The sequence below is a fragment of the Nocardia cyriacigeorgica genome (genome assembly GCF_010858045.1).
Classification (GTDB): domain Bacteria; phylum Actinomycetota; class Actinomycetes; order Mycobacteriales; family Mycobacteriaceae; genus Nocardia; species Nocardia cyriacigeorgica_E.
Genome location: NZ_JAAGVC010000006.1, coordinates 140,023 through 197,693, shown reverse-complemented (window position 1 = coordinate 197,693; position 57,671 = coordinate 140,023). Strand labels below are relative to the sequence as shown.

At 68.2% G+C, this 57,671-nt stretch carries 54 protein-coding genes (2 of these 54 only partly in view); 27 read left to right on the top strand and 27 right to left on the bottom strand.

Annotated features, from left to right (window positions below; genetic code table 11):
* From GV790_RS08685 to GV790_RS08665, 5 genes are all read left to right on the top strand, one after another.
* A protein-coding gene (locus GV790_RS08685) for a type I polyketide synthase (RefSeq protein ID WP_163812350.1) crosses the window boundary here: on the top strand, positions 1-1,179 show its end. It extends 5,289 nt beyond the left edge of the window; only the last 1,179 of its 6,468 coding nucleotides appear in the window; its start codon lies beyond the left edge, outside the window; it ends in the stop codon at positions 1,177-1,179.
* A 17-nt stretch (positions 1,180-1,196) separates the two neighbouring features.
* Positions 1,197-2,600, top strand: a complete 1,404-nt coding sequence (locus tag GV790_RS08680; protein ID WP_163812348.1) for a condensation domain-containing protein — start codon at positions 1,197-1,199, stop codon at positions 2,598-2,600.
* A 13-nt stretch (positions 2,601-2,613) separates the two neighbouring features.
* A complete protein-coding gene (locus tag GV790_RS08675) occupies positions 2,614-3,312 on the top strand; it encodes a hypothetical protein (RefSeq protein ID WP_163812345.1) in 699 nt (232 codons plus the stop codon).
* A gap of 2 nt (positions 3,313-3,314) precedes the next feature.
* On the top strand, positions 3,315-4,739 hold the full coding sequence (locus GV790_RS08670; protein ID WP_175585835.1) for an MFS transporter: 1,425 nt from the start codon (positions 3,315-3,317) through the stop codon (positions 4,737-4,739).
* Positions 4,740-4,905: 166 nt separating this feature from the next.
* Complete coding sequence (locus GV790_RS08665) at positions 4,906-6,429, top strand: alpha/beta hydrolase (RefSeq protein ID WP_256673126.1); 1,524 nt, start codon at positions 4,906-4,908, stop codon at positions 6,427-6,429.
* A 91-nt stretch (positions 6,430-6,520) separates the two neighbouring features.
* Here GV790_RS08665 and GV790_RS08660 read toward each other — a convergent pair whose 3' ends face one another.
* Complete coding sequence (locus GV790_RS08660) at positions 6,521-7,087, bottom strand: hypothetical protein (RefSeq protein ID WP_163812341.1); 567 nt, start codon at positions 7,085-7,087, stop codon at positions 6,521-6,523.
* A gap of 296 nt (positions 7,088-7,383) precedes the next feature.
* Here GV790_RS08660 and msrA point away from each other — a divergent pair, with 296 nt between their 5' ends.
* The 4 genes from msrA (at position 7,384) to GV790_RS08640 (ending at position 12,991) form a co-directional block, all read left to right on the top strand.
* The gene (gene msrA, locus GV790_RS08655) at positions 7,384-7,899 is read left to right on the top strand and encodes a peptide-methionine (S)-S-oxide reductase MsrA (RefSeq protein WP_163812339.1); all 516 of its coding nucleotides are present in this window, start codon (positions 7,384-7,386) and stop codon (positions 7,897-7,899) included.
* A gap of 373 nt (positions 7,900-8,272) precedes the next feature.
* Positions 8,273-9,544 carry an ABC transporter substrate-binding protein gene (locus tag GV790_RS08650; RefSeq protein ID WP_163812337.1) on the top strand — a complete coding sequence of 424 codons (1,272 nt, stop codon included), beginning with the start codon at positions 8,273-8,275 and terminating at the stop codon, positions 9,542-9,544.
* A gap of 1 nt (position 9,545) precedes the next feature.
* Positions 9,546-11,351 (top strand): hypothetical protein, encoded by a 1,806-nt coding sequence (locus GV790_RS08645; protein WP_163812335.1) that lies wholly within the window; start codon positions 9,546-9,548, stop codon positions 11,349-11,351.
* Positions 11,348-12,991 (top strand): hypothetical protein, encoded by a 1,644-nt coding sequence (locus GV790_RS08640; RefSeq protein WP_163812333.1) that lies wholly within the window; start codon positions 11,348-11,350, stop codon positions 12,989-12,991. Before GV790_RS08645 ends, GV790_RS08640 begins: the two co-directional genes overlap by 4 nt.
* On the opposite strand, the gene GV790_RS30525 is transcribed toward GV790_RS08640, so the two are convergent.
* Positions 12,992-13,141 carry a hypothetical protein gene (locus GV790_RS30525; protein WP_175585831.1) on the bottom strand — a complete coding sequence of 50 codons (150 nt, stop codon included), beginning with the start codon at positions 13,139-13,141 and terminating at the stop codon, positions 12,992-12,994. It abuts the gene before it with no gap.
* A 117-nt stretch (positions 13,142-13,258) separates the two neighbouring features.
* Positions 13,259-14,482, bottom strand: coding sequence for an oxygenase MpaB family protein (locus GV790_RS08635; protein WP_163812331.1), 1,224 nt, complete (start codon positions 14,480-14,482; stop codon positions 13,259-13,261).
* A gap of 300 nt (positions 14,483-14,782) precedes the next feature.
* Between GV790_RS08635 and GV790_RS08630 the strand changes: the two genes are divergently transcribed.
* Both GV790_RS08630 and GV790_RS08625 read left to right on the top strand, forming a co-directional pair.
* On the top strand, positions 14,783-15,409 hold the full coding sequence (locus GV790_RS08630; protein ID WP_163812329.1) for a TMEM198/TM7SF3 family protein: 627 nt from the start codon (positions 14,783-14,785) through the stop codon (positions 15,407-15,409).
* A 122-nt stretch (positions 15,410-15,531) separates the two neighbouring features.
* On the top strand, positions 15,532-16,995 hold the full coding sequence (locus tag GV790_RS08625; protein WP_163812326.1) for a glyceraldehyde-3-phosphate dehydrogenase: 1,464 nt from the start codon (positions 15,532-15,534) through the stop codon (positions 16,993-16,995).
* A gap of 196 nt (positions 16,996-17,191) precedes the next feature.
* Here the strand turns inward: GV790_RS08625 and GV790_RS08620 are convergent, their stop codons facing one another.
* A complete protein-coding gene (locus GV790_RS08620; RefSeq protein WP_163812324.1) occupies positions 17,192-17,362 on the bottom strand; it encodes a hypothetical protein in 171 nt (56 codons plus the stop codon).
* Positions 17,363-17,396: 34 nt separating this feature from the next.
* Here GV790_RS08620 and GV790_RS08615 point away from each other — a divergent pair, with 34 nt between their 5' ends.
* Positions 17,397-17,738, top strand: coding sequence for a DUF5713 family protein (locus GV790_RS08615; RefSeq protein WP_163812322.1), 342 nt, complete (start codon positions 17,397-17,399; stop codon positions 17,736-17,738).
* Positions 17,739-17,868: 130 nt separating this feature from the next.
* Here the strand turns inward: GV790_RS08615 and GV790_RS08610 are convergent, their stop codons facing one another.
* From GV790_RS08610 to GV790_RS08580, 7 genes are all read right to left on the bottom strand, one after another.
* Complete coding sequence (locus GV790_RS08610; RefSeq protein WP_163812319.1) at positions 17,869-18,042, bottom strand: hypothetical protein; 174 nt, start codon at positions 18,040-18,042, stop codon at positions 17,869-17,871.
* 103 nt (positions 18,043-18,145) lie between these two features.
* Positions 18,146-18,874: a flavodoxin family protein gene (locus GV790_RS08605; protein WP_163812317.1), complete on the bottom strand. Its 729-nt coding sequence runs from the start codon at positions 18,872-18,874 to the stop codon at positions 18,146-18,148.
* A gap of 655 nt (positions 18,875-19,529) precedes the next feature.
* A complete protein-coding gene (locus GV790_RS08600; protein ID WP_163812315.1) occupies positions 19,530-20,093 on the bottom strand; it encodes an LGFP repeat-containing protein in 564 nt (187 codons plus the stop codon).
* A gap of 265 nt (positions 20,094-20,358) precedes the next feature.
* Positions 20,359-20,574: a dodecin gene (locus GV790_RS08595; RefSeq protein WP_163812313.1), complete on the bottom strand. Its 216-nt coding sequence runs from the start codon at positions 20,572-20,574 to the stop codon at positions 20,359-20,361.
* 48 nt (positions 20,575-20,622) lie between these two features.
* Positions 20,623-21,591: an Acg family FMN-binding oxidoreductase gene (locus GV790_RS08590; RefSeq protein ID WP_163812311.1), complete on the bottom strand. Its 969-nt coding sequence runs from the start codon at positions 21,589-21,591 to the stop codon at positions 20,623-20,625.
* Between the two features lie 296 nt (positions 21,592-21,887).
* Entirely contained in the window at positions 21,888-23,681 is a 1,794-nt protein-coding gene (locus GV790_RS08585; protein ID WP_163812309.1) for a hydroxysqualene dehydroxylase, read from the bottom strand.
* Complete coding sequence (locus tag GV790_RS08580; protein ID WP_163812307.1) at positions 23,674-25,098, bottom strand: NAD(P)/FAD-dependent oxidoreductase; 1,425 nt, start codon at positions 25,096-25,098, stop codon at positions 23,674-23,676. The genes GV790_RS08585 and GV790_RS08580 overlap by 8 nt, the downstream gene beginning before the upstream one ends.
* A gap of 153 nt (positions 25,099-25,251) precedes the next feature.
* Between GV790_RS08580 and GV790_RS08575 the strand changes: the two genes are divergently transcribed.
* The 6 genes from GV790_RS08575 to narI all read left to right on the top strand — a co-directional run bounded on the left by GV790_RS08575 (position 25,252) and on the right by narI (position 33,480).
* Positions 25,252-25,902, top strand: coding sequence for a TetR/AcrR family transcriptional regulator (locus tag GV790_RS08575; RefSeq protein ID WP_163812305.1), 651 nt, complete (start codon positions 25,252-25,254; stop codon positions 25,900-25,902).
* Positions 25,903-26,169: 267 nt separating this feature from the next.
* Positions 26,170-26,460, top strand: coding sequence for a hypothetical protein (locus tag GV790_RS08570; protein WP_171048237.1), 291 nt, complete (start codon positions 26,170-26,172; stop codon positions 26,458-26,460).
* 273 nt (positions 26,461-26,733) lie between these two features.
* Positions 26,734-30,417, top strand: a complete 3,684-nt coding sequence (locus GV790_RS08565; RefSeq protein WP_163812303.1) for a nitrate reductase subunit alpha — start codon at positions 26,734-26,736, stop codon at positions 30,415-30,417.
* Positions 30,417-32,087: a nitrate reductase subunit beta gene (gene narH, locus GV790_RS08560; RefSeq protein WP_163812301.1), complete on the top strand. Its 1,671-nt coding sequence runs from the start codon at positions 30,417-30,419 to the stop codon at positions 32,085-32,087. Before GV790_RS08565 ends, narH begins: the two co-directional genes overlap by 1 nt.
* Positions 32,084-32,746, top strand: coding sequence for a nitrate reductase molybdenum cofactor assembly chaperone (gene narJ / locus GV790_RS08555; protein WP_163812299.1), 663 nt, complete (start codon positions 32,084-32,086; stop codon positions 32,744-32,746). Before narH ends, narJ begins: the two co-directional genes overlap by 4 nt.
* 2 nt (positions 32,747-32,748) lie before the next feature.
* On the top strand, positions 32,749-33,480 hold the full coding sequence (gene narI, locus GV790_RS08550; protein ID WP_163812297.1) for a respiratory nitrate reductase subunit gamma: 732 nt from the start codon (positions 32,749-32,751) through the stop codon (positions 33,478-33,480).
* 47 nt (positions 33,481-33,527) lie between these two features.
* Here the strand turns inward: narI and GV790_RS08545 are convergent, their stop codons facing one another.
* The 12 genes from GV790_RS08545 to GV790_RS08490 all read right to left on the bottom strand — a co-directional run bounded on the left by GV790_RS08545 (position 33,528) and on the right by GV790_RS08490 (position 47,528).
* Positions 33,528-36,221, bottom strand: coding sequence for a fumarate reductase/succinate dehydrogenase flavoprotein subunit (locus tag GV790_RS08545; protein WP_163812295.1), 2,694 nt, complete (start codon positions 36,219-36,221; stop codon positions 33,528-33,530).
* Positions 36,218-36,955, bottom strand: a complete 738-nt coding sequence (locus GV790_RS08540; protein ID WP_163812293.1) for an ABC transporter ATP-binding protein — start codon at positions 36,953-36,955, stop codon at positions 36,218-36,220. Before GV790_RS08540 ends, GV790_RS08545 begins: the two co-directional genes overlap by 4 nt.
* On the bottom strand, positions 36,952-37,758 hold the full coding sequence (locus GV790_RS08535; protein ID WP_280211684.1) for an ABC transporter permease: 807 nt from the start codon (positions 37,756-37,758) through the stop codon (positions 36,952-36,954). Before GV790_RS08535 ends, GV790_RS08540 begins: the two co-directional genes overlap by 4 nt.
* Before the next feature lie 191 nt (positions 37,759-37,949).
* Positions 37,950-39,332: an ABC transporter substrate-binding protein gene (locus GV790_RS08530; protein WP_163812291.1), complete on the bottom strand. Its 1,383-nt coding sequence runs from the start codon at positions 39,330-39,332 to the stop codon at positions 37,950-37,952.
* An 8-nt stretch (positions 39,333-39,340) separates the two neighbouring features.
* Positions 39,341-39,568, bottom strand: a complete 228-nt coding sequence (locus tag GV790_RS08525) for a 4Fe-4S dicluster domain-containing protein (protein ID WP_036536327.1) — start codon at positions 39,566-39,568, stop codon at positions 39,341-39,343.
* Positions 39,569-40,342 (bottom strand): GntR family transcriptional regulator, encoded by a 774-nt coding sequence (locus GV790_RS08520; RefSeq protein ID WP_163812289.1) that lies wholly within the window; start codon positions 40,340-40,342, stop codon positions 39,569-39,571.
* 161 nt (positions 40,343-40,503) lie between these two features.
* Positions 40,504-41,148: a QsdR family transcriptional regulator gene (locus GV790_RS08515; protein ID WP_280211681.1), complete on the bottom strand. Its 645-nt coding sequence runs from the start codon at positions 41,146-41,148 to the stop codon at positions 40,504-40,506.
* Positions 41,149-41,191: 43 nt separating this feature from the next.
* A complete protein-coding gene (locus GV790_RS08510) occupies positions 41,192-42,985 on the bottom strand; it encodes an acyl-CoA dehydrogenase (protein WP_163812287.1) in 1,794 nt (597 codons plus the stop codon).
* Between the two features lie 99 nt (positions 42,986-43,084).
* On the bottom strand, positions 43,085-43,630 hold the full coding sequence (locus GV790_RS08505; RefSeq protein WP_163812285.1) for a dihydrofolate reductase family protein: 546 nt from the start codon (positions 43,628-43,630) through the stop codon (positions 43,085-43,087).
* Positions 43,631-43,854: 224 nt separating this feature from the next.
* A complete protein-coding gene (cysC, locus tag GV790_RS08500; RefSeq protein ID WP_163812283.1) occupies positions 43,855-45,687 on the bottom strand; it encodes an adenylyl-sulfate kinase in 1,833 nt (610 codons plus the stop codon).
* Positions 45,687-46,619 (bottom strand): sulfate adenylyltransferase subunit CysD, encoded by a 933-nt coding sequence (cysD, locus tag GV790_RS08495; RefSeq protein WP_163812281.1) that lies wholly within the window; start codon positions 46,617-46,619, stop codon positions 45,687-45,689. Before cysD ends, cysC begins: the two co-directional genes overlap by 1 nt.
* Positions 46,620-46,628: 9 nt before the next feature.
* Positions 46,629-47,528 carry a helix-turn-helix domain-containing protein gene (locus GV790_RS08490; protein ID WP_163812279.1) on the bottom strand — a complete coding sequence of 300 codons (900 nt, stop codon included), beginning with the start codon at positions 47,526-47,528 and terminating at the stop codon, positions 46,629-46,631.
* 82 nt (positions 47,529-47,610) lie between these two features.
* Here GV790_RS08490 and GV790_RS08485 point away from each other — a divergent pair, with 82 nt between their 5' ends.
* Genes GV790_RS08485 through GV790_RS08475 form a run of 3 tightly spaced genes read left to right on the top strand, consistent with a single transcriptional unit; the run spans position 47,611 to position 50,728 of the window.
* Entirely contained in the window at positions 47,611-48,774 is a 1,164-nt protein-coding gene (locus GV790_RS08485) for a hypothetical protein (protein ID WP_163812277.1), read from the top strand.
* Positions 48,774-49,550 carry an SDR family oxidoreductase gene (locus GV790_RS08480; protein ID WP_163812274.1) on the top strand — a complete coding sequence of 259 codons (777 nt, stop codon included), beginning with the start codon at positions 48,774-48,776 and terminating at the stop codon, positions 49,548-49,550. The genes GV790_RS08485 and GV790_RS08480 overlap by 1 nt, the downstream gene beginning before the upstream one ends.
* A 14-nt stretch (positions 49,551-49,564) precedes the next feature.
* Entirely contained in the window at positions 49,565-50,728 is a 1,164-nt protein-coding gene (locus GV790_RS08475) for a sulfotransferase family protein (protein ID WP_163812272.1), read from the top strand.
* A gap of 81 nt (positions 50,729-50,809) precedes the next feature.
* Here the strand turns inward: GV790_RS08475 and GV790_RS08470 are convergent, their stop codons facing one another.
* Complete coding sequence (locus tag GV790_RS08470) at positions 50,810-51,478, bottom strand: PaaI family thioesterase (RefSeq protein ID WP_163812270.1); 669 nt, start codon at positions 51,476-51,478, stop codon at positions 50,810-50,812.
* 52 nt (positions 51,479-51,530) lie between these two features.
* Positions 51,531-52,127, bottom strand: coding sequence for a TetR/AcrR family transcriptional regulator (locus GV790_RS08465; RefSeq protein ID WP_163812268.1), 597 nt, complete (start codon positions 52,125-52,127; stop codon positions 51,531-51,533).
* Positions 52,128-52,148: 21 nt separating this feature from the next.
* Between GV790_RS08465 and GV790_RS08460 the strand changes: the two genes are divergently transcribed.
* The 5 genes from GV790_RS08460 (at position 52,149) to GV790_RS08440 (ending at position 55,576) form a co-directional block, all read left to right on the top strand.
* Positions 52,149-52,517 carry a hypothetical protein gene (locus GV790_RS08460; RefSeq protein WP_163812265.1) on the top strand — a complete coding sequence of 123 codons (369 nt, stop codon included), beginning with the start codon at positions 52,149-52,151 and terminating at the stop codon, positions 52,515-52,517.
* Positions 52,514-53,002 (top strand): hypothetical protein, encoded by a 489-nt coding sequence (locus GV790_RS08455; protein WP_163812263.1) that lies wholly within the window; start codon positions 52,514-52,516, stop codon positions 53,000-53,002. The genes GV790_RS08460 and GV790_RS08455 overlap by 4 nt, the downstream gene beginning before the upstream one ends.
* A 299-nt stretch (positions 53,003-53,301) precedes the next feature.
* Entirely contained in the window at positions 53,302-54,618 is a 1,317-nt protein-coding gene (locus tag GV790_RS08450) for a cytochrome P450 family protein (RefSeq protein ID WP_218586386.1), read from the top strand.
* Between the two features lie 93 nt (positions 54,619-54,711).
* Positions 54,712-55,020: a DUF7677 family protein gene (locus GV790_RS08445; RefSeq protein WP_218586385.1), complete on the top strand. Its 309-nt coding sequence runs from the start codon at positions 54,712-54,714 to the stop codon at positions 55,018-55,020.
* 43 nt (positions 55,021-55,063) lie between these two features.
* Positions 55,064-55,576, top strand: a complete 513-nt coding sequence (locus GV790_RS08440) for a mycothiol transferase (RefSeq protein WP_163812261.1) — start codon at positions 55,064-55,066, stop codon at positions 55,574-55,576.
* Between the two features lie 93 nt (positions 55,577-55,669).
* Here the strand turns inward: GV790_RS08440 and GV790_RS08435 are convergent, their stop codons facing one another.
* Both GV790_RS08435 and GV790_RS08430 read right to left on the bottom strand, forming a co-directional pair.
* Entirely contained in the window at positions 55,670-56,473 is an 804-nt protein-coding gene (locus GV790_RS08435; RefSeq protein WP_163812259.1) for an ABC transporter ATP-binding protein, read from the bottom strand.
* Positions 56,470-57,141: a FadR/GntR family transcriptional regulator gene (locus GV790_RS08430; protein WP_163812257.1), complete on the bottom strand. Its 672-nt coding sequence runs from the start codon at positions 57,139-57,141 to the stop codon at positions 56,470-56,472. The genes GV790_RS08435 and GV790_RS08430 overlap by 4 nt, the downstream gene beginning before the upstream one ends.
* Before the next feature lie 173 nt (positions 57,142-57,314).
* Between GV790_RS08430 and GV790_RS08425 the strand changes: the two genes are divergently transcribed.
* On the top strand, positions 57,315-57,671 hold the 5' end (the start) of the coding sequence (locus tag GV790_RS08425) for a 2-isopropylmalate synthase (protein WP_163812255.1). Its footprint extends 1,410 nt past the window's final position; only the first 357 of its 1,767 coding nucleotides appear in the window; it begins with the start codon at positions 57,315-57,317; the stop codon falls past the right edge of the window.

Genomic DNA, 57,671 nt, shown 5'->3' with positions numbered 1-57,671 from the left:
GCGATCGGCCGCTGGCTGGCGCTGCGCGGTGCGCGCAGACTGGTGCTGCTCGGCCGGCGCGGCCCGGCCACCGAGGAGGCGCGTCAGCAGCTCGACGCGTGGCGCACCGTCGGCATCGAGGTGATCGAGGAACTCGCCGACGTCACCGATGCCGATGCGATCGCCGCGGTGATCGCCCGCAACCACAGCGCCGAGCATCCGTTGCGCGGGGTGTTCCACGCCGCGGGCGCGGTGGCCGACAACCGCATCTCGAAGATGGAATACGAACAGCTGGACCGGGTGTACCGGCCGAAGGTGCACGGTGCGCAGGTGGTGCACCGGGCCGTCGCCGACGCCGGGATCACCCTCGACATGTTCGTGCTCTGCTCCTCGGGCGGCTCGATGTACGGCATCTACGGCCAGTACAACTACTGCGCGGCCAACGTCGCGGTGGAATCGCTGGCCGAGAAGTGGTCGCGGGCCGGTGAGCGGGCGCTGTGCATCGGCTGGGGCCACCTCTCCGGCGCCACCGGCGGCATGGCCTCCGACGAAACCGCCGAAAAATACCTCGACCTGGTCGGTTTCGGCCCGATCGACATGGCCGACGCCACCGCCTACATGGAGCAGACCCTGCGGCTCGGAGTGTCGCGTGCGGCGATCATCCCGACCGACTGGGCCAAACTGACCGGCACCTTCCCCCAGTTGACCCGCACCGGGCGCACCATCGCGCTGGCCAAGGCTTCCGCCAAGGACACCTCGGAACTGGCGCGGCTGCGCGAGGAACTGGCCGCCATGGAGGAGACCAAACGGGGCACCTACATCGCCCGCAAGATGGCCGAGGAACTGGCCGTGGTCATGGGCGTGCCGGTGGAGTCGATCGACATGACGGTCCCGGTGCCGGAGCTCGGTCTCGACTCGCTGATGGCGGTCGAATTGGGCGCTCGCGTCACCAAGACGCTCGGGATCGATCTGATGTCGTTGCAGATGGGTCGCTCGTTCAGCTTGGAACAGGCCGGTCCGAAGGTCGCGGAGCTGATCCTCGCCCACGACGCCGGGCAGACGCAGCCGGTGCCGGAAGCGCCGGTGGTGGTCGCCGCCGCCGCGAACGGCCACAGCGACGCGGGTGCCGCGCACCCGAACGGGAACGGTTCCGCGGCGAGCGACCTCGTCGACGAATCGTCCATGGCCGTGGCCCGATAGGGAACGAGGACACCGACATGGTCGATTTCGGTCTCATCGATGAGTGGGAGCCGGCCCCCGGCCGTCTCATCACCTGGGTCGCCTCGCCGCGCTCGCTCGAACGTGCGCAACAGGCGCCGGAACATCCGGCGCCGCCGTCACTGCAACAGGAACAGTATCTGCGGCTGGCCGACCGGCACGCGCACGCCGAATTCCGGTTCTCCGGGCTGTGCCTGGTCACCGCGGAAATCCCGATCGGCGATCTGGACCGGGACACGATGACCCGGGTGATCCATCAGTTCCTGTTGCGGCACGACACCTTCCGCACCTGGTTCGCCATCGAACCGGGTGGGGTGGTGCGGCGGCATCTGGTACCCGAGGACGCGGTCGAGTTCGTACCCATCGATTACGGCATGATCGACGACTCGGAATCGATTCGCACCCACGTGGAGAAGACCACACCGGGTCCGTTCCAATGGGATTGCTTCACCTTCGGTGCGATCGAACACGGCGAATCGACCACGGTGTACCTCGCCGTCGACCACCTGCACACCGACGGGTTGGGGCAGTACCTGTCCGCGTCCGATTTCGCACAGCTGTACGCGGCGCAGATGTGGGGCGAGGCGGAGCCGTTACCGCCGGCGGCGAGCTACCTGGACTACTGCCTGGCCGAGCGCGCGCACAGCGACCGGTTGACGTTGTCGTCGCCGGGAGTGCGCAAATGGCTGGAGCTGTTGCGGGGCAACGATAATCGGCTGCCGTCGTTTCCGCTGGATCTCGGCAAGCGGTCCGACGGATACAACCGCAGCGCGCACCGCAGCATTCTGCTGTTGGACGAGGACGACGCCGCCAGGTTCGAGCAGGTGTGCCGCGCGCACGACGCCGAATTCGTCGGCGGCGCGTTCGCGGCCGCCGCGCTGGCCGAACGAGAACTCACCGATTCCGATTACTACTTCGGCATGACGCCGATCAGTACCAGGACATCGGCGGCCGAAGGTAATTCGGTGGGCTGGTACGTGACCCTCGTGCCCGTCGCGTTCCCACTCGGGCCGAGCACCCCCCACACCCGGGCGCTGACCATCGCCCAGCGCGCCTACGAGAACGGGCTCCGGCTGGCGCCCACGTCCTTTCACCGCGTGCTGGAACTGCTGCCCGCCGATTCCGAGATCAAGGCCGAACCGGGCTGGGTCACCCCGATGATCTCGTTCATCGACGCACGGGATTTCACCGGGCACGAGTTCTTCGACGAGATCACCGCGGGCGTGTACGCCAACCGCGCTGCCTCCGAGGAAGTGCTCATCTGGATCAACCGGCTGCCGACGGGGACGTGGTTGAGCGTCATCTATCCAGGCACCGAGGTCGCGCACGCTTCGGTGGAACGCTACGTCGCCGCCATGAAATCGGTGTTCGTGGCCATCGCCGCGACCGCGGAACCCCGCTGACCCAGGAGGATATGTGCCCACCGTGTTCCGGGATCCGTGGATTCCCGACGGCGAGAAATCGGTGTATTCGGTCCGGCCCGCCGATCAGCCACAGGGCTTCGAGATGACCAACCTCATCGTGCGGGAGCCCGGCGGGTACCTCTCGACGGTCGAGGCCCGCCTCGGCGGGGCGGGGCGCGGTGGCAGCGATCTGTCCATGACGATCGAGCAGCGGTTCAAACGCGCGGGCGAGCGGTTGCGGGCCGAGCACTACCGAGCCGAAACCCGGTCCGGCAGCACGGTGGTCTCGCGGGAAGAAGCGAACTTCCTGCACACCACGCATCTGCAATTCGGTGCGGGACCGGCGCCGTTTCCGCTGAACATCATGCCGATCGCGGGCGGGTTGACGCTGCTGCGCGGTCTCGAATTCGCCGAGGGGCATATCGAGCAGATCGACGTCTGGCTGGCCTTCTCCGTGCATTGGCCGTTGCTCGCCAAGATCGAAAAGCGCATGACCGTCGAGGTGCCCGCGGGCAGCGTGCCGTGCTGGCAGGTACGGCTGCGGCCCGGGTTCGCGCAGGTGAACATGCTGCTGGACAAGGTGATCGGCGGCATCCTGCCGCCGTTCATCGCCCATTTCGAGGAAGCGGCGCCGCATCGGCTGGTGCGGATGAGCTTCCCCACCCAGCTGGCGCTGTCGGGGCAGCGCGCGATCATGGAGCTCACTGCGTGACGATGGTGCCGGATCTGGCGACGCTGCGGGAGAAGGTCAGCGGCGAACTGCCGGCCTGGCTGGCCTTCGCCGGCTGCCTGATCGCGGTGTTCATGCAGATGATCGACGTGACGATCGTCAACACCGCGCTGCCCGAGCTGACCGCCGATCTGGGCGCCTCCCGGTCGGCACAGCTGCTGGTGATCTCGGGGTATTCGCTGGCCTTCGCCTGCACGCTGCTCACCGCCGCCCGGATCGGCGCCATGGTGGGCAGGCGGGTGATGTTCCTGGCCTCGGTGGTCGCCTTCACCGCCGCATCGCTGTGGTGTGGGCTGGCGACCGGTGCGACGGAGTTGGTGCTCGCCCGCGTCATCCAGGGCGCGGCGGGCGCGGGGATGGCGGCACAGACCATTGCGATTCTGACCGCGAGCTTTCCACGCGAACGTCATCCACTGGTCTTCGCGCTCTATGGCGGCGTCGCTGGTTTCGCCGGAATGCTCGGCCCGATCGTCGGTGGTGCGCTGATCACCCTCGATATCGGTGGCTGGGGGTGGCGGTCGGTGTTCCTGATCAACCTGCCGATCGGCGTTCTCGCCTTCGTGCTGGCCTGGCGGTACCTGCGGATGGGCCGGCCGGAGGGCCGCGACCGGCTCGATCTCGGCGGTGTGGTGCTGTCGACGGCCGGCTTGTTCGCGCTGATCTTCGCCCTCGCCCAGATCCAGGAGCACGGCTGGAACCCGGAGCTGATCGCGGTGGGTGCGGCCGGGCTCGCCCTCGCAGCGGTATTCCTCGCCCATCAACGCAGGCAGGCGGTGCGCGGCGCGAGCAGGCTGGTTCGCCTCGAGCTCTTCGACGACCAGGGCTTCCGCATCGGCTCGATCCTGGTGTGCGCCTTCTTCGGCCTGTTCACCGCCTTCGTCTTCGCCGCCTCCATCACCATGCAGGATGTGCTCGGCTATTCGCCGTGGCGCACCGGCCTGGTGATGACCCTGTTCGCCCTCGGCGCGGGCGCCGGTGCGATCGGCTCGCTGATCCTGGTGCAGCGCTGGGGAATCCGCGTTCTCGCCGCAGGCATCGCCCTGTTCGGCGGCTGCATGACCGCGGGCGCGATCTACCTCCACCTCAGCGGGGGCGAGATCAACGCGCTGCTCTGGGCCGGGCCGGTGTTCGCCTCGGGGTTCGGCGTCGGCGTTTTCGGCGTGCAACTCCAACCGATCATGCTGTCCGGCTTGGACGCCGACCGGATGGCGGAAGCTTCCGGTGTGCTGCCCACCATCGAACAGATCGGCAACGCCGTCGGTCTCGCGGTGCTGACCACACTGTTCTTCGGTTCGCACACCGTCGCCGGCACCATCACGATGATGGCGGCTATCGCGGTGGTGGCCATGGGTATCGGATTGCTGACACTCGCCATGCCGGAGCCCGGGGACCGCAGGGAGACCGAGTGAGTGCCGGTCCCCGAGTGTCGTAACCCGCTCAGGCGTCGACCGGGCTGTTCTCGCGGCTGTCAACCCCGAAATTCGCACCCTGGATGTCGCACCAAAGGAGGATGCTCGGCCGAGGGAGGTCGCGGATCATCAGGTGATGCGGTGGGCGAGAGTTGTTCTTGCGGTGATGTTCACGGTGACCGTCGCGGGATGCGCGGCCACCGGAGAGCGCGTCGATCAGGCGTCGGCGATGGTGGCCCGCTTGGCCGCGGAGGCCGACGCCGTGCCCACGCCGGAGCTGAGGTGGGATGCGTGTGCGGAGCCGGGGCTCGACGGCCATCAGTGCGCTCGGGTGCGGGTGCCGGTGGACTACGCGCGGCCGCAGGGGCGAACGGTGTCGTTGGCGCTGGTCCGGCAGCCCGCCGCCGATCCGGAGCAGCGCATCGGGACGGTTTTCGCGGCGGTCGGTGGGCCGGGCGGCTCGGGATACGACTGGGCCCGCGACACCGAGATTCTGTCGGGTGAGATCGCGCGACGCTTCGATGTCGTGACCTTCGATCAGCGGGGCATCGGGCGCAGCGGACAGGTGCGATGTTTCGCCGACGATGCCGCGCAACAACAGTTCTGGGATGGCCTGCGCATTCCACCGGTGAACGGTGAGCAGGACAGGGCGGCTGCGGCGGCGGCTCGGCAACTGGCCGCCGGGTGCGCCGAGCACAGCGGTGCGATGCTTCCGTACCTGACCACCGTCGACGCGGCGCGCGATCTGGAACTGTTGCGTCGCGCGGTCGGCGAGCCGCAGATGACCTACGTCGGTTACTCCTACGCCAGCTACCTGGGCCAGGTGTACGGCGCGCTGTTCCCCGACCGGGTGCGCGCCTTGCAGCTCGGTTCCATGATCGACCCCCAGCGGTATACCAACGACAGCGTCACCGCCCTCGGTGACGCTGCCACCGGCACCGAGGAAGTGCTCACCGAATTCCTGCGATTGTGCGAGACCGCCGCGCCCGGCGCCTGCGCGTTCGCCGGCGGGAATCTCCGTCAGCGGCACACTACGCTGCTCGCATCGCTCGAACGGGCTCCGATCGTGATCGGGTCGGGCGCCGAGGCGCTGCCGTTCAGCTACCACGATCTGATGCTGGTGCACGCGGCTCTGCTCTACGATCCCGATCAGGGCTGGTCCGCACTGGCCCGGCTACTGTCCGAGCTCGAACGGGCAGCGCTCGGCGATCCGGCCGCTGCCCGCGCGATTCTGGCGTCGGCGCCGTTCGACTACGACTTCCTCGAGTCCTACGTCGCGATCAGTTGTGCCGACAACTCACTGCCGCGCGATCCGGACCGCTGGCCGGAACTCGGGCGCGAACTCGACCGCACCGCACCCACTTTCGGCGGCTACTGGCTGTATCCGCTCCAGGCTTGCGCTGCCTGGCCCGCACCCGAGTCGGGCTACCCGCAGCGTTATCTCGGACCGTGGACGTTGCGCACCAGAACGCCCGCGCTGCTGATCAACAACCGTTTCGATCCTGCCACCCCGCTGCCTGCTGCCCAACGCGCACAGCACGCACTCGGCAACGCACACCTGATGGTGATTCCCGGGTATGGGCACGACCCGACCAGCCCGTGCGTGCGCGCTGCCCAGGAGCGGTATCTGATCGAGCTGGAACTTCCCGCTGCTGGATGCCCGGCCGCTCATCGGCCGTTCACCGCTTGAGCGGCAGTCGGCGCACCGAGTGCGACGGCCCGCGGCGTCCACCTCCTACCGCGGGCCGACACGAGCAACCGCGTCGTCGGAAATCTCTCGATTACGGCGTCGAGAACCCGATGAGCGCGCCGATGCCCGCGCCGATCGGCACGGTGACCAAGGCGCCGACTCCGCCGAGGAAGAAGCCGAGGACCGCGCCGATTCCGGCGCCGATGAGTGCGCCGACGCCCGCGTTGTGCTGCTTGCGAGCGAGGGTGGCGGCATCGTCGTCGACGAAGGAGGCGAGGCGGTCGGTGGTGGTGGCCGGGGCGCCGACGGGGGTGAGGGTGAGGGTGCGGCCCGCGTCGCTGATCTGCGGCGCGAGGCCGAACTTGTGGCCGTCGGCGACGAAGGCCATCGGAAGGGTGGCGACCACTCGGCCGGTGCCATCGGCGAGGGTGACGGCCTTTCCGTCCGCGGTGAGCGCGAAGCCGCCCTGGGCGACGGTGGCCGACACGCCGGTGCCGTCGGCGGTGGGTGCTGCGGTGTAGCCGATGCCCTGTTCGGTGCCGTGTACCGCGATGGCGTCGGGGGCCGGTGCTGCCGGGTGGGCGTGCACGACACCCGCGGAAGCGCCCAGTACCCCGATGGTCAGGAAGGCGGTGGCGGTGAAACGCTTGAATCTCATCTGAATCCCCACTTAGTCCGATGCGGCACGACGGCCGACACGTCCCCTCTGCGCCGAAGGCTTCGTTCATTGTGATCGATAAGGTATTGCGCTGCAAGGGTATTCGCTCATAGATAGCTGGCGGCCGAATACTCGGAGCGGATCGGGCGCACTGCGCAGCGGTGTCTTGGCACCACGGCCACCTCGCTCGACGCCGAGGACCGGGACTATCGTGGAATATCCTGCGCCCGCCACCACGTTCTACTGGTCGACCAGAGGCGCGGACGGCGCTATCCGGAAGCAGTGAAGGAGACGGTGTGAGCAATCCACGGAAGGCGATTTTGGCCGGCGGATGCTTCTGGGGGATGCAGGACCTGATTCGCAAGCAGCCGGGGGTGCTGTCGACGCGGGTCGGCTACACCGGCGGCAGCAACGACCACCCGACCTACCGCAATCACCCGGGCCACGCCGAGGCGGTGGAGATCGTCTACGACCCGGATCGGACCGACTACCGCGCCCTGCTGGAATTCTTCTTCCAGATCCACGACCCGACGACCAAGAACCGCCAGGGCAACGACATCGGCACCAGCTACCGGTCGGAGATCTTCTACCTCGACGAGGACCAGCGGCGCACCGCGCTGGACACCATCGCCGACGTCGAGGACTCGGGCCTCTGGCCGGGCAAGGTGGTCACCGAGGTGTCCCCGGCTCGCGAGTTCTGGGAGGCCGAGCCGGAGCACCAGGACTACCTCGAGCGCTTCCCCGACGGCTACACCTGCCACTTCCCCCGTCCGGGCTGGAAGCTGCCCAAGCGCAGCACGGCGAGGCAGTAACTCTCGGTTGTATCGCGGTGGCAGGCCGTCGGCGTTGCCATCGCTTGCCGTTCCGCCGGGCACGCGCATTCCGCATTGCTGTCCCGTGGCTGGTCGGCCGGGGACCGAGGTGCCCGCTGCGATGGGGGGGAGTAGGCGTCGGTGCGGCAAGTCCACGGCAAGGAGCCGCTACCAGACGCCGGGCTTCGGTGCCCGAATTTCGTTGCGTGAACCTGGGTCGCAGTGGCGTCGAGAGGTTCGCTGCCGAACGTCCGTGCCGAGCGTGATGCCAACGGCCGATCGGGTCGAAGCCGGGCAATCCGCGGCGAAATACCCTGTCGCCTAGCATAATAGGCCGTGCTCACGCGGAGATGACGGCTGGGACTGGGGGGCGATGCTGACCCGTAGGACGGTGTTGCATGCGGCGCTGGTGGCGCCGCTGGCGGCGTGTGGCGACGGTGTGCTTGGGACGCCGGGGGCGGTGCGGATCGCGGTGGCGTGGAGCGGGTCGGAGCTGGCGGCGTTCCGGCGGGTGCTGGAGGCGCTGGGCTTGTCGGGCTCGGTGGATGTGATTCCGCTCGGTGATGAGATCGGTACGGCGTTGACCGGTGGGCGTTCGGCGCCGGAGTTGGTGATGTTGCCGCTGGCCGGGCGCGTGCGTGAGCTGGCGGCCCGGGGTGCGCTACGGGATGTGCCCGAGTCCCTGTGGGCGGATGAGGCGCTGGAGCCGCGTTACCCCGCGGTGTGGCGGGGGCTGCTCTACCACGACGGACGCCCCTACGGTGTGCCGTTCAAGGCCGCGGACAAATCGCTGGTCTGGTACGACCGGGAATCGGCGCGCGACTACGAGCTCGGCGATCCGGCCCGGTGGACCCTGGAGGACTGGCTCACCCGCATCGAGTTCCTCGCCGGCAAGGACATGCATTTGCTCGCGTTATCGGCGGGAGACGGCTGGGCATTGACCGACCTGTTCGAAAACCTGCTGTACGCCGAATCTCCGGACACCTACATCGCGCTCGCGGACGCAGGCCCGGACGCGGTCTGGGAACGCGACGCGGTGCGCGCGGCTCTGCACCGGCTCGGCACCTGGTCGGTGCACGAATCGGCCTATCCCGGCGGCATCGGCACGGCACTCACCATGCAGTTCTCCGATGCGGTGCGGGAGGTGTTCGAACGGCGCCGGGCGGTGATGGTGGTGGCGCCGGATTTCGCCGAGCCGGTGGTGCGCAAGGCCGTCGCGGCCTCGGGTCGCAATCCGTACGACGTCGTCGGTGTCACGGGTTTTCCCGCGGTCGAGGCCGACGGTCCCGCGCCACTGATCTTCGGCGGCGACGCGCTCGTGCTGAACCGGGCCGCCGATGAGCGGGCCGAGCGGGTGCTCGTCGCGCTGGCCGCGCCCGCGGCGCCGTTGCAGTGGATCAACTCGTTTCACGGGTTCCTCGCCCCGAATCTGGCCACCGATGCCGCCTATTCGCCGTTCCTGCGGATGTCGGCCCAGCGGCTGCGCGGCGAGGTGGTCTTCGAACTGCCCGACCGATTCGGCCCGGCCGGCGGCCGCCATGAATTGTGGCGGGTACTGACCGAGTACCTGATCGCCGTCGACGCGGACCGCGCCCACGTCGTCCGCGCGGTCAACCAGGCCGTCCTCGCTCTCACCGGGCGGTGAGATGAACACCATCCCCGGTTTCTCCAGCAACGGTGTGCGGCTCGAGCTCGCGACGCGGCGGATGCGTGGCGCGCTGATCGGCGGCAGGCATCCCTGGCGTGGGTGGGAACGAGCCCAGCTCGTGCCCGCGGTGCTGCTGCAGGTGCTGTTGGTGGTCGCCTCGGCGTGGACGGTGGCGACCGCCGGGCCGCGAGTGGGTGTGCCGCTGGCTGTGCTCGCCTGCGGGGTCGCCGCGGTGTTCGTGCTGCGGAAGGCGGTGCGTCCGCAGCCGCGGGCACTCATGTGGACCGTGTATGCCGTAGTGCTCGCGCCGGGTCCGTTGCTGTTCTGCCGCATCGCGAATGCCGACGAGCTCGGGGTGTATGCGCGCACGCTGCTGTTCGTGGCGGCCGGGCTGGTGTTGATGGCGCTGGCGCTGGCCGCGGCGTGGTTCGGGCGCGGAGTGCGCTGGGTGTGGCTGCCGCTGGTGGTGCCGTTCGGCATCGCCGCGTTCGTCTCGGGTCTGGCATTCCGGGTGATGTTCGACCAGGCGGTGCCCGTCGGCGACGTCGGCACCTTCCGCACGGGGTACCGATGGATGCCGTTGTTCGCCTTCTGGTGGACCTGGTTCGGTTTTCTCGCAGGCATCTTCTCGGCGGCGCTGCGCGCGATCGAAGCGGACTCGGTGCGCTGGGGTTACCTCACCGGTCCCACCACCGCGTTCCGGCCCGCGGTGCTGATGTGGCGGCTGCTGAGGCTGATGCAACCGGTGCTGCTGGTCACCGGGATCGCCGTGGTGGTCGCCGCGGCGCGGGTTTTCGACGTGATTCTCATCGGCGTTCCGGCCTCCTATCAGTACCAGCGCGACAGCGCGACCGTGCGCTGGTGGCGGTTGGTGACGGGGGAGAGCACCGCCGCCGAGGCGGCGATGTATTCGGTGCCGTTGGCGGTCCTGGTCGGCATGTGCGCGTTCGCGCTGTGGAAGGCGGGCGGCGCCAGGGAAATTCGCCTGCCATTGCGCCCGAACCCGCATGAGCCGTACGGCGTGCCACGCACGGCGTGGCCGACCACGGTGTTCGCGGTGCTGGTTGCCGCGGTGTTCGCGACGCCGCTGCTCATGCTGCTGTGGGTGTCGACGCGTCGTCCGGGTGGCCACGGCTGGCCCGCGCTCGGCCGGGTCTGGGAGGCCGGTCTGCCGTCGACGCTCGGCCTGACAACCCTGGTCGCGACCGTTGCCACCGTGCTTGCGGTTTCGGCGGCGCTGCCGGTGGCGCGCTGGCTGTCGACCACCGCGCCGGGCAGCTGGCGGTTCCGGATCGCCATCACCGGGCTGGTGGTGCTGGCCGTGCTGCCCGCCCAGATGTATCTGGGGCCGATCGACCAGGTGAGTGGGGCGCTCGGGTTCTCGGGGACGCAGTATCCGTTGATGCTGGTCCACGCCGCGGCCGGTATCCCGGTCACCGTGCTGATCCTGCGCGGTGCGTTACGGGCCGCCGCCGAGAATCCGCGCACGGCCGCGATCCACGGGCTGGCTCGCCCCGGGGCGGTGGCGCGGCGTTTGTGGGCCGGGGTCGGCGGCGCGGTAGTCGCCGCCGCGGTGCTGGAATTCGTTCAGGTGTGGAACGACTTCTTCGTCAGCCTGATGATCAGCGGGGCCGGGGTGAGCCCGTGGTCGCTGCTGCTGTGGGGCGAGGCCCGCCACTTCGAGGAGAATCTGCCGCAACTGGCGGCCGGATCACTGGTTTTCGCGATCGTGCCGGTCACGCTGTTGCTGGCCACCTGGCGGCGATTCCTGGTGCCGGCGCTCACCGGAGGAGTGCTGCGGTGACCGATCAGACGCCGCGGCCGCGATCCCCGGTAGTGCGTGCGGTGCCGTCCACCGGGATCCGCCTGCGGTTCGGCGGCGGCGCGCTGGCCGGCGCTATCCTGCTCGGACTGGTCATCAATATCGTGTCCAGTCTGTTCCTCGAACGCGGTGTGGGACTGCTGATCTCGGTGGCGCTGCTGGTGATCGGCGTGACCGTCGTCGTGGTGCTGGTGATTCGCTGGTTGTCGGCCGAACAGCGCAGACTGCGCGAAAGCCCGTACACCGCACGAGAACTCGAACTACTGGCGCAATTCGACGATGCCGAGACCCCGGTCGGCGTGCATACGTGTGCACCTCGCCCGCTGACGGTTCACCATGGCTCGGGCGTCGAGGCGAGGGTGCTCGGCGCGCTGCCGGTGCACGAATACACCGCCGCTGCCCTGCTCGATGTGCTGACCGCGATCCTGGACGCACCCACGCGCATTCCCGACGCGGGCGAGCCCGCCTACACCGGCGCGCCGCTGCTGCTAGCCGAACTCGAGCGCCAGGGATGCGTCGAGAACGCCGGAGTGCAGCAGTATCGCGTCGTCGCGGTGCCGCCGCCCGATGCGATGGCCGAGGTACGGGCGCAGGTGCAGTGGCAGGCCGCGATCACCGCACTGGCTCGCCACCACGCCGACCAGGCCGAACGATGGGCGATCGGCCTCGGCACGCTGCGCTTCGCCGCCGCAGCGCGCCGCTGGTTCGAGGTGGAAGAACCATTCCTGCGGCGGTTGGTGCTCGGCTGCGCGGAGCTCGGCGTGCGGCTGCCCCGCAGCGCGACGCCCGGACTGATCCGGATCACCGACGCCCTCGACGTATGGCACGCGCGCACCGGCGGCTACGACGTGCCGCTGGCCGAGGCGGTGGCCCGGCTGCCCGGACTCGACACCTTCGGCGCGCACGCCGCCCAGGTGCGGCTGCGCGCGGGCCGGGCCGAACGGACACCCCGCAACGGCCAGGGCGGCCGCTACGCCGATCTGGCCGCGCGCCGCGAACACGCAACGGCCCTCGCCGACCTCCCCGACCCGGCGGCGGGCCCGGAGCACCTCGAACAGGCCCGCAAGCGCCTCGAACGGGTCTGGTGGATGCTGCCGCGCGAAGACATCCCCGGCGAGGTATGCGCACTCGTCAACCTCGGGGTGGTCCTGTTGTGTCAGGGCAGGCTCGACGACGCGCAGGATCGTCTCGAACTGGCGGAGGCCCTGACCAGTCAAGGCCGCGACCCGGGCGGCCGCGCGCACATGCACGAAATCCTCGGGCATGTGTGGTGGGCGCGCGGCGAGGGGATCCGCGCGCTGCGGTGCTGGCGGCTCTCGCTCACCGCCAACCGCGCGCTGTGCGACGACCGTGCCGTCGCCCGCTGCCTCCAGCATCTTGCCGCGGCGGTGATCGTGGACCCGCGCTGCGCCGACGACGTCCTCGGACCCGACTCGGCCCGCCTGCCTCGCGCGGCCGTGAAGGAGGCGACCGGCTGGCTCGCCCACGCGCTTCGGCTCGATCCTCGCGCCTCGACCGCCGGTCACTACCGCGACCTGGCGATCAGGCAGTACGGCATCGTGCCGCTGACCAGCATCGGCCACTGGCCACTGGCACTAGAGGAGAGTGTGCCGGGGGAGTGATCAGTCCGGCGGCTCCTGCGCACCGTCGGTCTCGGCGATCTCCGGAGCCACCTCGCGGGTCGCCATGCCGCCGTCGCGGCCCTGATCGGTGGGACCGGGGCGTCCGCCCTCGGGCTCGTCGGCGTCGTCGGTGTCGTTCTGTCGGGGCATGGGAATCCTCCTCGGTGTTTTCTTGGCAGTACCCACTCCCACCGAGTTCGATCACGCACGAGCCACGAGCTTCGTGGCGAGCACAGTGACTGCGCTACCCCGGTGCGGGCAGCCGCGTCAGGCGGCCTGGTGGATTGCCTGCGCGGAGTCGCCGACGACGGCGGTTTCGGCTCCGGTGAGTGTGCGGATGAAGGCGATCTGCGCGGCACGTCCGCGCGCGGCCGAGCGTGCGAATTGGCCGGGGACGACGCGTGCCCACGCTGTGCGAGCGAGGTTGATCGGCGCGCGCAGCATCGGGTACCACGGCAACGTGTAGGCGGGGAGGCCGAGTTTCTTCATCGCGTCGGGGCCCAGCAGCATGGTGGCGATCGACAGGTGCTGCGAGCGGGCGATGCGCCGGCGCGGTCCGGCGAGGTGGTCGTAATGCCAGCCCAGCGGTTCGTCGCGCATCGGCAGCGCCAGCTGGGGCGAGGTCTCGTCGGGGTTCGTGATGGCCGTCATCGTGTGGTACAGGATGCGGACGCTGTCGCGGAAATCCTTGGGCAGGAAGCGTTCTTCCACGCCCATCACCCAGCCGACGTAGCGGGTGAAGTGCGCGACGGCGTCGGCGTCACGCGGGGTCACCAGCCCGCCCATGCCGATGGCGCCGATCATCGGAGCGATGAGCGCGCCGATGATCGTGGCGGCCATATCGGTCTGGTTGATCGGCAGACCCCATTCCTCGCCGCGCCAATCCGGTTGTGCCGCGATATGGCGGCGGACCATCGAATGGATCATCCGCACGTGCATCGTCGACCGGTAGCCGAGGCCGAGCGGCCGCATGCCGTCGGTCGAGGTGACGTCCATCGCCCACTGCGTCGTCTCGGCGAACCGCTTGGCCGGCCCCTTCTCCAAAGCCCCCGTGCGCAACAGGGTTTTGTTGAAACCCGAGGCGAGGTAGCCGCCGAGGAAGGACATGTCGCGCGCGACGTAGAGCCCGTCGCGGCCGCCGAGGCCGAAGACGAGTTCGGCGTGCCGGATCTTTCGCCAGTCGACCCAATCGGGGACGGCTTCGACGTACTCGAAGAACTCCCGCAGCGGCGCGGGAGCCTCCGGCACGGCGGCGATGCCCTCCCGCAGCGCGCGCTCGAACAGTGGGCGGGTGTTCGCCATCCCCTCGCGGTACATCCAGTCCACCAGCTCGTCCATCGGCTGGTCACCGATGGTCAGCGCCGCACCCAGTTCATCGAACTGAGCGGGTGTCGGCTTGCGCAGCCCGAGGAGGCGGGCGAACGGGGCCAGCCCAAGTCCGGGGACGGTCTGCGGCGCGTCCGGGTGCCGGCCGGGGATCGTCGAAGCCATGGTCACTCTCCTTTGAGTAGGCGCGCACGGCGGGAACCCCCAGGGATCGGCTGGAGCCCGCGTTGGCAGCTTCTGGCAAGAGTCTCTACCAGAATGAAAGTTTTGGCAAGAGTCCCTACCAAAGCCTGGTTCGAGTCAGCAGCGTCTGGCCCGGTTCGCAGCATCGGGGCCGGGCGGCACTTCACCCGCAGCGGGTGAGCCGTCCACCGCCGTCGGCTCCTAACGTCGCTATCGCGTGCAGTGAGCGGCCGTTGCGCCTGCTCGCCAGGTGGGTGTTCCGGCAGTCGAAAGGGGTGCCCGATGAACGGCATCGTGGTCGCGGTCGTCGGCGTACTGCTGTGCTTCTACGGGATCCGTTCGGTCCATCTGGGGATCCTGGCGATCGGGTTCGGGCTCGGCTGGATGATCGCCGACCTGTTCGACGCCTCGTTCTGGTGGTTGCTGCTGGTCGCGCTGATCGGCGCGATCTCGTCGTGGGTGGTGACCTCGCTGATCTTCCGGTTCGCGGCCTACTTCATCGGTGGGCTCACCGGCGCCATGATCGGCACCAAGCTCGCGATGGTGCTGCAACCCGGCGACAAGAACTGGGCGCTGAGCATGATCGTCGCGCTCGCGGTCTGCGTGGCAGGCGCGTTCCTCGCGCAGAAGTTCCGCGCCCGCGCCCTGCTGTGGCTGACCTCGATCGGTGGCGCCAGCATGATCCTCAGCGGCGTCGCCCGCATGAGCGACTCGCTCGAATTCCTGCGCAGCCCCGAACCCGGCTGGCAGCAGATCACCTCCACGCTGGCCTGGATCGGGCTGTCGGTGCTCGGCTGGATCACCCAGCGTCACCTGTTCGCCGAAAAGCTCGGCATCGAGCATCTCGCCGGCGACGACGACGCCAAGGCCGACATGCGCCGACGCAACGGAGGCTGGCCCGCCGGCTGACGGCCGTACCTCGGTGCGCGCCATCAGCGGATCTCACAATGCGGTATCCGGCTCCGGTGATGCCACCGGGCCTGACTAGCATTTATGCGGCGAACCTTTCGATCAAGCCCCGAGGATCTGCGTTGACGACTGAACAACTCGACCGCTGGAACAGCCAGGAAGCAGCCGCAGAGGCGATGATCCCCATCATCGGTACGTTGTATCGAGACAAGGGCGTGACGATCCTGCTGCACAGTCGATCGCTGGTGAACAAGTCGGTGATCAGCATCCTGCGCACGCATCGGTTCGCCCGTCAGATCGAAGGCGAGGAGCTGTCGGTCGGCGAAACGCTGCCCGTCCTCCAGACCCTCACCGAGCTGGATCTGGGGCCGTGCAAGATCGACCTCGGCCAGTTGATCATGGCCTACCGCGCCGACGATCGCGGCCTGTCGATCCGCGAGTTCACCGCCGCCATCCTGGCCGACGTGACCAACGGCAAGGTGCAATCGAACGGTCCGAGGGACGTCGTGCTCTACGGCTTCGGCCGCATCGGCCGGCTGGTGGCCCGGCTGCTCATCGAGAAGGCGGGCTCCGGGAACGGCCTGAATCTGCGCGCGGTGGTGGTGCGCCGCGGCGGAGCCGACGACCTGGTCAAGCGTGCGTCGCTGCTGCGAAGGGATTCGGTGCACGGCCAGTTCAACGGCACCATCAAGGTCGACGCCGACAACGACACCATCATCGCCAACGGCAACGTCATCAAGTTCATCTACAGCAATGACCCGGCGTCGGTCGATTACACCGAGTACGGCATCAACGACGCGATCCTGATCGATAACACCGGCAAGTGGCGCGACCGCGAGGGCCTGTCGAAGCACCTGCGCCCCGGCATCGCGAAGGTCGTGCTGACCGCGCCCGGTAAGGGTGACGTCCCGAATATCGTGCACGGCGTCAACCACCGCAGCCTGGACCTGTCGCAGCAGATCTTCTCCTGCGCCTCGTGCACCACCAACGCGATCGTGCCGCCGTTGAAGGCGATGGACGACGAATTCGGCATCCTGCGCGGCCACGTGGAGACGGTGCATTCGTTCACCAACGACCAGAACCTGCTGGACAATTACCACAACGCCGACCGCCGCGGCCGCTCCGCGCCGTTCAACCTGGTGCTCACCGAGACCGGCGCCGCCTCCGCCGTCGCGAAGGCCATGCCCGACTTCAAGGCCAAGATCACCGGCAACTCGATCCGCGTCCCCACCCCGGACGTCTCGATGGCGATCCTGAACCTGCACCTCGAGCGCGAGACCACCAAGGCCGAGGTGAACGAGTACATGCGCCGGGTATCCCTGTCCGGCCCGCTGAGCCGCAACCTCGACTACACCGCCGCCACCGACGTCGTCTCCAGCGACTTCATCGGCTCCCGCGCGGCCTCCATCATCGACGCCAACGCCACCATCGTCGAAGGCGACACCGCGATTCTGTACGTCTGGTACGACAACGAATTCGGCTACTCCTGCCAGGTGGTGCGCACGGTGCAGTACATCTCGGGCATCGAATACCCGACCTACCCGCAGCTCGAAGTAGCACAGGAGGTCGCCGCCGTCGCGGGCTGAGCGCCCGCTTCGGTCCGCTCGAAATCCGGGCCGAGTTCCGGGGATGCCGGCTTCCACGGCTCCCCGGAACCGGCCGTTCGCGGCCTCGTCATAGTGACGCCGAGAGCTCATTGCTTGCCCCACGGACCGGGCAGCGCTCCCGCCAGGACCAGCACGGCCAATGGAAGGCCTACTGCGATGACATATCCCACCGCGATCACAGTTGCGGCTCGGCCGACACGGCGACTATCGACCATCGGGGATACCGCTGCGTGCGGGTGATGAGTTCGGCTGCCTCGGTCACCACCCACCACGGAGTGCGGGCCTGGAGCGTGCCTAGATGGGAGACCACTACCACGTCGGCGAGGTGCTCGATGGCGCGCTGCACCGACTGCCTTGTCGAAATCCGAGAATGGGACGTTATGCCGATCACCAATCAGCAGGTGGCCACCCGCTATTTTCTTCGTCTCCTCGACGAGGACGATTACTATCCCAGCCGACTGGTGGAGCGAGGTAAAGCGATCCTGCTCGGGCTGTGCGAGCGCATCGAAGTCGAGCAGCCCGCCGACCTCTCGGCGCTGTACGTCCTCACCCACGCTGCTACGGAGGATTTCAATGCGCTCGAGCTCGAATTCGACTCGGCGGGAAGCGGATTAGATACTGTGGCACGTGAAGAAATAGGCGAGGACTTCTGGTTCATCGCCCGCGCCTATGGTTTCCACGAGGCGGACCTGTCGGAGCTGATCGCCGCCCGCGAGTGGTGAACCGAGTGGCTGGTTATCGCGGGGCGCGAAGGTGTCCACCGTGTGCGCCGGGACGGAAGCCGGCGGAACTCGGCCGGGCGGAGCGGCGGCAGCTCGCCCCGGATGTCGCCGCTCACCCCTCGCGGCCGAATTACTTTGCGGTTCGCTGGAATTCGAACGAACCCGGCTTGTGTAGCGCGTTCGTGGTGAGTGTTCCGACGATCCGGCCCGGCCCCGGATCGAAGCGGATCTGGGTGCCGCCGGTGCCGTAGATCTGCTGGTGGACGGTCCCGGCGGCCCCGGTATCGAGGTTGCGCCAGTTCACCGCCACCTCCACCGAGCACGGCCCGATCCCGTGCAGCGCGCTGACAAGCCCGAAGTAGGGCGTGTCGGGGCCATGCGTTTCCTCGTCGTGTCGGTTGGATCGTTCAGCGATGTTCAGGGTTGGCGAAGTCGGGGCGGCAGCCGGCGTCCCATTCGCTGCGCCGGTTGCCTTCGGTGGGGAACCCGCCGGCATCGCGGAGCATCGCGGCCAGGTGCATGAGGTTGTAGGTCATAAAGGTCAGGTTGCGGTTGGTGAAGTCGTTGTCCGGGCCGCCGGAGCCCGGGTCGAGGTAGGAGGGCCCGGGTCCGGCTTCGCCGATCCAGCCGGCGTCGGCCTGCGGCGGGATGGTGTATCCGAGGTGCTGCAGGCTGTAGAGCAGGTTCATCGCGCAGTGCTTGATGCCGTCCTCGTTGCCGGTGATCAGGCACCCGCCGACGCGGCCGTAATAGGCGTACTGCCCGGCCTCGTTGAGCAGGCTCGAACAGGCGTAGAGCCGTTCGACCACCCGTTTCATCACCGAACTGTTGTCACCGAGCCAGATCGGCCCGCACAGCACAAGCATGTGCGCCGCCATCACCTGCTCGAACAACCCCGGCCAGGCATCCCGCGCCCACCCGTGCTCGGTCATATCCGGCCACACCCCGGTCGCGATGTCGTGGTCGACGGCTCGAACGACGTCGACGTGCACACCGTGCTGCCGCATGATCCCCGCCGAACGCTCGATCAGCCCGTCGGTATTACTGATCTCGGGGGAGGGTTTGAGCGTGGCGTTGATGAACAGCGCCCGCAGCCCGGTGAACCGGTCGGAAACCGCACCTTCCACCCGATCCATGCTCAGCTCCTTTCATCGAAGCAGCCGATCACTCCTCGAACTATCCGCGGGGCCTACGGGCTTGGCATTCCTCGAACGGCACGCCGGACTGCACGCAGTCGTAGAGACCGCTTTGGACATCGCCGGAGGTGGGTGGCTCACCGCAGAGCAGCCCGCAGCGCTTGTAGCCCGGCACGTCTGACCCGTCAGGGAAATGGCAACCCGAGTCGTCGCAGGTGTAGTCGCGCAGGTTGGGGTCGTGTGGCATGAGACTTCGTGACAGCGACCAGACGTAGGCATCGGTCTGTGCGACACGCGTGCAATAGACCGTTCTGCCGTCCGCAAGTTGAGCGACCGCGCCGGGATCTTGGCAGTAGTCGTTCAGATTGACCTGCTGGGTCGCGGTGGCACCGGCGGAGCCACTATCCACCAAGGGAGCGGCGGTCGCAGCGCCGGCGGATGCCGCGATGAGGGCGGCACCGAAGACGGCTCCGGCAAGTCGGGAGCGGACGGTTGTAGGTGGTGCGGCGGACTGCATCGGATCAATCCCGTTCTGTCGGCCCCGACCCGGTTCTTCGTCGACTCTAACGCTGTCCGATCACCGACACGCGCAGTTTCGGCTGGGCGGAAGCTTTACCACCAGCCCATACCCGGCCGGGCGAACTGTTGGTCCGCCTCACGGCTTCCAGGTGATGCGCCCACCCTGGAAGTCCTGCGCTTTACCGCCCTGATGGTCGTATTCGTCGCTGGTCGGGTACCCGTAGCGGCCGTTTTCGGCGCCGGCGGCGAGCCAGGTGTCGCGGATGGAGCCCCAGATGATGTGGGCGCCGGTGGCGGGGGACCAGTAGATGTCGCCGCCGTTGAAGCGGTTGAAGCGGCCGTTGTTCTTGGCGGTGGCTTCGTCGGTGATGGGGAAGCCGAGGGGGCTGTTCTCCCAGCCGACGGTGCCCCATTTGTCGCGGATGGCGCCGCCGATCTGGTGGGCGGCGGTGCCGAGGGACCAGTAGATGGAGTTGTTGCGTTCGAAGGCCTGGAACTTTCCGCCGTTGGCGTCGAGTTCCGGGGTGATGGGATTGCCGAAGGTGTTGTAGCCGCCGGCCTGGTCGTATTTGACCTCGATGGCCCCGCCGACGTCGAAGGGGCCGATCGGGCGGGCGCCGGCGGTGGTGGCGAACGCGGTGGTGAGGGCCAGGCCGGTGGCGGCAAGGGCGGTGGCGGCGGTGATCTTTCGGCGTGCCAAGTGAGCCTCCTAGGTCAGCTGGTGCGCGGTCGTTGTCGCGAGCCCGTGCTCAGTGGCCGGCGGCCCGAAACCAGCCCCTGCGCCGGTCGGCACAGGTGAAGGGCGCGGACTGCGGCGCCGCGATGCACGGACGTTCTCCTTCGGCAGATGTGGACGTGTGGCATCCCCGAATGCTCTCCAGCCCTATCGGCCCACTGGCGGGAGCCGTTAGCGTGGCCGTCGTCTCGCCGCGTGAACCGGCGCGGCGCTATCCCAGCCGACCGGCTCAGTCCGGTGGGTCGATCCGGAACCCGATCTTGACCGTGACCTGGGTGTGTGCGATGGCACCGTCGACGATGTGGCCGCGCACGCTCACCATCTCGAACCATTCGAGATTGCGCACGGTCTCGCCGGCCCGGGTGACCGCATTGGCGATCGCGGCGTCGACGCCGTCTGGAGAGGAACCGACCACCTCGATAACGCGATAGACGTGATCACTCATGAGAAGAGTGTGGCACCTGTCACACGATGCCGCGGGAGAGTTGGGTGATCAGATCTCGAGCACGTCGGCGACCGGCCGTCGCGGCGTCGAGGTGAGCGGCGCGGCGGTGTGCGCCATCCAGCCCACCCGGACCATCGCTTGCGGATAGGCGCAGTCGTGCAGCAGGCCGGCTCGGATCTCCTGGCGGGGATCCGCCATGCCGAGCGGTTCGGTCTGCAAGCTGGTGGCCAGGCCGAGATCGGTCGCGGTGAGCAATACCGCGCTGGTGGCCTCACCGGCGCGTAGCTGCGATCGCCGATCGTCGCGAGCGGTGCCGACGACCAGCCACACGGCGGCGTCGGGCTGATCGGCCGAGTCGGCCAGCGTGGCATCGGCGAAGGTGCGGACCGGAATCTCGCCGGCGGCGCGGGGCGGTGGGGCGTTACGGCCGGGTACGCCGTCGGTGCTGCGCTCGCCACCGCTCCATCGGGCGAGTTCCGCCTGGTAGGCGGAATCCGTGGCGTGCGAGGCGGCGGCGCGGCGCATGGGCCCGGCCAGCCGTGGCAGCCACGGTTCGGGGATCTGCCGGACCACGGCGCCACAGTCGGCCGCCCGCTGGGCGAGCGCGCGGATCAGCCTGGCCGGAACGGGGCGGTGCAGGTAATGGCGCCGGTCGGTCTGCCGCATCAGGATGGCCGCGGCGAGCTCGATATCGGAGTCGCTCGGCGGCCTGCGGGTGACGTCGATATGGGCCAGATGCTCCGGGTCCCGCGGATCCGGCCGGCGCTCGACGCTCGTCGCCCATCCCAAGGCGGCGAATGCCACGCGCAGGTGATGGAGCACGACGCCGCAGCTGACGACCAGCGCGCGCTGGTGGGGGTCGGTGGCACCGAGTCCGCGGCTGGTATCGGCGAACAGATCGATCCCGCGGCGACCGATCCGCCACCGCCACGGCTGGGTGTTGTGGATCGACGGTGCGCGGACCGCCAGGTTCAGCGCGATATCGGCGGTGTGGAGATCGAGGCTCGAGCAGGGCATCGGTGGGTATCCTTCCGGCCGCGAGCGTCCCCGGGGCGGCCGTAGTCATCGGGTCAGCGCCCGAGGGTAGGCCGTTTTCCCAGTTCACGACGTCGCATGGGCGACCGCCGCCCGGTCGGCCGAAGGGTGCGCACAGCGCCGCGGTCGGACCATGGGAGGCGAAAGGGCCGGGCGCCGAATGACTCTGGGTACCGCTGAACACCGATCGACAGCTCGGCTATGAATTCGCTCATAGTGAGGTTTCGATCGGCTCGAACCGGGGTCGTGCTGCACGGCGCCGGCCTGGACCGAGGAACTCAGACATCGAGCACATGCGGCAACCCCGCCCGGAAGCGGTCCGCGTCCAGCTGCTTGGCGGCCGCGAAGATCGGCAGGTCGACGAGTGGGTGGATGACCGCTCGCGGCGCGGGGTCGTCGGCGGCGTCGAGGATGGCGTTGGCGGCCGCGCGCCCGGCCTCGTTGGCACCTTCCATGGTGGCGAGGTCGATGTTGGTGCGCACATGGTCGCCCCCGAAGAACAGATTCGGGATGGCGCAGCGCGCGTCGGGACGATGCTGGTAGGAGCCGACGGTGTTGACCAGCAGTGGAGTCTCGTTGTAGGTGGTGCCACCGGACCAGCTGATGCCCGGATCCAGGTGCCAGGAGTGGATGTCCTCGGCCCGCAGCCAGCCGGTGCCGGTATTGAGCCACTGCTCGAGCTGGGCCCACACCTCGCGGGCGATCTCGTCCTTCGAGCACTGTTTGGCGGTTTTGCCGAAGAGGATGCCGGGGGTGTCCCAGTCGGAGACGTCGACCGACAGGCATTCGACCGCGCGCCCGTCACCGTAGCGCTGCGCGAAATCGCCGACCCACATCGGTGCCTGACGCAGCGCGGTGATCGCCCACGGCGAGCCGAGCGCGGCGATATGGCCTTCGGGGATCTCGGTGGGCCGGGTCAGGTAGTACTGGATGCCGACCATCCAGTCGGTCACCAGTTCGGCCATCCCCGCCAGCCGCGGATCTGCGGCCAGGATCGCCGGGCTCAGCAGCGGCACCGTTCGCTCCACTGGCATCGCGCAGATGTACCAGTCCGCCTCGACCCGCGTGGCGGCGCCGCCGGAATCGATGACGGTGGCACCGGTGATGCGTCCGCCCTGGAGGTCGAGCGCGGTCGCGCGCTGATCCATCACGAACCGCACGCCCCGCCCGCGCAGGTACGCGACCCACGGATCGATCCACGCCTCATTGGTCGGGCGATTGAGGATCCGGTCGATTCCCGCCGCGTATTGCGGGATCAGCCCGGTGCCCGCCAGCACCAGCGCCTCACCGATGGTGCCGATGGTGCGTGCCGAGCTCATATGCGGTTTGGCGGCCACGGTGATGCGGGTCAGCGCCGACACCAGGTAATCGCGGTAGGCCTGTGATTTTCCGTCCGCGCGCAGAATCTGTTCCCAGGTCAGGTACTCCCACTGCCCGAACCGCCGTTCGGTGGACGAGGTGAACCACATCATCATCTGTTTGGTGAAGAACGCCAGCTCGGCGGGCGGCAGCTCGGGGATGAAGCCGAAGGCCGTGACGAGGGTGTTCTGCAACAGTTCCGGCGTGAGCTGCCCGATCGCGGCCGGCTCGACCGGAAGGAACACCGGTGGCCTGCCGCGGAATCCGGCGACGGTGCCCTCGACCCGCACCAGATTTCCCGCCACGCCGTCCGGATTGCCGGGAAACGGTATGCGCCGCATGGTGTCCGGGAGATTCTGATAGCAGCCGGGGAAGAAACGGAAGCCGTGCTCGCCGGGCAGATCGAGCCTGCCGTCGGTGGCGGTACCGGGAACGCCGAGACTGCGGGCCTTACCGCCGAGATAGGCCGGCTCGTACACCGTCACCGTGTAGCCGCGTTCGATGAGCTCGTGTGCGGCCGACAGCCCGGCCACCCCGCCGCCCAGGATCGCGACATCGCGGTTGCCGCGTGCACCGGGGGAGCGGCGGACAGGGGTCGCACCAGAGGTGGCCGCACCGAGCGATAGCGCCGCTCCCGCTCCCGCGACGACGGCACCGCGCAATACATCGCGACGGGTCCAGGACGGGGCCGTATTCGATGGCGATTCAGACATCTTCGTCTCCAGCGCGGGAAGGGTGAGCGATCGGTGCGGGTGTGAGCGGAGGTGCGGGGGCGCGGTAACGATTGGCGCGCAACGCGGTTCGTGCCTCGTGCCAGTCGGCGGCCGCCTCGCGCAGTTCACGGGTGACGTCGGCCAGCACCGCGCCTGCGGCGGTCGGCGTGTGCCGGAGCGCACCGGCAGCCAGCCCGACCGCCCGGCGCGGCGTGAACACCGCGCCCGGTTCGGTGGTGCGGGAGAAGATGCCGGTCACCGCGGCGGCCAGGGACGGGTCGCGGGTAGCGGTGCGATAGAGCTCGATCTCCAAGGGATGCATGTCTTCTGCCCGGGCGAGCCGATTGGTCCACTGGTAGATCGGCAGGCACTCGCGAAGGCGTCGATCGGCCCAGTGCGACATGGCGAGGTCGAGGGCTTTCGGATGCTCGAGCAGCGGGGCAGCGGCGTCGGCGAGCAATCGGCCGTAGCGCAGCGCATCGCGAATGCCCTGGGCGGTGACCGGATCCTTGAAATGTCCCGCGTCCCCGGCCAATGCCCAGCCCGGTCCACTCGAGCGCCGGAAGTACGAGGCGATCCCGGTGGCGGCCCGGACCCGGCCCACCCGCTCGCATTCGCGCAGCCGCTCGGCGAGGCCGGGAATCCGGGCGATCGCCTCGAGGTAGCGCTGTTCGGCGCGGCCGGGTCCGAGGCCGGTTTCCTCGCTGACGGGTGGCTGGACCAGCGACAGCAGCAGCCCGTCGTCGCAGGGAAACGCCGTGCCCAGGTCGCGTCCGGCACGCCACTGGGCGGCAACGTGACGCCACGATGAACTGTCCTCGCGCCAGTACGCGTAATAGCATTCCCGGCCGCTCGGGGCGTGCAGGAACGGCTCGAGTGCTCCGCACAGCCGCGCCACCGTGCTACGCCTGCCGTCGGCGCCGATCACCAGCGGGGCCCGCAGCTCGACGAGCGTGTCCGCGTGGTCGCGATACCGCACCCCGGCACATCGATCGTGCTCCCACACCAGCTCCACCACCCGGCAGCGCTCGCGCACGTCGGCGCCGGCCGTGCGCGCCGCGCCGACCAGAACCGCGTCCAGCCCCGTGCGGCGCACGCACATCGCGTAGTCGATTCCGCCGGCCGGGGTGAATTCCGAGGGCACCCGATAGCCGGCACCCGCGGCGAAGGCCGACGTCAGCCGGGGCGCGCCGAGTGCTTCGACCTGTTCGAGCACGCCGAGCGCGTGCAACTCGGCGAGTCCACCCGGCCAGAGCAAATGGGTCGAGAGCGTGTCGGACGGGAAGTGCGCACTGTCGAGGACGATGACGCGCCGCCCCATCCGGGCCATCGTCATGGCGACGGCGGAGCCCGCGCAGCGCGCGCCCACCACGATGACATCGGTGTATTCGACCGCAGTACTGGAGGAATCGGCCATTTCTCACGCCTCGGTCATCGCGTCTCGGACACTATGTCCGATTGATGGTGAACGTCTGCCGCCCCGCTGTCAACGGGCGATGGTGCTTCGGCCGGATATCCGCGCCCCGAGGCACAATGGCCGCATGGAGCCCTCCGAGCGAGCCAGCAGCCGATGCCGTCGCTGACGCGCGTCCCGCGCGGCGGCCGCAAGCCGTCCGACGATCGCCGCGCCGAATTCGAACGGCGCGTGCTGGCAGCCGTCGAAGAGCTGCTCGCCGACGGCACCCCGTACACCGAACTGGCCGTGCAGAAGATCGCCGCCGCCTCGCAATCGGCGAGATCGACGTTCTACCGGTACTTTCCGGACAAGAGTCAGTTGCTGATCCGGATGGCCGACCTGGCCACCACCGATCTGTTCGATGCCGCCGAACAGTGGTGGACCGCCGATCACAGCGACGGCGTCGACGGTGTGGTGCAAGCGATCCGGGCCATGATCGCCGGCTTCCGCACCCATCGCTACTTGCTCCTGGCGCTGACCGAGGTTTCCGCCTACGACCGTGACGTCGGCGCGTATTGGCGTTCGCGGGTCGCTACCTTCGCCGCGATGGTCCGGGCCCGCCTCGACAGCGACCGCCGGGCCGGGAAGATCAGCTCCGCCGTCGACCCGACGGCGACCGCGGTGGTGCTGACCTCCATGGTGGAACGCTCCATCGCGGTCGCGTTCTCCGCCGATACCGGCATCTCCGACGACGTCCTGGCCGACTCGCTCGGACGCGCGATCTGGCTCGTCGTCTACGGCGACGCGCCGCGCGCCACGCCGTGACGCGCCGCTGGATCGTGTGTCTTCCCTCGGATCGCGAAGGCGTGCTGTTCAATTGATCCGGTCAGCGTGTTTCCAGCGACGAGCGCACTAGGAGACGACATGGCACGGCCCCCGATGAACATCGGGCACCGGGCGGACTGCATCGTCAGCCGCAGATGATTCCGCGGCGTCGCGGTCGGTCGTTTCCGCACATGCCGCGATGCCAGGAGTCCTGAGACGGAAATCTCCAGCATCACTCAGCATCCGAAAAGGAGCACGAACGTGAGCATGATTCTCGTTGCGCTGCACGACAGCTACGGCGCGGTGGTCGCACAGATCGGCAACCCCACCCCGGAAGCACCGCCGTTGGCGGACAAGATCATGCAGATGACCCGGTACCTCACCTGGTTCGTTCTGCTGTCCGGCGTCGCCGCGATCACCTACGGCGGCGGCCGATTCGCCTGGGAGAAGTGGAGCGGCGGCGGGCTGCAATCGCCGAAGATGGTGGCCGGCGCCATGGCCGGCGGTGTCGTCGCCACCAGCGCGGGCACCATCATGAACGCGGTGATCGGCGCCTGAGGCCGATCACGGGCCGGTATGCGGGTGGCGGCGCGCCACCCTGCCGACACCCGCATACCGCCGCCGATGGATCGCCGGGCACGCCGGCGACTCGAACGGCCATTGTGGCCGAAACGTAACCTGCATCCACCGGTTCGGAACCGCGGAACCCACGCCGGCATGTTCTGCTGAATCGGTGACGTCAGTTCCCGCTGAATCGCACACCCCGCGCGGCCCCTGCCGCTGAACGGACGTTTGCGGCGAAACCGTACAGCGGACGAGAGGCAGACTCACGTGGCGTCGAACGAACACACCGGTGGTTCCATCGAAGACCTGCTGATACGCAGCGGACGATTCTTCACCCCCGGCGACATCTCACCGGATCGCCGCACGATCACCAGGGAAGGCGGCCGCGAAGGCGACGTCTTCTACCGCGACCGCTGGAGCCACGACAAGGTCGTGCGTTCCACCCACGGCGTCAACTGCACCGGCTCCTGCTCGTGGAAGATCTACGTCAAAGACGACATCATCACCTGGGAAACCCAGGAAACCGACTACCCGTCCGTCGGACCCGATCGCCCCGAATACGAACCGCGCGGCTGCCCGCGCGGCGCCGCATTCTCCTGGTACACCTACTCACCCACCCGCGTGCGCTTTCCCTACGTGCGCGGCGTCCTGCTCGACCTCTACCGCGCCGCGAAAGCAGAACACGGCGACCCGGTGACGGCGTGGGCCGCGATCCAGGCCGACCCCGCCCGGCGAAGCAGCTACCAGCAGGTCAGGGGCAAGGGCGGACTGGTACGGGTGAGCTGGGAGGAAGCCACCGAGATCATCGCCGCCGCGCACGTGCACACCATCAAGACCTACGGCCCGGACCGGATCGCCGGATTCTCGCCGATCCCCGCCATGTCGATGGTGTCGTTCGCGGCGGGTTCGCGCTTCGTCGAACTGCTCGGCGGGGTGATGACCTCCTTCTACGACTGGTACGCCGACCTGCCCGTCGCGTCACCGCAGGTCTTCGGCGACCAGACCGACGTCCCGGAATCCGGGGACTGGTGGGACGCCGCGTATCTGATGATGTGGGGCTCCAATGTGCCCGTCACCCGCACCCCGGACGCGCATTGGATGGCGGAGGTGCGCTACCGCGGCACCAAGATGGTCAGCGTCAGCCCCGATTACGCCGACAACACGAAGTTCGCCGACGAATGGATGCCGTGCGCGGCGGGCACCGACGGTGCGATGGCGATGGCGATGGGGCATGTCATCGCCACCGAATACTTCGTGCGACGGCGTGAACCGTTCTTCGTCGACTACGTTCGCCGCTACACCGACCTGCCGTTCCTGATCAAGCTGGAGGAGCGCGACGGACGGCTGGTACCTGGCAAGAACCTGACCGCCGCCGATCTGGGGGAGAGCTCCGAGAACGCCGCCTTCAAACCGATCCTGCTGGACGGCGCCACCGGTGAACCCGCGGTGCCGCATGGCTCGCTCGGGTTCCGTTTCGGCGCCGAGGGCGTCGGTAAATGGAACCTCGACCTCGGCGATCTGGTGCCCGCGCTGACGGTCGCCGCGCGCGACGGCGACACCGCCGTCATCACATTGCCGCGGTTCGACAGCCTCGACGGCCGCGGCAGCACCATCGAGCGCGGTGTTCCGGTGCGCAGCGTGGCCGGCCACCGGGTCTGCACGGTCTTCGACCTGATGCTGGCCCAATACGGCGTGGCACGACAGGGCCTGCCGGGACGATGGTCCAGCGGTTACGACGACCCCGATTCACCCTGCACGCCGGCCTGGCAGGAGCCGATCACCGGCGTCTCCGCCGCTCAGGTGATCCGCATCGCCCGCGAATTCGCCGACAACGCCATCGCATCCGGTGGGCGCTCGATGATCATCATGGGCGCGGGCATCTGCCAGTGGTTCCACGGTGACGCCACCTACCGCGCCATCCTGAGCCTGCTGATGCTGACCGGATCGATGGGCCGCAACGGCGGCGGGTGGGCCCATTACGTCGGGCAGGAGAAGTGCAGGCCGGTGACGGGCTGGGCGACCGTCGCCATGGGCACCGACTGGCATCGGCCGCCTCGCCAGATGGCGGGTACCTCGTACTGGTACGTGCACACCGACCAGTGGCGTTACGACGGCTACCGCGCCGACGCCCTGGCCGCGCCGACCGGGCGGGGCAGATTCCGCGGTAAGCACACCATGGACGTGCTGGCCTCGGCCGCCGCGATGGGCTGGACCCCGTTCTACCCCCAATTCGACCGCTCCACCCTGGAATTGGCCGACGAGGCCCGCGCGGCCGGCGCCGACCCGGCGGCGTACGTGACGCAGCGATTGGCCGATGGGGAGCTGACGTTCGCGCTCGCCGACCCGGACGCTCCGCAGAACTGGCCGCGGGTGCTGAGCGTGTGGCGGGCCAATCTGCTCGGATCCTCCAGCAAAGGCAACGAGTACTTCCTGCGGCATCTGCTGGGGACGACGTCGAATGTGCAAGCCGAACCGGCCGGACCACACCTGCGCCCCGCCGACGTCACCTGGCACGAGCAGGCCCCCGAGGGCAAGCTCGATCTGCTGATGTCGATCGACTTCCGGATGACCTCGACCACGATGCTGTCCGATGTGGTGCTGCCCGCGGCCACCTGGTACGAGAAATCGGACCTGTCCAGCACCGATATGCACCCCTACATTCACGCCTTCACCCCCGCCATCGACCCGCCGTGGGAGGCGCGCTCGGATTTCGACGCCTTCGCCGCGATAGCCCGCCGCTTCTCCGTCATGGCCGAGAAACACCTGGGCAAGCGCACCGATCTGGTGCTCGGGACGTTGCAGCACGATACGCCCGGTGCGATGGCCTATCCCGGTGGCGCCGAGAAGGATTGGCGAACCACCCGGGTGGCGCCGGTGCCCGGCGCGACGATGGGGCCGCTGGTCGCGGTCGAGCGCGACTATCCGGCGCTGGCGCAGCAGTGGGCGGCGCTCGGTCCGCTCGTCGAATCGGCGGGCCTGACCACCAAAGGCGTGACGGTGCACCCGGATCAGGAGGTCGCCGAGCTCGCCCGTAAGCACGGTGTGATGAATTCCGGTGTGGCGGCGGGCCGTCCGGCCCTGGATAGTGCCGAGAAGATGGCCGAGACGATCCTCGCGCTCTCCGGCACCTCGAACGGCAGGCTCGCCGTACAGGGGTTTCGCGAGCTCGAAAAGCGCACCGGGCGCCCGCTCGCCCATCTGGCCGAGGGCAGCGAGGAGCGCCGGATCACCTTCGCCGACACCCAGGCCCGTCCGGTGCCGGTGATCACCAGCCCGGAGTGGTCCGGCAGTGAGACCGGCGGACGACGGTACGCGCCGTTCACGGTGAATATCGAACAGCTCAAACCGTTCCACACGCTCACCGGCCGCATGCATTTCTATCTCGATCACGACTGGATCGAGGAGCTCGGTGAGCAGTTGCCGATTTACCGGCCGCCACTGGATATGGCGCTGTTGTTCGCGGAGCCCCGGCTGGGGTCCGGCCGCGACGGTGTCGGGCTGACGGTGCGCTATCTGACACCGCATTCCAAATGGTCGATCCACTCCGAATATCAGGACAACCTGCTGATGCTGTCGTTGTCGCGGGGTGGTCCGACGATGTGGATGAGCCCCGGCGACGCGGCGAAGATCGGTGTCGCCGACAACGACTGGGTGGAGGCGGTCAACCGCAACGGCGTGCTGGTGTGCCGCGCCATCGTCTCCCATCGGATGCCCGAGGGCGTGGTCTATGTCCATCACGCCCAGGAACGCACCATCGACGTACCGCTCACCGAAACCACCGGCAATCGCGGCGGCATCCACAATTCACTGACCCGGCTGCTGATCAAACCGTCCCACCTGGCCGGCGGCTACGCGCAGACCTCGTTCGCTTTCAACTATCTGGGCCCGACCGGCAATCAACGCGATGAGGTGACCGTGGTGCGTCGCCGCAGCCAGGAGGTGCGGTACTGATGAAGGTGATGGCGCAGCTGGCGATGGTGATGAACCTCGACAAATGCATCGGCTGCCATACCTGTTCGGTGACCTGCAAACAGGCATGGACGAACCGTTCGGGCACCGAGTACGTGTGGTTCAACAACGTGGAAACCCGCCCGGGACAAGGCTATCCACGAACCTACGAGGATCAGCGACGCTGGCGCGGCGGCTGGGTCCTCGACCGTAAGGGCCGCCTGCGATTGCGCGACGGCGGTAGGCTCGCCAAGCTCGCGCGCATCTTCTCCAACCCGAAGATGCCCGCCATGGACGACTACTACGAGCCGTGGACCTACGACTACGACAACCTCACCAACGCACCGCTGGGTGATCAGATGCCCGTCGCGCCGCCGCGCAGCCTGCTCACCGGTGAACGGATGAAGGTCGGCTGGTCGGCCAACTGGGACGACGACCTCGCCGGCTCACCGGAGATCGTGCCGGGCGATCCCGTCCTCGCGCAGGTCAGCGAGAAGATCCGGCTCGAGCTGGAACAGACGTTCATGTTCTATCTGCCCCGGATCTGCGAACACTGCCTCAACCCGGCCTGTGTGGCGTCGTGCCCGTCGGGGGCGATGTACAAGCGCACCGAGGACGGCATCGTGCTGGTGGATCAGGACAAATGCCGGGGCTGGCGGATGTGTGTATCCGGATGCCCCTACAAGAAGGTGTATTTCAACCACAAGACCGGCAAGGCCGAGAAATGCACCTTCTGTTATCCGCGCGTGGAGGTCGGCATCCCCACGGTCTGCGCGGAAACCTGTGTGGGCCGGCTGCGCTACATCGGACTGATGCTCTACGACGTGGACAAGGTGCTCGCCGCCGCGTCCGTCGCCGATGACCGCGACCTCTACCGAGCGCAGCTCGACACGTTGCTCGATCCCAGCGATCCGGAGGTCGTCGCGGGCGCCCGCGACCGAGGCATCCCGGACAGCTGGATCGAGGCCGCGCGACGCTCGCCCGTCTACGCCCTGATCACGAAATACCGGGTGGCGCTGCCCTTGCATCCGGAATACCGCACCATGCCGATGGTCTGGTACGTGCCACCGCTGTCGCCGGTGGTGGATGCGGTCAGTCGGGACGGCCACGACGGCGAAGACGCCGGCAACCTGTTCGGTGCGCTGGAAGCCCTGCGGATACCCATGGAATACCTGGCGGGCCTGTTCACCGCGGGCGATACCGAGGTGGTCGCCAACGTGCTGCGCAAGCTGGCCGCGATGCGCTCGTATATGCGCGACATCAACCTGGGTCGCGAGCCGCAGGGCAGTATTCCGGCGGCGGTCGGTATGAGCGAAGAGCAGATCTATGAGATGTACCGGCTACTCGCGTTGGCGAAATACGAAGACCGGTACGTGATTCCGTCGGCCTATGCCGAGGAGGGACATCGGCTCGAGGAGGCGGTGAGCGAATGCGCGCTGGATTTCGACGGTGGGCCGGGCATGTACGGCGAGGGGCCGTTCGGGGAGTCCAGCGGGGGACCGGTTCCGGTCGCGGTGGAGACATTTCACGCGCTGCGGCAGCGGCAGACCAGTGAATCCTTCGGTGCGACCGCGCGCAATCCCTCCCGGGTCAATCTGCTCAATTGGGACGGCAATGGCGTTCCCGAGGGCATGTTCCCGCAGCACAACGGCCACCGGGGGACGGACCGATGAGGTGGCGGCGCCACCATGACAACCGGGCCGCGCATCGACTGGTGTGGCAATCGGCCTCGCTGCTACTGGCCTACCCGGACGACGCGCAGTCCGCGCGGCTCGCCACCGTCGAGACCTTGTGCGATCGGCTCGGTGATGAGCACGCCGAACCACTGCGTGCGACCGTCGGATATCTGCGGCGAACAGCGTTGTCGGAGGCGGCGCGGCACTACGTCGACACCTTCGATCTGCAGCGACGCACGACCTTGCTGCTGACCTACTGGACCGACGGCGACACCCGCAACCGCGGCACGGCCATGCTCGCCTTCGCGCAGGCCTATCGGGCGGCCGGTGCCGCACCGCCGAAGGGGGAGGCCCCGGACCACCTGGCCGTGGTGCTCGAATTCGCCGCCACCGTCGACCCGCGCATCGGCGGCGAGCTGCTCACAGCGCACCGTCCGGCAATCGACGCGGTGCATACCGCCCTCGCCGAACGGCGCTCGCCCTACGCAGGCGTCCTCGGTGCGGTGGCCGCGACTCTGCCCGCCGCAACTGATCAGGACGTGCGCCGGGCTCGCGAACTGGTGGCGGCGGGCCCGCCCGCCGAGCAGGTCGGGCTGCAACCGTTCACGCTGACCGTGCCACCGCGCCGGAGTGCGCCGGAACGAGGAGGTCGCTGATCGTGTCGGCCGCGGAGATCTTCTGGGACGTGATTCCCTATGTGACACTGGCGATCCTGGCGGTGGGGACCTGGTGGCGCTACCGCTACGACAAGTTCGGCTGGACCACCCGGTCCTCCCAGCTGTACGAGAGCAAGCTGCTGCGGATCGGCAGCCCACTGTTCCACTTCGGCATCCTCGTCGTGATCGTCGGGCACATCATCGGATTGGTGATCCCGCAATCGTGGACCGATGCCCTCGGCCTGAGCGAACACGCCTATCACGTGCAGGCCTTGACCCTCGGCACCATCGCCGGTGTCGCCACCCTGACCGGCGCGGCGCTGCTGGTCTACCGGCGCCGCGCCACCGGTCCGGTCTTCACCGCGACCACGTGGAACGACAAACTGATGTACGTCGTGCTGATCGCGGCCATCGTGGCCGGCCTCGCGACGACGCTGATGGGATCGGGCGTGATCGGCGAGGAACACAACTACCGCGAGACCGTCTCGCCGTGGTTCCGGTCGATCTGGATCCTGCAACCGCGCGGCGATCTGATGGCGCAGGCGCCGCTGTCGTTCCACATCCACGTCCTCATCGCGTTGACGCTGTTCGCGCTGTGGCCGTTCACCCGTCTGGTGCATGCGTTCAGCGCGCCCGTGGCCTACCTGTTCCGGCCCTACATCGTCTACCGCAGTCGTGGACATGCCCGTCCGGGGGAGCTGGTGGGTTCGCGGCCGCAGCGGCGCGGCTGGTGAGCGAGGCGGGGCGGGCCGAGCACAAGCGGCGGCGCCCCGGTCGCGGCTCACCCGGCGAGTGCGCGGCGGGCATAGGCTCGGACGTCGGCGTCGGGGTCGTCGACGGCCTGTTTCAACGCGATCCGCGCCGCATCCAGGCTCGCCCAGCTCGACAGCGCCAGGACCGCGGCCTTGCGTACATCCAGATGCGGATCCGACAGCGCCTCGGTCAACGCGGGCAGGGCGAGCTCCGGGTCGGCGCCCGCCAGTCCGCGCGCCGCGCCGACGCGCACCTGCCAGGCCGAATGACCCAGCGCGGCGACGAGTTCGGTGGCCGAGTCGATATCGGTCCCCAGTGCGGCGTACGCCGCGAGCGCCGCCGCGCGCACCAGCGGGTCACGGTCGGCGGCCAGGGCGCGGATGGCCTCGGCGCCGGTGCCGATGGTGGCCAGGCCCTGGGCGACCGCGATCCGCACCTCCCGGTTCGCATCGCCGGCGAGGGCGGCCACGGCCGGACCGTCGTCGAGGGAGACCAGCGCGCGCACCGCCTCGATCCGCACCCGATGATCGGGATCGGCGAGCGCGGCACCGAAGTGCGCGGCGGTTCCGGCGCGCAGCGCCCGCAGCAGATCGACGACGGTGGCGCGGACCACCGGATCGGCGGAGCGCAGTCGCTGTGCCAAACCGTCGGCCGAGGGCAGCACCTCGACCAGTTCACGCAATCCGGCCGCGGCCGCGGCGCGCACGGACGCGGCGTCGTCGTCGAGTGCGTCGATCAAGGCGCCGGCGAACCCGTCCGGGGTGTGCTCGGTGAGCACCGATAGGGCGGCCACCCGGACCACGGGGTCGGCATCGGACAGATACTCCGCCAGTTGCGCCACTGTCGGTGCGTCCAATCCGAGTAGGGTGACCAGGCGCGGGGAGGGCGGTGCGGCCGGTTCCTTCTCGACGGTCACCACGGTCGCTGCCGAAGGCGCGCGGCGCGCGACCAGTTCCGGCTGCTCGACGACTTCGATCGCGGCATCGGCCGACGGCAGGTCGTCCAGCCCAGGCACCGGCACGAGGTACGGCGCCACCGGACGCTTCAGGAACTCCATGTCGCCGTCGACGGTTTTGCGCAGATTCAGGTGGTAGCGCCAGCCCACATCATCGCGCTCGGGCAGGTCGGCGCGCTCGTGATAGAGCCCCCATCGCGATTCGGTGCGGGTGAGCGAACTGCGGGCCGCCATCTCCGCGCAGTCGCGGATGAACGACACCTCCACCGCACGCATCAGCTCGTGTGGGGTGCGCGCGCCCATCTCGGCGATCTCCCCGCGCATCCGTTGGAAGGTTTCCACCGCGATCGAGAGTTTGGCGGCGGTCTTGGGTGGGGCCACATAGTCGTTGACGAAACGGCGCAGCTTGTATTCGACCTGCGGCTGCGGCGGCCCATCTGGGTGGCGCAGCGGCCGGTAGATCAGCTCGTGCGCCTCGGCGAGCTGCTCCTGCGGAAGCTGCTGCGGTGCCGCCACCTCGGTGAGCGTGGAGGCGGCGTGTGCCCCGGCGAGATCGCCGAAGACGAAGGCGCCGATCATGTAGTTGTGCGGAACGCAGGCCAGGTCGCCGGCGGCGTACAAGCCGGGAACGGTGGTGCGCGCGTTCTCGTCCACCCAGACGCCGGACGCGGAATGCCCACTGCACAAACCGATTTCGGAGATGTGCATTTCGATATCGTGGGTGCGGTAGTCGTGGCCGCGGTTGGCGTGGAAGGTGCCGCGGGTGGGCCGCTCGGTGGTGTGCAGGATCCCTTCCAGCGTCGTCAGCGTCTCCTCCGGCAGATGCGACACCTTGAGGTAGATGGGTCCGCGCGCGGATTCGATCTCGCGCTTGACCTCCGACATCATCTGCCCCGACCAGTAGTCGGAATCCACGAAGCGTTCGCCCTCGGCATTGACCTGGTACCCGCCGAACGGGTTGGCCACGTATGCGCATGCCGGTCCGTTGTAGTCCTTGATCAGCGGATTGATCTGGAAGCATTCGATGCCGCTGAGCTCGGCGCCGGCGTGATAGGCCATCGAGTAGCCGTCGCCGGCGTTGGTCGGATTCTCGTAGGTGCCGTACAGGTAGCCGGAGGCCGGCAGCCCGAGCCGCCCGCACGGCCCGGTCGCCAGGATGACCGCCTTCGCACCCACCGCGACGAACTCCCCGGTGCGGGTGTTCAGGGCCGCCGCGCCGACGGCCCGGCCGTCGGCGGTGAGCACACGCACCGGCATCAGCCGGTTCTCGATCCGGATCCGTTCCCGCATTTTGCGCTGGCGCAGCACCCGGTACAGCGCCTTCTTGACGTCCTTGCCCTCGGGCATCGGCAACACATACGACCCGGACCGATGCACCCGCCGCACCGCGTATTCGCCGTATTCGTCCTTCTCGAACTTCACCCCGTAGCTCTCCAGCCGCTGCACCATGGCGAAACCGCGGGTCGCGGTCTGATAGACGGTGCGCTGGTCGACGATGCCGTCATTGGCGCGGGTGATCTCGGCGACGTAATCCTCCGGTTCGGCCTTGCCCGGGATGACGGCATTGTTGACCCCGTCCATTCCCATGGCCAGCGCACCGGAATGGCGTACATGCGCCTTCTCCAGCAGCAGCACATTCGCGCCCTGCTCGGCGGCGGTGAGGGCGGCCATCGTGCCCGCCGTTCCGCCGCCGATGACGAGCACATCGCAGTCCAGGCGGACGGCGTCGGCGAGATCGGGTGCCGCGAACAAGGTCGGAGCGGTCACGTGAGAGCCTCCACGATCTGGGCGCGCTCGACCGGCCGGGCGGCGGCCGTGCGCGGATTCGGAACATCGATGACGGCGCGCAGCGGCTGCCCGGCCCGGCCGAGCACCGCGACCCGATCGCCGAGCAGCAGCGCCTCGTCCACGTCGTGGGTGACGAAGACCACGGTCGTCGGGTGCGTGCGCCAGGTATCGATGAGTAAGCGCTGCATGGTGTTTCGAGTTTGGGTGTCCAGTGCCCCGAACGGTTCGTCCATCATGACCGCGCGTGGTGCACCGGCCAGGCCGCGCGCGAGCTGCACCCGCTGACGCATCCCGCCGGACAGGCTCTTGGGCAAGAAATCGGCAAACCCGGTCAGCCCGACCTCCTCGATCCAGCGGTCGGCGGACGCGCGGCGACCCGGTTTCGGCTCGCCGCGCAGCTTCAGCGCGAGCTCGATATTGGCGCGCACACTGCGCCAGGGCAGCAGCGCGTTGTCCTGGAAGACGACCGCGCGGTCACGGGAGGTCGTCGTCACCGGCTCGCCGTCGGCGAGCACCCGGCCGGAGTCGGGCGCCAGCAGTCCGGCGAACGCGCGCAGGACGGTGGATTTCCCGCATCCGGACGGTCCGGTGAGGACCAGGATTTCGCCGGGCCGCACCTCCAGGCTGAGCCGGCTGATCACCGGATCGCCGGTGTAGGACAGCGACACTTCGTCCAGGCGCAGACTCATGCCGGTGGTGATCGCGGTGGTCATCGCGCGTTCTCCGCTCCGCGCGGCAGCCAGCGGGTGACGCGGCGGCCGAGCAGTTCGATCGCCGCCGACGTCGCGAATCCGAGGACGCCGATGGTGATGATCCCGACGAACACACCCGGATAGTCGACGATGGTGTAGGCCTGCCAGGTCCGGTAACCGACACCGAGACGGCCCGAGATCATCTCCGCGGAGATGAGGCAGATCCACGCCACCCCGATACCGACCGACAGTCCGCCGAAAATCCCGGGCAGCGCGCCGGGAAACACCACACGCACCAGCACATCCCAACGGTTTCCGCCCAGGGTGCGCACCGAGTCCTCCCACAGCGTCGGCAGCGCGCGCACCGCATGGCGGGTACTGACCATGATCGGGAAGTAGGCCGCCAGCGAGGTGATGAAGACGATGCCCGCCTCGTCATCGGGGACCAGCAGAATCGCGATCGGCACCACCGCGATCGCGGGCACCGGCCGGGCGAGTTCGGTGAGCGGGCCGAGGATGTCGGCGAACAGCCGGGAACGGCCGAGCGCGATGCCGCTGGCCACTCCGAGCACCGTCGCGACGGCGAAGCCGGTGAGGATGCGGATCAACGATTGGCCCAGATCCAAGTAGTAGACCTCGGTGCCCAGTTGGTGGCCGAACGCGGTGATGATCTCGGTGACCGTCGGCAGGGTGTCGAAGCGCAACCACAGGCGAACATCGTTGGCCGTCAACACTTGCCACAGCAGGACGGCGGCCAGCACCGAAACCGGACGCAGTGCCCGCGATGACCACACCGAGCCGGCCACCGAACCACGTCCGGTCACCGGTGTCGTGGTGGCCGGGGGCGCCGAGGGCGAACTCGATTCGATGCCATCGGTTGCGCCCGGGTGGGGGCCTGAGCCGACGGCCCCGGCCGACTCGCGGTGTGCACGGGGGATGGCGTCGGACGCGACGTCCGAGACGCGACGCTCTGCCGCCGGCTCGGCGACCGCCGGTGACTCGGCGTGTGACCGTGTCATGACCTGACCTCACTGACGGCCTGGTCGTAGCTCACCGGCTGCGCGCCGGGGTGGGCCTGGCGGTACCGGCCTGCCGCGGCCGCGGTGGTGAACGGCAGGAACGTCTCACCGTCACGCAGCCAGACCGCCTTGTCGGCGAACCAGCGGGTGCCGAGTTCGGTATCCACGATGTAGGCGGAGCGGATGGTCGCACCCTGTGACCGTGCGGTTTTCACCGCGCGCAGCAGTGCGGTGGCGTCGTCGGCGGGCTGGGTGACGGTCTGCCCGTCCAGCCAGACTTCGGTGCCCGAACCGGTGGTCTGATTGGTGGTGTCGGCCAGGGCGCTGTCGTAATCGCGGCCGCCCCGTGCGGCGAAGGCGGCGCGGATGCGGGTGTCGTCGACGAAGGCGTCGATATCGAGGTCGGCGAAATCGCCGATCGACTTCAGATACCGCACATCGTCTTTGAACGCACTGATCAGACTCGGTTTGAGGGTGGTGTCGAAGGAGGTGCCGCCGGGCCCGTTGTACAGGTACACGACCTCCTGCGGCAGACCCGAACCCTCGGCGACGATGCGCGCGGCCTCCAGTGGTTCCCGCCACAGGAATTCGGTGGCGTCCAGCTGGGCCTGCAAGAAGGCGTCGACCACCTCCGGATGCTCGGCGGTGTACGCCTTGCGGGCGACCACGCCGTGGAAGGTGGGCACGTTCAGCTCGGCGCCGTCGTAGAGCAGCTTCGCCTTGTCCTGGAACACCAGCAGCCCGGGCCACGCCACGAACTGCGACAGCGCGCTCACCTGACCCGACTCCAGCGCCGAGGCACCGACCTGCGGTTGCTGATTGAGGACCTCGACGCCGCCGACGGGGTCGATGCCCGCCCGGGTCAGCGCCTGCACCAGTGTGCCGTGCCCGGCCGAACCCACACTGGCCGAAACTTTCTGGCCGGCCAGGTCTTTCAACTCATCGGCAGGTGAGTCCGGCGCCACCACCACCATGTTCAACGCACCCTTGGGGTTGTATCCGGTGACGGAGATGAACTCGGTGCGCGAACGCTCGTTGGCCTGCGTGCGCGACCCGTTGATCAGCAGCGGGTAATCGCCCATCGAACCGATATCGATCTTCTCCGCCACCATCTGCGCGGTGATCGGCGCACCGGTGTCGTAGTCCTGCCATTCGACCTCGTACTTCGCGCCGCCACCATCGGTGATCTGCTGCAGGCGCTGTTCCAGATAGCCCTGGGCGCGCAGCAGCGTACCGGCGGTGACGGTGTTGATGGTCTTCGACTGATAGCCGATGACCACCTTGACGGTGTCGCCGGAGGTGGCCTCCTCGAGCGAGCATCCGGTGAGCGTGAACGCCGCCGCGGCGGCGACAGCGACCAGGCGTTTCCACTGTTTCATGATGTGAACTACCTCAGGAGATACGGCATGTTGACGGTGACGGCGCCGGTGGGGCAGCGGGCGGCGCAAGGGCCGCAGTACCAGCACTCGTCGACATGCATGAAGGCTTTGCCGTTGTCGGGATTGATGGCGAGTGAGTCGAGGGGACAGATCTCGACGCACAGCGTGCAGCCGGAGATGCACAGCGATTCGTCGATGGTCACGGGGATATCGGTGCGCTGGTTCGCCAGAGCCATCTAAAGGACCTTCCATTCGGGGATGCTGCGAGACAGGCTGCCGCGCATGGTGATCCGGTCACCGCGCATGCGGACGTACTCGAGATCGACCGGGGTGCCGTCCTCGAGGCGGGTGAGACGCTCGAGCATCAGCAGCGCGGCGCCCGCGGGGATGTCGAGGGTGGCCGCGGTGTGCGGATCGGCGCAGAGGGCCTCCACCGCGAGGTCGGCCGAGCCGAGCGACCGGCCGCTGATCTGCTCCAGCAGCACGAAGATGTCGGTGCGTTCCAGGTCGTGTTCGAGCACCGCGTCCCCGATGCCGGGCACGAGGTAGGTGAGATCAAGGCTCAACGGTAGGTCCCCGAGGTAACGCAGGCGCTCGAGGTAGACCACCCGGGTACCCGGTGCCAGCGCCAGCCGGCGCGCCACGGCGGGCGGTGCGCTGATCCGGGTCGCGACCCTGACCTCATTGCGCACCACCCCGTGACCCTCGAAGGTCTCCTGCAACCCGAGCAGGGTGTCGAGGCCGTGGTCGAGTTTGCGGGCCGTCACCTTGGTGCCGACCCTGGGTGCGCGGTCGATCAGGCCCTCGTCCTGGAGCAGCGCCAGCGCCTCCCGCACGGTATTGCGGGAGGCCTGATGTTCGGCGGCCAGGACCTGCTCACCGGGCAGGGTGTCGGCGAACGCGCCGGTGTGGATCTGCTGGCGCACGATGTCGGCGACCCGGCGCGCATCGTCGGCCCGTAACCGGCGCACCGGAGAAGGCGTCTCCGAGTTTCTGTCGCTGACCTGCATGAACAGCGACGATAGCGGCGATTCCGGCCGCCCTTTCACCGCTGATCGTGCGGCTCGCGGCAGGTGTGCTGATTACGCCGGGTCGGTGGGTCGCGCGACCTGGGCAAACACGCGCGCCGAGCGCCATTGCGCCACCTTCGCCGGGCCCGGGACGGTTGTGATCACGCCGATTCCAATGAACGCCGCGGCGCGCGGATGTCCTCGCCCTCGGGGGTGAGTCCGAGCAACGCCGCCTGCACCTGACGCAACCGGTCGACGTCGCCGCGCAGACCGGTGACGTTGTCGCTGTAGAGGAAGGCTTCGGCGAGCCGGACCAGGGTGTAGGCCAGCAGCGAGCGCTCCAGCGGTGGCCGGTAATCGTCCTGTTCTTCCGTGCGGGCGATCAGGTCCTCCACCGCGGCGACCACGCGCGGCTGCACCGGACCGTCGCCGGTGGTGAGGATGCGCAGACCGGCGATCGGCTCGTTCTCGAAATAGCGGCGGAACGGTTCGTTGCCCGCCATCCACCGGTTGACCCGGTAGAGCACGTCGAGGATCCGCTGGGCACCACTGGCCCGGCGGCGGGCATCCGCCCGTTCGATCAAATTCTCGAACTCACCGGCCAGCACCGCGCCGAGCACGCCGTCACGTGAACCGAACCAGCGATACACCGAGGCGCGGCTGAGCCGTAGTTTGGCCGCGATGGCCTGCACATCCACCCGCTCACCGGCCAGAAACGCCAGCCGCGCCAACTCCACGACCTCTTCTCGGGTCGCGGAGGCCGGACGCCCCGGTGGGCGGGATACGGTAGGTTCGTCGCTGGTCACCCAAGAATGATACATCCGGTAAGATATGTATCTAATGGGGGTGTCAGAACCAGGCGTCGCGCATCTCGAGTGTGGTGGTGTCGCGGGCGGCCAGCAGCTCGAGCTGAGGTGCGGTGCGGGGGAGTTCATAGCGGAAGAAGTACCGCGCCGCATGGCGTTTGCCGTCGTAGAAATCGCCCTTGCGTCCGGCGGCGGCCAGGGTCTGCTGCAACCAGATCCACGCGAGGGTGATGTGCCCGAACGCTTCCAGATAGATCGAACTGTTGGCGAGTGCGGCTTCGATGTCGCCGTCGGCGAACAGGCCTGCGGTCACCTCGACCAGTCGCAGCCACGACGATTCGAGCTGCGCACCCATTTCGGCGGGCTCACCGCCCTGTGCGCGGGCCTCGCCGATGGTCGCGCGGATCCGTTCGTCGAGCGCGCGCAGGCTCGCACCGCCCTGCTGGGTGACCTTGCGCCCGAGCAGGTCCAGGCCCTGAATGCCGTGCGTACCTTCGTGAATCGGATTCAACCGATTGTCCCGGTAGTGCTGCTCGACGTTGTACTCGCGGGTGTAGCCGTAGCCGCCGTGCACCTGGATGGCCAGGCTGTTCGCCTCCAGGCACCACTGCGACGGCCAGCTCTTCGCGATGGGGGTGAGGATGTCCAGCAACAACGTCAGCGCGCGGCGTTCCTCATCGGAGGAGGCGGTGCGGTGCTCGTCGACCAGGCGTGCGCAGTAGAGCACCAACGCGAGCGCGCCTTCGGCATAGGCCTTCTGCGCGAGCAGCATTCGCTTCACATCGGCGTGCTCGACGATGGGCCGCTGCGGCGTGCTGGGATCGGCGGCACCCTTGGTCCGGCCCTGCGTGCGCGTGCGTGCGTACTCGAGCGATTCGAGATAACCCGTGTAGCCGAGTGCGGTGGCCACCAGGCCGACGCCGATGCGCGCCTCGTTCATCATCGTGAACATGTAGCTGAGCCCGCGGTGCTGCTCGCCGACCAGATAGCCGATCGCACCCGGTGCGCCGCCAGGGGTCCACTTGCCCTCGCCGAAGTTCAGCACCGTGTTCACGGTGCCGCGGTAGCCCATCTTGTGGTTGAGTCCGGCCAGCGCGACGTCGTTGCGTTCGCCGAGGGAGCCGTCGTCGCCGACGAGGAACCGGGGCACCACGAACAGTGAGATCCCCTTGGTCCCGGCCGGTCCACCGGGAATCTTCGCCAGCACCAGATGCACGATGTTCTCGCCCAGCTCGTGATCGCCGCCGGAAATCCACATCTTGGTGCCGAAGAGCCGGTAGGTGCCGTCGGGCTGCGGCTCGGCGCGGGTGACGATGTCGGCCAGCGACGAACCGGCCTGCGGTTCCGACAGGCACATGGTGCCGAAGAATCGGCCCTCCACCATCGGGCGAACGAACCGGTCGATGTGCTCGCGGCCATGGGTGAGCAGCAGGTTCGCATTGGCCATGGTGAGGAACGGATAGCCGGAGGTGCCTGGATTGGCCGCTTGGAACCAGGCGAAACTGGCCTGGGCGACGCTGGCCGGAAGCTGTGAACCGCCGAGTTCGTAGTCCATCGCGGCACCGGGGAGTCCGGCCTCCGCGAAGGCCCGCAGCGCGGCGCCCACCTCGGGAATGAGGGTGACGCGCTCACCGTCGAACGTCGGTTCGTTGGCATCGCCGAGCTTGTTGTGCGAGGCGAAGTACTTCGTCGCCAGCTGTTCGCTCAGATCGAGGACGGCGTCGAAGGTCTCCCGGGAATGCTCGGCGTAGCGCTTGCGCTCGGTGAGCCGCTCGACGTCGAGCCATTCGTAGAGCAGGAAGTCGAGATCACGCCGGGACAGGAGAGTAGACCGCATCGAGCATCCCTTCGGTACAAGTTGCCTCCTGTGTACCATACTGTGCGTGGTAGCGCCCGGGCCGGTCGCCAGGGGAGCGCGACGACCGTCCGCGGCGAATCAGTCCGCGGCGGGCCCGTAGTTCAGGTGCACCACGCCGTTGTCGTAGACGTCGGTCGATACCAGGGCCAGCTTGGTGGTGGCGTCGTCGAAGAATCGCTCACCCGTGCCCAGGGCGATCGGATACACGAACAGGTGCAGATTGTCGACCAGGCCGTCCCGGAGCAGGGCACGGACCAGCCGGCCGCTGCCGCTGATGTAGAGGATGCCGTCGGTCTCGGCCTTGAGCTTGCGGATGACCTCCGGGTCGTAGGGGCCGAGGCGGGTGCTGTTGGCCCATTCGACCGCGGGTTCCTGCGCACCGACGACGTACTTCATGGTGTCGTTGAAGAACGGCGCACCCGGATCGTCGTCGACCGTGCGCGTCGACCAGGCCGGTGCGAACATCTCGAAGGTGTTGCGCCCGAGCAGAATCCCGGTCGCGGCGCCGGTGATCTCGGCCAGTGTGTCGCCCATCTTCGGATCGAACCCGTAGGCGAAGGTGAAGCTCGGGTCGTCGTACATCCCGTCGAGGGAGATGAATTCGTGTACTGCGATGGTGCCCAAGGCGCTCCCTTTCGATGATCCCGCCGCCCCACCGCACGTGGTGCGGCTCGAAGTGTCCGGTCCGGCTCTGCCGGCGCGTCATGTGGTGCATCGACGGCCGGGGAGAGTCGGCGTTCTCGCCCGACGATAGGCGGTGCCGCTCCGGTGCGCGGAGGCTTTACTGCGATTCGCGGCCCCGATGGCCGCCGGGCGGCGGGTACGCCCGGCGGCCATCGCCTCCGGTGTCAGTCCATGCTCGTCAACAGGGTGAGCACGGTCGACGCCATCGCGGCCGGATCGCCGTCGGCGGGCCGGAGCACCAGGCCCGGTGTGAGCGGATGCTCGTACGGGGCGTCGACGCCGGTGAAATCGCGGATCTCACCCGCACGGGCCTTGGCGTACATGCCCTTCGGGTCGCGCGATTCGCAGATCTCGAGCGGAGTATCGACGAAGACCTCGAGGAAGGGGATGCCCGCGGCCTCGTGCACGGCCCGCGCCCGGTCCCGATCGGCGCGATACGGGCTGATCAGCGACACGATGGCGATGACACCGGCCTCGGCGAACAGTCGCGCGACCTCACCGACCCGGCGCACATTCTCCACCCGGTCCTCGGCCGAGAACCCGAGATCGGAGTTGAGGCCGTGGCGCAGATTGTCGCCGTCGAGCAGGAATGCCGGACGCCCGGACGCCACCAGGCGCCGTTCCAGCTCCACCGCGACCGTCGACTTGCCCGAGCCGGACAGGCCCGTCAACCACACCGTCATCCCACGAGTCGCGCGCTCGGCCCGCTCGACCGCGGTGGAATGCCACACCACCCGCGATGACGGCAGGCTCGGGCCGGTGATCATGCCGCCGGCGACGGTATTGCCGGTACTGTCGTCGACCAGCAGGAAACTGCCGGTCGTGCGGTTGCGCCGGTAGGGATCGAACAGCAGCGGTTGCCGGGTGTGCAGCTGCACCCGGCCGATCTCGTTGAGTGACAAGGTGGTTGCGGCCTCGTCGCGGTGCAGGGTGTTGACATCGAGACGATAGTCCAGCGTCCGTACCTGCACCGGGGTGGCCCGGGTGGTGTGGCGCAGCGTGTAGGACGCGCCGGGAGTGAGTTCGGCGTCCTCGGCGAACCAGCACACCATGGCATCGAGATCGCGTCCGACCTGCGGCCGGTTGGCGGGACGGCAGATCAGGTCACCGCGGGAGACGTCGAGCTCGTCGGCCAGCTGGACCGTCACCGCCTGCGGCGGGAACGCTTCGTCGATGGGCACTCCGCCCGGACCGAAGATCGACCGGACCGTGGTGTTCAGGCCCGAGGGCAGTACCGTCACCTCGTCACCCGGTTTGAAGACGCCGCCGGCGATGGTTCCGGCGTAGCCGCGGAATTCCGGTGTGTGACTGCGGATCACGTACTGCACCGGCAGCCGGGCGTCGATCAGATTGCGGTCGGAGGCGATATGCACCTCTTCGAGATGATGCAGCAGCGGGGTGCCCTCATACCAGGGCATCGAGGTGCCGCGGTGCACGATATTGTCACCGTGCAGCGCCGACACGGGCACGAAGGTCAGATCGGTGACGTCGAGTTTGGACGCGAAACCGGCGAACTCCTCCCGGATCTCGGTGAACCGCTGCTGCGACCAGTCCACCAGATCCATCTTGTTCACGCACAGCACCAGGTGCGGGATGCCGAGCAGCGCGGCGAGGAAGGCGTGCCTGCGGGTCTGCTCCACCACGCCCTTGCGCGCATCCACCAGCACCAGCGCCAGATCGGCGGTGGAGGCGCCGGTGACCATGTTGCGGGTGTACTGGATGTGGCCGGGAGTGTCGGCGATGATGAATTTGCGGCGCGGCGTGGCGAAATAGCGGTGCGCCACGTCGATGGTGATGCCCTGTTCGCGTTCGGCGCGCAGGCCGTCGGTGAGCAGTGCGAGGTTCGGGTAGTCCTCGCCGCGATCGCGGCTGGTGCGTTCCACCGCGTCGAGCTGGTCGGTGAACAAGGTCTTGGAATCGAACAGCAGCCGTCCGATCAGGGTCGACTTGCCGTCGTCGACGCTGCCCGCGGTCGCGAGGCGCAGCAAAGTGGTCATCAGAAGTAGCCTTCTCGTTTGCGGTCTTCCATCCCGGCCTCGGAGATGCGATCGTCGGCGCGGGTGGCGCCCCGTTCGGTGACGCGGGCGGCGGCGACTTCGGCCACCACCTCGGCGGGGGAGGCGGCGCTGGATTCGACGCAGCCGGTGCAGGTGGCATCGCCGACGGTGCGGAACCGCACGGTCGACTCGTACGGCGTCTCGCCGTCGAGCAGGTGAAGAAAACGAGTGTGTGCCAGCAACATTCCGTCGCGCTGCACCACCGGCCTGCGATGCGCGTAATACAGCGAGGGCAACTCGATGCCCTCGGCGGCGATATAGCTCCAGATGTCGAGCTCGGTCCAGTTCGACAGCGGGAACACCCGGATGTGCTCGCCGGGCCGGTGGCTGCCGTTGTAGAGGTTCCACAGCTCGGGGCGCTGTCGGCGCGGGTCCCACTGGCCGTATTCGTCGCGGAAGCTGAACACCCGTTCTTTGGCGCGCGCCTTCTCCTCGTCGCGTCGCGCGCCGCCGAATACGGCATCGAAGCGGCCCTCGCGCACGCTGCGCAGCAGGGTGGTGGTCTGCAGCCGGTTGCGGGTGGCGCGGGGACCGCTGTCCTCGGTGACGCGGCCGGCGTCGATGTCATCCTGGACCCGGCCGACGATCAGCCGCAGACCCAGCCGCGCCACCGTGCGATCACGGAACTCGATCACCTCGTCGAAATTGTGCCCGGTGTCGATGTGCAGCACCGGGAACGGTAGCGGCGCGGGCCAAAATGATTTGGCCGCGAGGTGCAGCATCACCACCGAATCCTTGCCACCGGAAAACAACAGCACCGGGCGTTCGAAAGTCGCTGCGACTTCACGGAATATATGTGCCGACTCGGCCTCGAGCGCGTCCAGATGGGGAAGCTCGTAGGTGTTCGCCGCCGACTTTGCGTACTGGCTCACGATGCAAAACTAGAACACGTTTCGGGATTTGGTCAACGGTTGGCGTCCGCCGGACTTTTCGGTGACGGCATCGGCGGCGGCCACCAGGTCCGCGCCGCGCCTGGCGATCTCCGCGCCGGTGATCGACGCGCCGACATACATCGTGAGCACCATGTTCTGCCTGCCGTCGGCGTCGAAGGTCGGTGCGGCGAGCAGGCTCACCGGATGCTGTTTGCGTGGCCGCAGATCGGTGCCGAGATACACCCGCTCGCCCAGGCTCGTGACCAGCTCGGCGACCACTTCGCGGAGCTCGTCGGGCAGTTCGCGGGCGGCGACGCCGGCCAGCAGCGAATACAACCGCCGTCCGGCCGCGGTCATGGATTCCACCAGGTAGCCGCGCTCGCGGCATTCGGCGACGATCTGCCGCAGCCGGGCCTCGTCCTGCTGCAGCGGCACCGTCGCGGGCATCGCCAGCCACGCGTCGAAGGCCGCGTCGGTATCCCAGAGCACGTACATCAGGCCGACCGGCGGCGCGAAAGGGTAGGAAGCGCCCACCTTGACCATGCCGGGGCCGGTGCTCTCCAGCACGATGATCTGCTCACCGACCAGCGCCGATGCCGTGCAGGTGGTGCGGTAGGCCCGGCTGAGCCGGGCCAGCTCGGGGTGGGCGACGCCGGCGATGGCGAAGCTGTCCTGCGCGACCCGGCCCGCCGCGATCAGCGCGGGGCCGGGCCCATAGGTGCGGGTGCGCGGATCGCGGACCAGGTAGCCGCCCGCGGTGAGCTCGGTGAGGATGCCGAGTGCGGTGGGTTTGGCCAGGCTGAGGGTGCGGGCGAGCTCGGACAGGCCCACCCGCTTGCCCTGCTGCTCGACGATGAAATCCAGCACCTGCACCACGCGCTGGGTCGGCGCGGATCGCCGTTCGACCATTGACCACTCCTAGAACACGTTCTAATGTCTCTGGTATCGGAATGTACCAGAGCGGTACATATATGGAACACCGGAGAGTCTATTGCTGACGCAACCGTTCGCGGACGCCATCGCCGCCGCCGAGAAGATCATCACCGAAGCGCCGCACATTCGGACCGAACAGGATCTCGTCGAGGGCTACGACTATCTGGCGGGCAGTATTCGAGCCGCCATTCAGATGGCGTGGGCGTATGAGCGTGATTTCCCGTTCTTCGTCCAGTCGACGGGGCCGTACACGAAAATGGGGCTGGACAATCCGGACACCCTCTACTTTCATTCGTATCTGCGCCCGGATGCCGAATATGTGGTCACCGGAACTCGCGGTTCCACTCGCGATCTGAGTTTCCAGGTATTGAACGGCGATTATTCGCCGGTCGATGTGCCCGACAGCACCACCGCATTCGACGATCGCGCGATTGATATCGCCGCGGACGGATCTTTCGAGGTTCGTTTCGGTCCGGGTGAAGCCGGTCCGAACTACATCACCCTCGCGCCCGATTCGGCCATGCTCGTGGTCCGTGAGGTGTTCAGCGACTGGGGCGCTGAGAAGCCGGGCACTCTGCGCATCCATCGGGCGGACAAGGCCGGTGCCGCGCCACCGCCGCTGACCAAGGACCTGATGACCAAACGCTACGGCGTGGCGGGCAAGATGCTGGTGTCGCGGTTGCAGACCTTCCTGGCCTTCCCGCAGTGGTTCTACCTGAACCTGCCGGTCAACACCATGACCGAGCCGCGCAGCACGCCGGGCGGGCTGACCACGCAGTTCTCCTCGGCCGGGCACTACGAACTCGCCGAGGACGAGGCGATGATCATCACCGTCCCGAAATCGGACGCGCCCTACCAGGGCTTCCAGCTCGGCAGCATGTGGTACCTGTCGCTGGACTACATCAACCACCAGACCAGCCTCACCGCCGATCAGGCGCACGTGGATCCGGACGGGATGATCCGGCTGGTGGTCAGCGAACGCGATCCCGGACTGGCCAACTGGATCGAATGCACCGGCCACGCCCGCGGCTACCTGCAGTTCCGCTGGCAGCGGCTGTCGCGGGAGATGAAACCCGAGGACGGGCCGACGGTCGAGGTGGTGAAATTCGATGAGATCGACGCCAGGCTGCCGTATCACGAGCAGGCTCGGGTGACGCCGCAGCAGTGGCGCGAGCGCATCGCGGCCCGGCAGGCGGCGGTCGCGGAAAGGATGCTCGGCTGATGTTGTTGCAGGACAAGGTAGTCGTCGTCTCCGGGGTCGGTCCCGGCCTCGGTCGCGCCATCGCGGTACAAGCCGCGGCCGCCGGCGCCGACGTGGTGCTCGCCTCGCGGACCGAATCCCGCCTGGCCGAGGTGGCCAAGGAGATCACCGACCTGGGCAGGCGTGCGGTCGTGGTCCCCACCGACATCAACGACGAAGCGGCGGCGGCGAATCTGGTGGAAACGGCGCACAGCGCGTTCGGCCGGGTGGACACCCTGGTGAACAACGCGTTCGCCATCCCGCCCATCGTCGATCTGGCCGACGTCGAGCTGGACGCGGTGCGCGCCGGCTTCGAGACCAATGTGCTGGCGGCGCTGCGCCTGACTCGGCTGTTCGTGCCCGCCCTCGCCGAAGCCAAGGGGTCGGTGGTGATGATCAACTCCGCCGTGCTGCACCACTCGCGGCGCACCTTCGGTCCCTACAAGATGGCCAAGGCGAGCCTGCTGGCCTTGGCGCAGAGCCTGGCCACCGAGCTCGGCCCGCGCGGCATCCGGGTGAATTCCGTTGCCCCCGGCTATATCTGGGCCGACAACCTGAAATGGTATTTCAACTACCTGGCCGAACAGCGCGGCATCACCCGCGACGAGGTGTACGCCGAAACCGCCGCGACCATCGACCTGCGCAGACTGCCGGAGCCCGACGAGATCGCCGATGCGGTGGTCTTCTTCGCCTCACCACTGGCGCGGGCGATCACGGGGGCGTGCCTGGATGTCAACTGCGGGGAGTACCACAATTGAGGAGCGAGACGAACATGATCGGCAGGGACGACGTCGGCACCATCGACGATCTGCACGCCTCGGCGAGCAAAGTGGTCGGGCTGAGCGATTTCGGCACCGACGACTACCGCGAAGGGCTGCAGGTCCTGCTCGATTCCTACGCCAGGGATGCGGAACTGACCCCGTTCGGCAACAAGGTCAACCGTGCCTTCCTCCGCGGTGCGCTCATCGCGCGGCTGCTGAGTGAATCGGCCTGGCAGCAGTACCCGCAGCATGCGCAGGTGCCGATCGAGCGGCCGATCTTCGTCACCGGATTGCCGCGCTCGGGCACCACGGCCGTGCACCGGTTGTTGACCGCCGACCCCCGGCATCAGGGGCTGGAGATGTGGCTGACCGAGATGCCGCAGCCGCGGCCACCGCGCGAGACATGGGAGCAGAACCCGATCTTCCAGCGGTTGCAGGCGGCCTACCACAAGCATCACGTCGAACACCCGGAATTCATGGGCGTGCATCATATTTCGGCCGACCAGGTCGAAGAGTGCTGGCAGTTGCTGCGTCAATCGGCGATGTCGATTTCCTATGAGTGCCTTGCCTATCTGCCGACCTATTCGGAGTGGTTGCGCGAGCAGGACTGGACCGGCGCCTACCGCAGGCACCGCCGCAACCTGCAACTCATCGGACTCGACGACGTCGACCGGCGGTGGGTGCTGAAGAATCCGAGCCACCTGTTCGCCCTGGACGCGCTGCTCGCGGTGTATCCGGACGCGCTGATCATCCAGATGCACCGGGCGCCGAGCACCATCATCGCCTCGGTGTGCAGCCTGAACGAGCAGGCCTCGGCGGGCTGGTCGGACAAGTTCCGCGGTGGAGTCGTCGGGCGCACGCAGCTCGAGCTGTGGTCACGCGGCGCGCAGCGGTTCCTCGACGACCGCAAGAATCATGACGCGGCCCAGTTCTGCGATGTGTACTACGACGATTTCGTGGCCGACCCCATCGGCACCGTCGAGGGGATCTACCGCCACTTCGGCCTGGACCTCACCGACGAGGCCCGCGCGGCGATGACCGCCTTGCATTCGGAGTCGACCTCGGGTGCGGCGCGCCCGGCGCACAAGTACACCCTCGCCGATTTCGATCTCACCGCCGAAGCCGTCGACGCGAGCTTCGGGCCGTATCTGGAGGCGCATTTCCCGGCGCGCTGAACCGTTCCGGCCGGTCGTATCGCGGCTTTCGGCTCGCGGCGGCCGGCCGGATGGTCGCGTTCAGGGCCTTCTACGGCACACTCAGGGCTGGCCCGGCTTCAGGACGATGAACAGCCCGTTGGCCTCCGCGCACAGCCGCTCACCGTCGTGCAGCGTCGCCCGCACGTACACCTTGCGGCCTTCCCGGCGCTCGGCCCACGTGCGCAACGACAGTTCCTTGTTGAGCGGGGTGATGGAGCGATAGTCGACGGTCAGTGACGCGGTGCGGGTGACACCGCCCGCGTAGAGCGCCGCTGCCATACCCAGCAGGTCGTCGAAGCCGACCACGATCTGGCCGCCGTGCGCGGCGGCGTTTCCGCCGAGGTGGAAGGTGCGGAAGGTGATCCTGGCTTCCACGCCGTCCTTGCTCGCCTTGTCGATCACATACGGCGGGATGGTGATGTTGCCGCGCGCGGGCAGATCCGCCCTGGTCCAGGTGGGGGCCGACCATTCGTCGACGACGGCCGCATCGAGCCGGTCGTTGAGCTGTTTGAGCACCCCGATCGTCTCCAGCGCGAGCTCATCGGACGGACACGACAGCCGCACCCGGTCCATCAGCTTGCGGACTTCCTCGATGAACGCGCCGTAGTGCGGGCCGCCACGGGTGATGTCGGCGTTCTTGGCGGCGTCGATGAGCTCCGACATCGGCCGGAAACCGCCCTCGTGATGCTCGGCGTCGGGCAGTGCGCTGCCGGCCAGGTCTTCGGTCATGAGAACACGTTATCGGTAGCCCGCGGAATGCTCGGTGACCGGGGCGTCCGGTTCAGCTGCGGCGGTAGGACTCGAGCAGCGTGCGCGCGGCGGCGGTGACGTCGTCGTCGAGCCACTCCGGGAGTTCGGGCGCGTGGGCGTGTCTGCGCAGCGCGGCGTACGGCAGATCGGCGATCGCGCGGGCGACCGCGTCGACTTCACGTTCTCCGGCGCGCCCGAACAGCCCTGCGGCGATCCGCCGTAGCTGCTCGATCAGCGGCGCGTTCATGCCGGCCAGCCGGGCACCGAACTCCTCGTCGGGGCTGCCGTCGAGCAGATCGCTCGGACGCAGGCTGAGCAGCAGCCGGGCATCCTCGGGCAGGTCACGGCCGAATCCGAGCGCCGCACGCACCATGGCCACGCCGGCCTCCAGTGGGTCCGGCTCCTCGGCAGCGGCCTCGACTCGGTCCTGGAACCGTTCGAGCGCGCGGATCCACGCCGCGGTGAGCACACCGTTGCGGTTGCCGAAGCGGTGGTACAGCGTGCCGACCGGAGCGCCGCTGGCGTCGGCGATCGCGGCGACGCTCGCCGCGCGCGGTCCGTCGGCCAGTACCAGAGCGCGGGCTGCGTCGAGGATCACATCGGTGTCGTGCTTGCGGGGCGGAGCCATGTACTAGTACGTTCCTTCCATATGGAGCGATTGCCCTATATCGATGAGCATGCCAGATCGGTCGACGCGAACCGCGACCGGACGTGGAAGGCATTGCTGAAAGTTGTCTGTAAGGATCCGGCCGATCCGTCGACCGTGCCCGGCGGGTTCGCAGTGGAAGAGGCCGATCCGCCGCGTCGGCTCGCCCTCGCGGGCAGCCATCCCTTCTCCCGGTACAGCCTGACCTTCGAACTCGACGACGACGGCCCACGCCATACCGTCGTGCGTGCGATCACCCGTGCGGAATTCCCCGGCCTCGCGGGTTCGATCTACCGGGCGCTGGTGATCGGCACCGGTGGGCACAAGCTGGTGGTCCGCCGGATGCTCGCCCGCGTCGTGGCGGCGGCATGAACGCCGGACTGGTGTGGGGCGCCACCGAAGCCGAACGCGAGGCGCCGCTGCCGTGCGATGACCTCGAACCCGATGCCCTGGTCGCCGACCGCGCCATCAGCATCGCCGCCCCGCCCGCCGCGGTGTTCTCCTGGCTGTGCCAGCTGCGGGTGGCCACCTACAGCTATCGCATCGGCAATCGCTGGAAATCCAGTCCGCGGGTGCGTGATCCGCAGTTGACCGAACTCGCGGTCGGGCAGGAGTTCATGGGGCAGTTCGTGCTGGAATCGTTTGCCCTCGGCAGGCATGTGACATTGCGCGCCGACGATATCTGCGTGACCTACGCGGTGCGACCGGAGGGGTCGGGCACCAGGCTCGTCGTCCGGGTCCGGATGGGCGGTCCGCGCCTGGTGGGCCGGGTGCTCGCCCTCGGCGACGTGATCATGATGCGCAAACAGTTGCGGACGCTGAAGGAACTGGCCGAAGCCGAGGCCGTGCGCGCCTGAGGCGGGGCGATCCGGGACGGCTTTCGCCGATCCGCTGCGGCCGGCCCGGACGGCCGTGCAATGATGTCACCCGGAAAAGCGGCCGCCACGGCGGGTGATCGAGATGCCGTCGGCCCCAACCGGTCGCAGCACCGGGCTTTTCCGCGTCACACCGATCGACACTGCTCGACCACGCACCGTCGCAGACCTGATCGAAAGTTCGGAGCGCCACACTGTCCGCCGCGATTCGCGCGCGGACCGTGCGCTGGATCGGGTCCACGCGGGGCACACGTCAGAACTGTTCGAACGTGGAAAGGACTGTGGCACGTGCACTCCCTGGATTCATCGCCGGACGCGGCAGCGCGGGACGGTGGTCGTTCGTGACGGCCGCACATCAGATTCTCGAGCTGACCGACGAGTTCTATCAGGATCCGCACGCCGTCTACCGGACGCTGCGCGAACGCGGACCGATCCACCGTATTCGGCTGGACGGGGTGGTGGGCTGGCTGGTCGTCGACCACGAGGTGGCCAAGCAGGCCTTCGTCGAGCCGAGCATCAGCAAGCGGATCGGATCACCGGAAGGCCAAGCGGTACTGGCCAAACACGGTGCCGCCGAGATGTTCAATGCCGCCATCAACGACAACATGCTCTTCGCCGACCCACCGCAGCACACCCGGCTACGCAAGCTGGTGTCGAAAGCGTTCGCCGGCCGTGCCATTCGCGAGCTCGGCCCGCGGATCACCGAACTGGCCGATGGTCTGCTCGACGAGATGGCCGGACACCACACCGTGGATCTGCTCGACAGCTACGCCTTCCCGCTGCCGATCGCGGTGATCTGCGAACTGCTCGGCGTACCGGACGACGACAAAGACGACTTCCGTTCCTGGACAGCTGTTCTGGTGAACGATGCCGCCCCGATCGAGGACCGCACTACGGCCGGGATCAGCTTCTTCACCTACCTCACCGAGCTGATCGCCGCCCGCACCGATGATCCGCGCGAGGACCTGCTGTCGGAGCTCATCATCGCCAAGGACGACGACGACCGGCTCGATCAGCAGGAACTCATCGCGATGCTGTTCCTGCTGCTGGCCGCCGGTCACGAAACCACCGTCAACCTCACCGGCAACGCGGTGCTCGAACTGCTGCGCGACCCGGCCACCGCGGAGCGGCTGCGGCGCGACCCGGAGGGCATCCCGGCCTTCCTCGACGAGGTGCTGCGCTGCCAGGGTCCGGTGCACCTGGCCACCGCGCGCTACACCACGGCGCCGATCACGTTGGGCGGCCAGGATATCGAGGCCGGCGAATTCATCATGATCTCCCTCGCCGCCGCCAACCGTGATCCACGCCTGTTCAATGATCCGGACCGGATGAATCCCGGCCGCACCGACCATCGGCATATCGCCTTCGGCCACGGCATCCACTACTGCCTCGGCGCCGCCCTGGCCCGCACCGAGGCGACCATCGCCCTCACCAGGCTGCTCGACCGCATCCCCACCCTGTCGCTGAACGCCGGGTTCGACGACCTGGTGTGGCGCAAGAGCCTGCTCATCCGGGGGTTGGCCGAGCTGCCCGTGCGGATCGCGCCGGCGTCGGATTCGCCTGCGCTCGCGTTCGCGATGGAATCTTCGGCACCGTGACGGCGCGGTGGGATGCGGGCGCTGTCGCCCGCATCGCACCGAACGGGACCGGTCGAGTGGAGGCGCGATCTGCCCGCGACGTACGGTGCACAGATGTCCCAGAAGCTGTCTCATGGTGTGTCGGGTGCGCTTCGACGTTTCGCCGGGTGGGTTGCCCGCGGATCGGTCGGCCATCCGATGCTGGAAGGCATCGACTACTGGGATGAACTGAAGGACTCGCCGTCCCAGATGGAGATCTGTTTCGCCATCTTCGTGAATGTCCTCGAACTGGACGAATCCGGCGAGCCGATCAACGAGAAGTATGCCGAGCGGCGCGCTGCCACGTGGCTGTATCGGTACTGCACCGGTGAGCTCCCGCCAGGTGAGCCGGCGCTGGAGTCATGGGAATGTGAGCTCTATTGATCCGAGGGGAATACCGGGCACCGGCCCCGGTCTTGCACCGAACATGACCAGTGCTGAGCTGTTGATCGACGGGTTCGGGCGGATCCGGGAGAACGTGCGCGGGGCAGTGGAGGGGTTGACGGGGGCCGAGCTGGGGGCGCGGCTCGATCCGGAGGCCAACTCGATCGCCTGGCTGGTGTGGCACCTGACCCGGGTGCAGGACGACCACATCGCGGATGTGGCGGGGACCGAGCAGGTGTGGACCCGCGATGGCTGGGTGCGGCGGTTCGGGTTGCCGTTCCCGGCGGCCGACACGGGGTACGGGCATTCCGCGGCCGAGGTCGATGCGCTCGCGCAGGTGCCTGCGGAGCTGTTGCTCGGCTACCACGACGCGGTGCACGCCCAGACGGTCGACTACGTCGGCGGGCTCACCGATGCCGATCTGCCGCGCGTGGTCGATACCCGGTGGGATCCGCCGGTCACGCTCGGTGTTCGGCTGATCAGCGTCATCGACGACGACATCCAGCACTCGGGCCAGGCGGCGTTCATTCGCGGGATTCTCCTGCGCCGCCGATAGCGCGGCGCGACCAGCACCCGCCGCTCTGTCCGGCACCCGGGGGCCGCGATATCGCCGCGCCGCCCGCCCGCAGCGCTGTGTGGCACAAAATGTTCAGGAGCGGTTGAGCTCGGGGATGGGGGAGCGGGCAGTCCAGCGGTTGTGGGTGCGGTGTACGTCGACCGGGTGGGCGAAGGTCGCCGAGATCGTTTCGGTGGTGATGGTCTCCTCGGCGGTCCCGCACGCCACGGTACGGCCCGCAGCGATCAGCAGGGCGTGGGTCGTGGTGCTCGGCAGCTCCTCGAGGTGATGGGTGACCAGGATCGACGCCACTTCCGGATGGGTCCGGTCGAGCGCGTCGATCGTCTCCAGCAGCTGTTCGCGAGCGGCGACATCGAGGCCGGTGGACGGCTCGTCGAGCAGCAGCAGGCGCGGATCGGCGATCAGGGCGCGGGCGATCAGGGTGCGGCCGCGCTCACCCTGTGACAGCGTCGGCCATATCTCGCCGGCCTTACCGGACAGGCCGACGGTGTCGATCATGGCGTGCGCGCGAGCCAGATCGTCGGCCGATGGGCTCCAGCGCATCGGGGTATCGATCGTGCCGGTGAGCCCGGTGAGCACCACCTCCTGCACCGTCAACGGATACCGCAGGGGATGGCGCGGGTTGACATGCCCGATGGATCGGCGCAGCCGCTGCAATTCCACCCGTCCCAGCTGCTCGCCGAGCACATGGACCGTGCCGGAGGTCGGGTGGGTGACAGCGCCGCACAATCCGAGCAGGGTGCTCTTGCCCGCACCGTTGGGCCCGAGTAGTGCCCAGTGTTCGCCGGCGTGCACGGTCAGCGAGATGCCGTCGAGGATCTGTTTGCCCTCGCGCCGGAAGGTCACCTCGGTCAGATCGAGCACCGGTGTGGTCACGAGAACGCCTCCTTCAGGGCGGTGAGGTGGGTGCGGCTGAATTCTGCTGCCGCCGTGGGGTTTCGGGCCGCGATCGCGTCCGCGAGCTGTTCGTGGGCGGCGTGATCGGCTCGCTCGGAGGGGACCGGGCGGATCTCGAGCATGTCGATCATCGCCAGTCGCAGGCGCGGCAGGAATGCGTCGAACAGCTGCACCAGGATGTCGTTGTGGGCGGCGACGAGGACCGCGCGGTGGAACTGCATGTCCGCGTCGACGTGCTCGGCGACCGTCTGCCCCGGTACGTTCCGGCCGGCCAGCGCGCGCCGGATCGCCCGCAGGTCGGTGGGTGTGCGCCGGTGCGCGGCCAGGGCGGCCGCCTCGGCTTCGATGGCGATGCGGGCCTCGATCACCGAGGCGATGGTGGCGCGACGCAGCACGATGTCCCATTCCTCGCTGACATCGAGTGCCGTGACGAACACCCCCGCGCCCTGTCTGCTGGCCAGCACGCCCTTGCCCGCCAGCTCGCGGATCGCTTCGCGCACCGTCGAGCGGCCCACACCCAGTTGCGCGGCCAAGGTCGTCTCGCCGGGGAGCCGGTGTCCCAGCGGCCATTCGCCGCCGCGGATGCGTGCCAGCAGCAGTTCGGCTGCCTGCTCGGCCAGCGGATGCCGGCGTACCTGGCTGTCCATGCGCCAACCTCTCTACTTGTCTGAGGAGTTGTGTATAGTCTAGGCCATGCTCGCGTACCGCCTGCTCCTCGACCGCCACGGCGGGGCCTGACCGATCGGCCACCCCGCCGTGGGGTTTCGTCGTCGGCCGGTCACCTCCTTTCGTGACGGCCGCACGGCCAGGAAGCAGAACCATGACATCGCGTGCATTCCCCACCATCGACACGCCGGCGGGCCGCATCCCCGCGCAGGCTCCCGCGTGGAACCGGCAGCGGCATTCGCAGATGCCCTCGCACCGCTACCGCAACGTCTACGAACGTGTGGATGTGCCACTGGTGCACCGTGATTGGCCTTCGGCGCAGATCGTTGAGGCGCCGCTGTGGGTGCCGGTCGACCTGCGTGACGGCAATCAAGCGCTGGCCGAACCGATGGATCCCGAACGCAAACGGCGATTCTTCGAACTGCTGGTCGCCATGGGGTACAAGGAGATCGAGGTCGGCTATCCGTCGGCCTCGCAGACCGATTTCGATTTCGTGCGGTTGCTGGCCGAC

What these genes read in the sequence shown, in the direction of transcription:
- GV790_RS08440 (WP_163812261.1), top strand. Translation starts at nt 55,064, where the DNA reads ATGACCAGTGCTGAGCTGTTGATCGACGGGTTCGGGCGGATCCGGGAG.
- GV790_RS08480 (WP_163812274.1), top strand. Translation starts at nt 48,774, where the DNA reads ATGTTGTTGCAGGACAAGGTAGTCGTCGTCTCCGGGGTCGGTCCCGGC.
- GV790_RS08575 (WP_163812305.1), top strand. Translation starts at nt 25,252, where the DNA reads ATGCCGTCGCTGACGCGCGTCCCGCGCGGCGGCCGCAAGCCGTCCGAC.
- GV790_RS08510 (WP_163812287.1), bottom strand. Translation starts at nt 42,985, where the DNA reads ATGCGGTCTACTCTCCTGTCCCGGCGTGATCTCGACTTCCTGCTCTAC.
- GV790_RS08460 (WP_163812265.1), top strand. Translation starts at nt 52,149, where the DNA reads ATGGAGCGATTGCCCTATATCGATGAGCATGCCAGATCGGTCGACGCG.
- cysC (WP_163812283.1), bottom strand. Translation starts at nt 45,687, where the DNA reads ATGACCACTTTGCTGCGCCTCGCGACCGCGGGCAGCGTCGACGACGGC.
- GV790_RS08490 (WP_163812279.1), bottom strand. Translation starts at nt 47,528, where the DNA reads ATGGTCGAACGGCGATCCGCGCCGACCCAGCGCGTGGTGCAGGTGCTG.
- GV790_RS08615 (WP_163812322.1), top strand. Translation starts at nt 17,397, where the DNA reads ATGCCGATCACCAATCAGCAGGTGGCCACCCGCTATTTTCTTCGTCTC.
- GV790_RS08660 (WP_163812341.1), bottom strand. Translation starts at nt 7,087, where the DNA reads ATGAGATTCAAGCGTTTCACCGCCACCGCCTTCCTGACCATCGGGGTA.
- GV790_RS08455 (WP_163812263.1), top strand. Translation starts at nt 52,514, where the DNA reads ATGAACGCCGGACTGGTGTGGGGCGCCACCGAAGCCGAACGCGAGGCG.
- GV790_RS08595 (WP_163812313.1), bottom strand. Translation starts at nt 20,574, where the DNA reads ATGAGTGATCACGTCTATCGCGTTATCGAGGTGGTCGGTTCCTCTCCA.
- GV790_RS08650 (WP_163812337.1), top strand. Translation starts at nt 8,273, where the DNA reads ATGCTGACCCGTAGGACGGTGTTGCATGCGGCGCTGGTGGCGCCGCTG.
- GV790_RS08540 (WP_163812293.1), bottom strand. Translation starts at nt 36,955, where the DNA reads ATGACCACCGCGATCACCACCGGCATGAGTCTGCGCCTGGACGAAGTG.
- GV790_RS08590 (WP_163812311.1), bottom strand. Translation starts at nt 21,591, where the DNA reads ATGCCCTGCTCGAGCCTCGATCTCCACACCGCCGATATCGCGCTGAAC.
- GV790_RS08430 (WP_163812257.1), bottom strand. Translation starts at nt 57,141, where the DNA reads ATGGACAGCCAGGTACGCCGGCATCCGCTGGCCGAGCAGGCAGCCGAA.
- narH (WP_163812301.1), top strand. Translation starts at nt 30,417, where the DNA reads ATGAAGGTGATGGCGCAGCTGGCGATGGTGATGAACCTCGACAAATGC.
- GV790_RS08635 (WP_163812331.1), bottom strand. Translation starts at nt 14,482, where the DNA reads ATGGCTTCGACGATCCCCGGCCGGCACCCGGACGCGCCGCAGACCGTC.
- GV790_RS08475 (WP_163812272.1), top strand. Translation starts at nt 49,565, where the DNA reads ATGATCGGCAGGGACGACGTCGGCACCATCGACGATCTGCACGCCTCG.
- GV790_RS08530 (WP_163812291.1), bottom strand. Translation starts at nt 39,332, where the DNA reads ATGAAACAGTGGAAACGCCTGGTCGCTGTCGCCGCCGCGGCGGCGTTC.
- GV790_RS08445 (WP_218586385.1), top strand. Translation starts at nt 54,712, where the DNA reads ATGTCCCAGAAGCTGTCTCATGGTGTGTCGGGTGCGCTTCGACGTTTC.
- GV790_RS08645 (WP_163812335.1), top strand. Translation starts at nt 9,546, where the DNA reads ATGAACACCATCCCCGGTTTCTCCAGCAACGGTGTGCGGCTCGAGCTC.
- narJ (WP_163812299.1), top strand. Translation starts at nt 32,084, where the DNA reads ATGAGGTGGCGGCGCCACCATGACAACCGGGCCGCGCATCGACTGGTG.
- GV790_RS08465 (WP_163812268.1), bottom strand. Translation starts at nt 52,127, where the DNA reads ATGGCTCCGCCCCGCAAGCACGACACCGATGTGATCCTCGACGCAGCC.
- GV790_RS08520 (WP_163812289.1), bottom strand. Translation starts at nt 40,342, where the DNA reads ATGCAGGTCAGCGACAGAAACTCGGAGACGCCTTCTCCGGTGCGCCGG.
- GV790_RS08630 (WP_163812329.1), top strand. Translation starts at nt 14,783, where the DNA reads ATGAACGGCATCGTGGTCGCGGTCGTCGGCGTACTGCTGTGCTTCTAC.
- GV790_RS08585 (WP_163812309.1), bottom strand. Translation starts at nt 23,681, where the DNA reads ATGTCTGAATCGCCATCGAATACGGCCCCGTCCTGGACCCGTCGCGAT.
- GV790_RS08605 (WP_163812317.1), bottom strand. Translation starts at nt 18,874, where the DNA reads ATGGATCGGGTGGAAGGTGCGGTTTCCGACCGGTTCACCGGGCTGCGG.
- GV790_RS08580 (WP_163812307.1), bottom strand. Translation starts at nt 25,098, where the DNA reads ATGGCCGATTCCTCCAGTACTGCGGTCGAATACACCGATGTCATCGTG.
- GV790_RS08470 (WP_163812270.1), bottom strand. Translation starts at nt 51,478, where the DNA reads ATGACCGAAGACCTGGCCGGCAGCGCACTGCCCGACGCCGAGCATCAC.
- GV790_RS08525 (WP_036536327.1), bottom strand. Translation starts at nt 39,568, where the DNA reads ATGGCTCTGGCGAACCAGCGCACCGATATCCCCGTGACCATCGACGAA.
- GV790_RS08570 (WP_171048237.1), top strand. Translation starts at nt 26,170, where the DNA reads ATGATTCTCGTTGCGCTGCACGACAGCTACGGCGCGGTGGTCGCACAG.
- GV790_RS08680 (WP_163812348.1), top strand. Translation starts at nt 1,197, where the DNA reads ATGGTCGATTTCGGTCTCATCGATGAGTGGGAGCCGGCCCCCGGCCGT.
- GV790_RS08670 (WP_175585835.1), top strand. Translation starts at nt 3,315, where the DNA reads ATGGTGCCGGATCTGGCGACGCTGCGGGAGAAGGTCAGCGGCGAACTG.
- GV790_RS08665 (WP_256673126.1), top strand. Translation starts at nt 4,906, where the DNA reads ATGTTCACGGTGACCGTCGCGGGATGCGCGGCCACCGGAGAGCGCGTC.
- GV790_RS30525 (WP_175585831.1), bottom strand. Translation starts at nt 13,141, where the DNA reads ATGCCCCGACAGAACGACACCGACGACGCCGACGAGCCCGAGGGCGGA.